Origin of the sequence: Thiofilum flexile DSM 14609 (genome assembly GCF_000380185.1) — a bacterium.
Classification (GTDB): Bacteria; Pseudomonadota; Gammaproteobacteria; order Thiotrichales; family Thiotrichaceae; genus Thiofilum; species Thiofilum flexile.
This window is the reverse complement of sequence record NZ_KB904763.1, coordinates 1-45,821: the sequence shown is the minus strand read 5'-3', so window position 1 is coordinate 45,821 and position 45,821 is coordinate 1. Positions and strand designations below refer to the sequence as shown.

The window sequence follows — 45,821 nt, the reverse complement described above, 5'->3', positions numbered from 1 at the left end:
GCCGTTTTAGCCTTGGTCAACATATCGATAATGCCATAGGCCGCCGTGGAGCGTTGCTCGGTACTGGGTGGGGGTAATGGACTCCCACTTTCCCGTTGCCCACTGCTATACTCCTGTAGACGCAAATTAATCCATGCCACCATCTGGCTATAGCCCCAGCTATCCTTGGTCTTGAAATCATTCACCGTCCAAGTGCTGTACTCACTGAAATAGGTGTCATAATTAAAATTAGTCAGACCCACTCCTAACTTTAAAAACTCCTCCGGCAACTCACGGCGCAGGTCTTCAACCCCTAGCATCTCTACCGTTCCATCAGAACGAATCAATGCATTATTGTCAGAGACGACCTCACCATATTGCACACTTGCACCTGTGCCAAACCCTAGAACACACACCACCCCATCATCCGCCATATTGCCGCCAATACGCAGCGGGAATAGGCGAATACGCGGGGTAAAGCTATAGCCTGTGGCATCCGGTGCGACTTCGCGTAGTTGATTACTGCTGAGGGAACCCGACAATAGCCCCGCTAGTGAAATCGCATGAGCGCCTTTGACTTGAATATCGTTGTAGCTAATGATGGCATTACGGCATAAACCATCGCTCATGAAAATGCCCTGTAAGGGCGCGTTGACTCCCTTAATCACACAGTTTTTCACCGTAGGACTTTCCAAAATCGTCCCCGCCATTTGGTCGGCTAGCTTCAACTTGATTGGTTTACCCGCACTGTCGGTACTGTCTTTATACTTAGGCGGTGGGATAAGCTGAATCGCATCACGGTGCGCCACATCATAAGTACGAGAGTCGGTAATCGTGAGCTTATCGAGTACCACTTTGTCACACCAAATCCGTACCGCATCCGTTTGAATCGCGGTGCTATAGGTGATGGCTTTATTGGCAAAGGTATAAGGCCCACTCAAGGCCGGAATCGTCAGCACCATTCCCCATTTACCCGCACCGCACGCATTCGCTACGGCAATCCAATCCACCCCCGTGGACTGGCAGCTTTCCTCATCCAGAATATACAAATACTCGTTTTTCTTTATATCAGGTGCACCCCAATAGTCTTTAGCAGTGATCACGGCCTGCATTTTGGGTTGATAGGTGGTGATCTGAGACCGTGCGGTGGTTTCGGTGGTTTGATAGGTTTTAAGATTAGCCTCAGCGGTGGCAATCTTGGCATCAATACCCGCCGGAGGATTAGCAGAGTTTTTTAGCGCCTTTAAATTATTGATATACGTCGGATAATAATTAGGTGAAGTCGGATCAAGATATTTTTTAACATTCTGTAAATCCTCGTTCGCTTTTTTAATCATACGTGCATAGTGCGCATACAGTGTATGCGTATTGATCACATCAGCCATGTGAAGCCCCTGTTTGTGTTATTAAGCCATTATTAAATTATCATTGGCTTATATTTATATTTTAAATAGGGGGGGTATTTCAATATAACTTAACAAAAAATTAATAGATGATACTAGGTAACTATGAGCTATTTTTTCATAAATTATTGATTAACCAATAATTAAATCTGATTATTATTCTAGATAAATATATAACTAATTGAATTTAAATGAAATACTGCAATATCAACCATAGCTTGACAACACCATATTAATCCCTTCATGCTCTAAAACTAGAAAATGCACGGCATTATTAGCGGGCTATTATGATTCATTACACTCAGGTCATCACATGATCACTAAAATAACGATTACTGTAAAAATCAAATTACTGACCTTATTAATATCGGGTTTCACCTTCATCGCTATCACTAGCTATGCCGAGCAAGGAACTCCTAACGCTGCTCTTTTTAATAAATTAAAAAACACACCCACACTCGATTTAGCCCATCCTAAATTAGAGTCGGCGGACTATAAGCCGTTGGGTTTACCCATTATTCAAGCCACTCCTGCACAAAAAGCAGCTGTGCTGGCAAAGCTCAAACATCCCTCAAGTCTCAATAAAAACTACACTCATTTAGAAAAATGTGCATGGATCGGGGTTAATATTGAGTTAGATAATCAAAGCACTACACGTGAATATTTATTCACACCGGCTAATAGCTGTGGAAAACCTAATGCTTATCAAAGCAAACCTTTTGGAATTATTCAGCACATCGCTAATCAGCCCCCTAAAGTCATCGTAGTAGATGAGGCTTATCAAGTCAGAGTGTGGCAAAAGGAGGCCGGAAATACTCAGCGCCGCATTGAAACGATTAAAAAAGGCCAAGCACCCAGTCGTTATACTCAAAAGCCAATGGAAGTGAGATGCCATAGTAATTGGAGTTTTAGTGGTGGAGAGTATCACTACCGCCCCGATTATATCGAGGCCTATCGCGCCACCCCCTCTAGTTCCAGTAAAGCGTGGGTGATTGTTGAGGGGCAAGATCCTTATGTAGCTATTGATCAGAATTTTCGTTGCCCACCATGAGTCGCTTTTAGCTTTTCGCCTAAATCATTAATGTATTGCCTTTAACGCATCACCTAACACATTAAATAGCTCCGCTAAATCAGCTTTGTCGGTAATAAAGGGTGGCGCTAATTGAATCGTATTCCCGCCATAACGCACATAAGCCCCTTTATCCCAGCAATACTCAAACACTTCACGCGGGCGAATCAGTGCATCACCATGACGAGCCGCTAATTGAAGCGCACCGGCTAAGCCAAAATTACGAATATCTTCGATATGCGGCAAACCCTTTAAACTATGAATCAGCTCCTCAAAATAAGGGGCCAGCGCTTGTACTTGTGCGCGGGTATTATCTTTTTTATAACACTCTAGTGCTGCTAAACCCGCCGCACACGCAACCGGATGCGCAGAATAGGTATAACCATGCGGGAATTCAACCATATGCTCCGGTAGATTTTGCTGCATAAAGGTCTGATAAATCTCACCTGTGACAATCACCGCCCCCATAGGAATCGCGCCATTGGTGACCCCTTTGGCGAGATTAAGCATATCGGGTTTAACATCAAAGGTAGTCGAGCCATAAAACTCACCCGTGCGGTAAAATCCGGTAATCACCTCATCAAAAATCAATAAGATATTATGCTGAGTACAGATTTCACGCAGGCGTTTTAAATAGCCTTGTGGGGGCACAATCACCCCTGCCGACCCCGCAATCGGCTCAACAATCACAGCAGCAATAGTAGAGGCATCGTGTAGACCGATGATGTCCTCTAACTCATTGGCAAACTGTGCACCTTCAGTGGGCAGCCCCTTACTAAAGGCCGCCTCGGCTCGCCACGTATGGTTAAGGTGGTCGGTGTCTGGCAGTGCGCCAAATAATTTACGATTCCCTACAATACCGCCCACACTCGTACCGCCAAAATTAACCCCGTGATAGCCCTTCACGCGCCCAATGAGGCGGGTTTTACTCGCTTGTCCTTTGAGTCGCCAATAAGCCCGCGCGATTTTTAAGGAAGTATCCGCCGCCTCCGAACCAGAGCCTGTAAAAAACACATGATCTAATCCGGCAGGGGCTTGATCGGTGAGTTGCTTAGCTAATTGGAAGCTCAACGCATGTCCCACCTGAAAGCCAGGCGAATAGTCTAAAGTCCCCACTTGTGCCGCCACCGCCTGACTAATTTCAGGGCGGGTATGCCCTAAACCACAACACCATAGCCCAGACAAACCATCAAATAACTTACGTCCGGTTTGATCGTATAACCAAGTTCCCTCAGCTTTTACGATCATGCGCGGGTCTTGTTTAAATTGGCGATTGGCTGTGAAGGGCATCCAATGAGCGTCGAGTTCAGCAGGTGTGAGGTGGTGCATACCTATCCCTTATTATGCATAGTTGAAGCTCTTTAGCTTAACGCCTTCAACCCACAAAAGCACTACCGGACTGGCATAACAACGTTAAGCGCGTATTTCTGGAGCAGTCTTGGCGGCAGGGATGCCGCCTTGTAGCGTACAAGGATGTATTCACAGCGACTGCGGAAGAAATACGCGCTTAACGTTTTAAAATCTATCTACCTAACACCCAACCCTATGAACCATTATAATTAAGGGATTCAGATAACGAGACTTTATACGTGAATACGCCTTGGGATTCTTGGTTAGGGACAACGATTATTATTTTAGACTTGCTGATTATTGCAATATTACTGCCTATTGTGATTATGCAGCGGCGTGAATCGGGTGCAACGCTGGCATGGGCGCTGGCTATTATTTTTCTTCCTATTGTGGGGCTATTAAGTTTTTGGCTGTTTGGAACGACCCGCCTTTATTTTAGAAAACGCAAACGCCGTAAAGTAGAGGCAGAACTAGCACCGGATATTAAACGCCTAAAACTCGATATCCAACAAGAAGCGCAACTCATTGGATTACCGCCCTCTCTTGTTCACCTTGCCCATCAGCTCGATAAAATCGGCCCCTCCGAAGGTAATCAGATTCAGCTCTATCGCCAAGGTGCTATCACCTTTGATGCAATTAAAGCCGCTTTTGAGGCCGCAGAACATCATATTCATGTGCTGTATTATATTTGGGAGCCAGATGCTACGGGCAAACGGATGCGGGATGCTCTGATGCGTGCGGCTAAGCGCGGGGTTGAGGTTCGGGTGCTGGTGGATGATGTTGGCTCACGCAAAACGCGCCATCGTTTTTTCACTCCCCTACAACAAGCCGGTGGACAAGTCGGGCGCTTTCTCAAGGTCAATTTACTCAGTCGGCGGATTAATATTAATCACCGCAATCATCGCAAAATCATTGTCATTGATGGTGAAATTGCCTTCACAGGCGGCATGAATATTGGCGATGTGTATGCGGGGCTTGCCGAGCCTTGGCTGGATTTACACGCGCAAATTCGTGGGCCGGTGGCTAAGGATTTACAAGAAACCTTTTGCGAAGACTGGTATCACGCCACCGGCGAAAATTTAGTTAAAAACATTTACTTTCCTCCTACTCCCTTAGAAGGCTCCGTATCCGCGCAATTTCTAGCTAGTGGCCCTGCTGATCAAAGCTGGCAGGCGATTTACACCCTATTATTTGCCGCTATGGGCATGGCAACCGAGCGCATTTGGGTCGAAACCCCCTATTTTGTCCCGGATCGCCCCCTAATGATGGCCTTACAAACCGCTGCCCTACGCGGGGTTGATGTGCGTATTTTATTACCTGCTAAATCCGATCACCCTTTAGTTTATTATGCTGGGCGCTCATTTTGGGATGATTTACTGTTAGCAGGGGCGCGTATTTTTGAATATTACCCGGCCATGATTCACGCTAAAGCGGTCATGATTGATAGCCATTTTGCCACTTTAGGCTCTACCAATATGGATCAACGCAGCTTTAGGCTCAATTTTGAAGGTAATCTATTTATTTATGATGCGGCTATTGCGGCACAGTTGCGCCAAGATTTTTTAGCCCTTTGTGATGTCACTCATGAAGCGACTCTCGAAACCCGCCGCCGCTTGCCTTTGAGGGAGCGATTTAAAGAAAGTATTAGCCATATTTTAGCGCCCTTGTTATAACTTTGACTGATTCCTTTATTTTAAACCTAAAAGCGCTTAGCTATGATGATACCGCACCTACTTGCCCCTGCTTGGAGTAGTTGCCTCTAATCGATCCACCACTTAGGGAGAAACGCCGTGCTAGATTTACAAGGTTATGGCTGGCTCTTGCTGCAAGGCTTGCAGATGACCATCTTAGTTGGCATTTGTGCCATGATGATGGCAGTTTTATTTGGCCTATTAGGCGCTTGGGGTAAATTTTCACCATCCAAACTCGCTAATTGGGCAGCCAATACTTATACCACCGTGGTGCGCGGTGTACCTGAGCTGATTTTACTCTTATTGGTTTACTACGGCGTCCCCAAACTCATACAAGACGCTGCAGCGGCTATCGGCTATGAAATTCGGGTAGATTTAAACCCCTTTGTTGCTGGCTTTATCACCATTGGTTTTATTTATGGTGCTTTTTGTACCGAAGTATTACGCGGTGCGTTTTTATCCGTGCCACGCGGACAAATGGAGGCCGCTCGTGCGATTGGCATGAGTAAAATATTGGCCTTTAGACGGGTACAATTTCCACTGGCTATGCGGATGGCGCTCCCCGGCTTGGGTAATGTCTGGATGGTCTTGATTAAAGCCACCGCACTGATCTCTTTAATTCAGCTCGATGAACTATTACGCAATGCCAAAGTTGCCGCGCAAGCCACGCGTGAACCATTTACCTTTTACTTCACCGCATCATTAATGTTTTTAGCAATTACCTTAGTGTCTATGATAGTGCTGAAACGCGCTGAAAGATGGTCACGTAAAGGCATTAGGGAGGCTGTATAATGAATTGGCAACTAATTATTGATAGCCTACCTAAACTATTGAGTGGTATGGCAGTTACCATTGAGCTAACGGTAATGAGTGTAATTCTAGGATTACTACTCGCCATTCCCACCGCGCTAGCGTTGCGCTCTAAAAATCTACTTCTGAATTGGCCTGCAACTGGGTTTGTGTTTTATTTTCGCGGCACACCGCTTTTAGTACAGTTATTTTTAGTCTATTTCGGCAGTGGACAATTCCGCGAGGCATTGGATGCTATAGGGCTATGGCAGTATTTTCGTAATGCCTGGTTTTGCGCCATCTTAACCCTCACTTTAAATACTGCCGCCTATACTGCAGAAATTTTCCGTGGTGCTTTACAAGCGGTTCCACGCGGTGAAATTGAGGCAGGTAAAGCCTTTGGTATGTCTAAATGGATGCTATTTAAACGGGTGCAACTCCCTAAAGCCTTTCGTATTGCCCTGCCTGCCTATGGCAATGAGGTGGTGTTTTTATTACAAGCCACCTCTTTAGTCAGTGCTATTACCGTGATTGATTTAACCGGAGCCGCCGATTTAATTCGCTCCAAAACCTTTGCAGTATATGAAATGTATTTAAGTGCAGCCGTGCTCTATTTAATCCTGACCTATGGATTGGTGTATTTATTTAGAGTGTTAGAAAAGCGCATGAACGCTTATCAGATACGCCCGACTTGAAATGATTGAGGGTGGTGACTATCTGCCATTAGGTAGTCACCTGCCCCTTGCTTCCCTTCTTTACCTCTACTTGAAAACTTACAGACAGTATTTTTCCAAATGCTGTCTGTATTCTTCTAGTGCGTGAGGAATGTCGGGATTCTTGAAGATATCAAATACTCCAAAATCAGGGAGTATATCGTAGCCGCAGAATTTATAGTTGGAGGTAATGGAAAGGAAAAGGTCTGCTGTCCCCTTACCGCCAAATAATACACTATTGGGGTTGTCGAAAATCTCTTTCGGTGCATTCCAAGTAGCAGAGATCATAAACTTCCGTCCCTGCATTTTACCGCCTGTGCCATATTGCTTGCTGGGATCTTGACGTGTGCGACCATCGCCATCCAGTAAGACCTTCTGACCTAGACCCATGTTGAAGACCTCATCCACATATTTCTTGTAAATCCACGGCGCACTGAACCAGTTTACTGGCGTTTGGAGGATTACCACATCAGCCGACGTATGCTTCTGCACTTCTTCGTCCAGAGTATAGCCGCGCTCGACAACTGTCTCGATGACTTGATGCCCACGTTCCACAAAGAAAGCCTTCGCAGCTTCCATGAAAGTGAGGTTTAGCTTACCTTCAGACCATTCGGGATAGGTGAGGTGTGTGTTGATGATAAGTATTTTCATGGGGAATATGTGTAGCACACCTAATAGATTTGTTAACAGAATATCAGTCTAACAGACCATACAGTCCTTGCTCAAGCAATGGGCAACTGCTCTATATTGCACCCAACCGTCGCACAGGCACTAACCAAGGATAAGGCGTTGCTCCCAGCACACACTCCACCCCATACACCTGAGCCAATAATTCGGGAGTTAATACCTGTTCAGGCTTCCCTGTGGCCACGATTTTTCCGTGTTGCATTAAATACAAACGATCACAATACCGTGCGGCTAAGGCTAAATCATGCAGCACCACCACGCTTGCTCGCTCACCTTGAGCAAACTCACGTAATAACTGCATAGTCTGTAATTGATGCCCCAAATCCAAGGCAGCAATAGGCTCATCGGCTAATAATACTTGCGGCTCTGAGGCTAAAGCCCGTGCCAGCAATACCCGTGAACGCTCCCCCCCTGATAATGTGGTGGCATCACGCCCCCGTAATGCAGCTAAATCAGTTTCGATTAATACCTGATCGACGACCTGTTGATCTGCCTCAGTCAATTTTTGCCATGCTGCCAAATGCGGCAAACGCCCTAAAGCCACTAAACGCTCCACCGTTAAAGGCCAATGAATCGCACCATTTTGCTCAAGCCAAGCCAGTGCTTTAGCACGCTCATTAGCTTTTAGGGTACTTAACTCTTTATTTTTCCAAAAGACTTGACCGGAGTCTGGTTTTAATAAATGCGCGAGTATTTTTAATAGGGTTGATTTCCCCGCTCCATTCGGGCCAATTAAACCGATTAACTCACCTTTATATAGCTCAATGGAAATAGCATCTAAAATCATTCGCTTAGTTTGACTAAAACTAAGCACGGTTGTTTTTAATAAGGTGCTACTCATAAATGCTGTTTCCTTGCACTTAAAATCAAATGCAAAAAGAACGGTGCACCTACTATGGCGGTTAGTACGCCCACCTTTAAAGGCATTTCAGTAGGAATTAAACGCACACCAATATCCGCTGCTAATAATAAAGCCGCGCCCCCTAAGGCAGATACGCCTAATAAACGCCCCGCGTCATACCCCACCCACGGACGCAATAAATGCGGTATAATTAAACCAATAAACCCAATCACCCCAGTCGTTGAAACCGTAGCCCCTACTGCCAAAGCGACCGCCAGAAAGATACGCCAACGTAATCGCTGCGGATTAATCCCTAAGGTTTGAGCGGTTGACTCGCCTAAAGTCAATGCACTTAATTGTCGCCCTACCCCAATTAATAAAGCCCAGCCTAATACCGTAAAAGGCAGCATTAAATAAAAATCATCCATCGAACGATCGGTTAAATCACCCATAGTCCATAAGACCAATTCACGCATGGCATAGGGACTCGGTGCTAGATTTAATAATAACGCCATACCTGCCGTCGCTAAGGTATTAATCGCCACACCTGCTAAAATTAAGGTACTAATACTGCTATCACGACCGGCTAAAATAAATACTAATAGGGTTGCCAATAACGCCCCCACCATCCCCGCTACTGGCAAAAGTGGTAAACTAGCTGAGGTGGTAAAACCAAAATATAATACAATTACTGCACATAAAGCTGCCCCGCTGCTACTGCCAATTAAATCGGGACTGGCTAAGGGATTGCGTAATAACCCCTGCATCGCGGCTCCACATAACCCTAAAGTAGCTCCTGCAAATAAAGCAATTAAGGCTCTAGGCAGACGGATTTCCATTAAAATAATCGACCCTACCGACTCACTGTCTAAAGCTTGGGCGGCTTGCCAAATAGCTAATGGATTACGCCCCACCCATAACGACATAATAAAAAGCACTGCGACTAATATACTTAAAGCGATGACTAACCTATTCTCTTTCATTAGTGTGCAGCCTTTGTAGATAGCTCCAGCCGTGCTTGAGCTAAACGTTCTGCGACGGTGACTGACCACGGCCCGGCACAAATAGTCATAGCGCTGGGTAATTGAATCACTTGTGGATTTATGCCTGCTTTGCGCAAGGCGGGATGCTGGGGTAATGCTTCGGCTCTTGACCATGTATTACGCCGATAGGGTGACTCAATAATAGCTGCTGGATGTAAGCGAATCATAGTTTCTAAATCTAATTGCCCATACTGCCTAATACCGGCTAACTCTGCCGCATTTTGCCAACCGGCCTGTTGAATCGCTTGTCCTAATAACGATTGATTCCCTACGGTGTAGCCATTGGGTTCGTAGGACGCAATGATGGGTTTATCGTCTGAAATAGCAGGGAGTTGCTTTAAGCGCTGCTGCATCTCGTCGATAACGGCTTGTCCCCGCTCTGGATGCCCCACTAATTGCGCCATCTGTTGAATCCCCTTTAAGGTACTCTCCCAATCATCTGCAATGGGTAGGGTTTCTACTCGAATCTGTAATTGACGCAATAAATTCAATGTATTAGGGCTAGTGTAAGCGCTACTAATCACTAAATCGGGCTTAAAAGGTAATATATCCTCAGCACGTCCTTTATTGGTCGGATACTTCAGGGCTTTTGCTAATAAATAGGACGCCCCCTCCTCATGCGATAGATGAGTAATCGAAGCAATTTGCTCAGGGTCTGCCAATAATAATAGCCACTGATCGGTACACACATTCAAGGATACAATGCGCTGAGGGTTTATAGTGTCAGCCTTTAATGCATGGCTCAAGGTGATGAATAATATGACAATCAGGTATTTAGCGAGCGCTGGCATACACATTTTACGGTACTTGGATTATTTGGCAGGTGACTCAAAGCAAGGTAGCATACGATAAAACCTCAATTTTTGGCAGGAGCTGTATTATGCACATTTTAATGGTTGGAACGGGTGGAATAGGTGCATATTATGGAGCGCGACTGCAACATGCGGGGCATAAGGTGGTATTTGTCGCGCGGGGCGTGCATTTAACCGCCATTCAAGACCAAGGCTTAAAAGTTACTCACGCCACCTTGCAATTTCACCAGCAAGTGACTATTTGTGATGAAACCACGCTGCATGAGCAATATCAAGCCCGCGATTTTGACTTGATCATTCTGACTATTAAAGCCGGGGCTACGGCGCAATGGCGCAATACGTGGAAAAGCTGGCTCACCGCACCTGATACCAAAACCCCGATTTTATCGCTGCAAAATGGGGTGGATAATGAGCGCTTAGTCTCCGAAGTGGTCGGACGCGAGCGTACTATTGGGGGCTTAGCAGTACGGATTGGGGGGCATATTGTCTCACCCGCCGTGATTGAAGCCACCGGCATGGCGCAAATCGTCATGGGCTATTGGCCTAATCACTCACAAAACCCACCGCCGCCTCAATTTAATCAGTGGCAAAATGATTTTCAAACGGCGGGGATTCCGACCTTTGCTACGGCGGATATTCAATATGAATTATGGCGTAAGTTATTAATTAATAATGGGGTCAATCCTCTCTCAGCTCTCACGCGTTTAGATACTCAAGCACTGACTTCACACCCCACTTATGGTTCTACGGTATATCAAATTATGCTCGAAACCGCGCAAGCTGCCCGTGCGGATGGGGTGGCGATGTCACAAGGGGATGTGGATGAAATGTTTAATTTGATTAAAAGCTTTGATGCAATAAAAACCTCTATGCTTATAGATCGAGAGCGCAATCGTCCTTTAGAATTGCTCTCTATGAGTGGGGCGGTGTTAGAACGTCATCAGCGTTTAGGCACCCAAGCCCCTGTCACTGCCTTAATCATGGCGCTGTTAGAACAAGGTTTATAGTCTCTATGTCGCATCCTTTTAAGCCTGCGTGGTGGTTACGCTCCCCCCACTTGCAAACCATTTGGCCTGTGTATATGCGCCCCCGCCCGTCCCTGCCCTTGGTGACGGAATCGGTCACTTTGCAAGATGGTGATAGCCTGTTATTGCAGCGCTATGATCGCCCTAATGCTCCTCATGTCTTAGTCCTGCACGGTTTAGAGGGTTCGCTCAACTCACACTATGCTAAGCCGACCTTAAAAGCCTTATATGATGCAGGTTTTAGCCCTATTTTCATGCAGTTACGCGGTAGCTCAGGTATTCCCAATAAAAAACCCTATAGTTATCATTCTGGGCGCACGCAAGATGTGGTTGAAGTCATTGATTATTTGGCTAAAACTGAGCGCCCTGTTATCGGTTTAGTTGGTTTTTCACTAGGGGGGAATCTCACCTTAAAATATATGGGTGAGAGAGGCGCTAATACCACTATTCGTGCGGCTGTCGCGGTTTCGATTCCGTTTCAATTAGCCGCCTGTGCTCAGCGCTTAGGGCAAGGGTTTTCTCAAATCTACGGTAAGCATTTATTAAAAGATTTAAAAAAGAGCTATCGCCATAAATTTCAAACCCTGACGAGTCCACTCTCGGTTGATCTCGAACAGATCAAAACCCTATATCAATTTGATAATCAAATCACCGGCCCCTTAAATGACTTTAAAGACGCAAAAGATTACTATAGCAAAAGTAGTTCAGCCGCCTTTTTAAAAACGATTCACTACCCTACTTTGATTATTCACGCTAAAGACGACCCCTTTATGACACCTGCGATTGTACCTACCGCATCAGAGGTGAGTAGTGCGGTGACTTTAGATATTAGTGAGCACGGCGGGCATGTGGGGTTTGTGCAAGGTCGTTGGCCCTGGAGTGTTAATTATTGGCTGGAGCAACGGATTAGTGGGTGGTTGAGTGAGCAACTTCTGTAGCATACACAAGAGTCTTAAAACCTCTTGGGTGATGGAAATCTAGTGATCATCTATGCTCCAGTGGTGATTCATACGACAGATCACATAGTTTGTCTGGTGAAAGGAATCGAATCCTCGTATGGAGACATAGCTAAAGCTCAGTATATTGTTACATCAGCAATTTAAAAAAATTCTCGTAAATTAATTGCCTATATATATATTATAAAATGCAACATCTGTTCAACCCCCTGCTATACGAAGAACCCATCATTCCACATATGGGGAAAACTTTTCTTTTAATTTTTTTCTCCAATTCATTCTATCGTATATGAGAGAGAATGGCTATCCTGATATAGATTTATCAATATCACCAATAAATGCTGGAGTATTGGTTTTCAACGCTTTTTCTACCTTAGCAACCGACTTACCTATTTTTTTTGCAATAATTTTAGGCGTATCGCCTTCTTTCTCAAGTGCTTTACATTGCTCAGGTAGTACCTTTAATTCGTAGTAGGATTCAGCTAAATCAGTGACCCCCGATAGCTGATAGTCATAAGGGACTCCAGAGTGATCAAAGCCAAGCTCTTTGCTGTTGACCTCTACAAAAGTACGACGCTCTTTTCGATTTCTCAGTGAAGCAAACTCAGGACGAGTAGCTGTAGCAACGGCAATTGTATTGATATCCTCCTGTGTGAGAGGTCCACCTTCATCCTCGTACCACTCATCCTCGTCCTCCTCCTCCTCGAAACCCATCATATCAATAGTCTCTAACTCCATCGCTTCTGGACTTTTAATCTGTATTAAAAACCAAGTGTTAGTATGGGATTGTCTGATATGGATAGTGAATCCACCAAATTTGCCATTGAGATGTTTTTTCTTTTCCCATAAATCATCATCCTCATCAACCTCGATAATATCGGTATGCCACACCGCGAGGGAATCTGAGGAGATAATTTTTTTGTTGATAAGTTCGCGAACAGTTGGTGGTTCTATTTCAATAACCGCGCAGCCATCAAGATGAATTCTTTCACTTTCAATGGTCTTAATAGTAGCTGCATCCAGCAATACTAGGACGGCTTTCAATATCTTCTGTAAAACTGAAGGCTCAGATGTCTCTTGATCCTGCTCCATGTGCCCGCCGTTGCTTAAAAATTGAATAACGGCGAAAATAACACCCAACAGCATAGTGATCAATACTTAAAAGTGTTTTTTAATAAGAACCCTTAACGTATGTTAGAGAATGCTATGTGCCCTACCCTATGAAACGCTTGCCTTTTTCTCACCTGACCGTGTTACCCCTACACTAACTCGCGTTATAATCACTCCGCTTTTTACTCCCTAGGCTGCTTAGCTGCCCCCACCATCAACCGGAGAGAACTGATGCACCCAACCCAACCACACCACCTACGGCACCTGACCCTGTCACTACTCATGGCACTGACCCTCAGCACAACGACCTACGCTGCTGACACTCCCGCCCCTGAGCCAGCCCCTAATACCACCGCACCGAGTGGAGTGGGTGCTGATAATCTACTGATCTCAGCCGTGGCGTGGAAGCAGACCGCCGCCGAATACCGAGCACTGTATTATCAGGGCTATAATATGGCTCGCCTACAGCTAGAAAAGGCGCTGCGTGAACACAAAGACGGTGACAAACCGCTAGCCGTTGTGACCGATCTGGATGATACCGTGCTGCTACCCTTGGCATATTGGGGCTATCTGATTAATCATAAACAGGACTTTTTTGATGATGCCGCATGGGATAAGTGGATTCCGAAAAATCAAATGGTCGTAGCGCCTGGGGCTGCGGAGTTTTTAAAGTTTGCGGCGGATAATAAGGTTGAAGTGTTCTATGTCAGCAGCCGTGATCAGGGTGAAAAAACCTTTGAATATGCCTTAGCACAGATTAAAGCAGCGGGTTTGCCCTTTGCAGATGAAGCGCATGTCACTATATTGCGCGATACGTCCAATAAGGAAACTAGACAGAAAGAGATTGCGGAGAAATTTGAGGTTGCCCTATTTCTAGGCGATAACCTGAACGACTTTCAGCGTAAGTACTATACCAAGGATGTAGATGAGCGTATTAAGCTGATGGAAGAAGACAAAAATCAGTATGGTAGCAAATATATTGTCTTCCCCAATCCTACCGATGGTCACTGGGTACGCGCTATTTTTGGTGAGAGTGAACCACCTGCCTCCGATGCTAACCGCGAAACCTTTCAAAAGGCTGCGACGCGCAATAGTTGGGATGGAAACTAAAACGGGGCTATAGATACGAGTCCCTAAACCCCTAGGGACTCGTTTTTTGAATTAGCTTAGGTGCTAGTGTCGGGTGGAATAAAGCCAGTATAAATTAAATAGAATAGTAATAAGCCTAATAAAATTCGGTAAATACCAAAGATATTAAAGGTATAGCTACCTAAAAATTTAACTAATAATCGAATGGCAATATAGGCACTAATAAAAGCCATTACAAAGCCAACCACTAATGGCAACATCTGAGTGCCCACAAAGGCATCATAATGCTTCACTACATTCAGACCCGTAGCGGCTAACATAATCGGTAAGGCTAATAAAAATGAAAACTCGGCACTAACCTTACGATTAATCCCCATTAATAATGCCCCAATAATGGTAGAGCCAGAACGACTAGTCCCCGGAACTAAAGCAGCAATCTGAGCACAGCCAATCACTAACGCCTGCTTATAGGAAATATCTTCGACTCGATTAACAGTCGGTTCACGGTTTTTAAGATAATACTCCACCGCTAAAAAGATGATTCCACCAGTAAACAATGTCACGGCTACAATATGAATGGAGAATAGGGTTTTAAGATGACTGTGTACTAATAGACCTACGGCTGCCGCTGGCACAAAAGCAATCGCTACTTTCACCCATAAATCAAAGTATTGTGGTTTAAATTTATCTCGGTAATTAGTAATTACCGCTAAAACAGCCCCTAATTGAATAATAATTTCAAAGGCAATATGACTATCGGTTTGTTTTAAGCCTAATAATTGGCTTACAATAATTAAATGCCCAGTGGAGGAAATGGGTAGGAATTCGGTTGCCCCCTCTACCAGCCCCAAAATTAAACTTTGTATTAAATCCACGAATAATGTCCTATTGATCGATAACGAATCGGCACACATAGTACCACTCCCCCAGTGGGATCAGTACTAAAGGAATAGCCGCCATTCAGTGCTTCAAGCACTTTTTATCATGGCAAGCACCCCCTTGGAGTGTACAAGAAATGGCACATCCCAGCCGTGGAAAAACCGCAAATAGCGATTAAATAATTACCTATATCTATTTTAATATTAACCTAGTTTAAACTTATAGCGATGGACTATACTGCATAATAACTTAAGGATAAGGGGCGATAACCATGCATCTCAGTACCAAAAACATGAGGCTACCCGTATTACTGTTAGCGTTTATCCTGTGCCTAGGCGGGGGCTATTTTATTTATCGCCACTTTAGTGAAGCGGCTGAGATTCAATCGAAAACGGTAGACCATCCTGTGGGGATTGAGGCTAAGACCTTATTACGCGATAAGCTACAAGCAGCGGCACTACATCCCCCCACACCTGAGTTGCAAACCCTATTCGACCACGGTGCCGATCCGGGCATTAGTGGTGATAATGATCAGCACAGCGCCCTCACCATTGCGTTGGCTAGCGATCAAATGGCTAATGCTTATGCAATGCTGCCCTATTTACGGCGTGAAACCTTTAATACTGCGCAGCGTGCTATTTTTTATGCGGCTCGTCGCGGGGATTTAAAGCTCCTCGATCAACTCATGGCGTTTGCCGACCATAGACCGGATCATCTGTTACCGCCTCACTCAGAAGCCACGCGCTGCGAAATTTATCAAGCCTTAGAAAATGGACATTTAGCGGTTACTGAACGCCTGCTGCCGCTACGCAATGATTGCCCTGACCTCATTGAGCATGCCATTAAAAGTGCTCAGCTCTCGGTGGTGAAATGGATCATACAACAAGCCAAGCTACAAGCCGAGCCAGCCCAACATCCTGAGTGGATGCAGGTTGCTGTGCGTTCGGGCAGTATCCCTATTGTAAAATATTTAGCGGATCGCGGTGTGCCCTTAGCTTATGCCGAGGAGGCGATAGATCAAGGTCATTTAGAGGTTTTGCAGTACTTCTATGAGCGTGGGGATTCACTCCTTCGCTCCCCAGAAACCTTACCGCAGCGGGCAGCAAGAGCCAATCAAATCCCGATTTTGGATTATTTAATTGCCAAAAATATTCCCCCCCTCCCCCCCGTTGAACAGCGTAGCACCGATACGAGTTGCTCCACGCTGGCGGGTATAGCAGCCGAAACGGGTAATTTACCCTTATTAAAGCGCATATTAGGCAATCAAGCCGACTCCTTAGCCCAATGGGATGACCCTTGCACGGGTGATACCCTCTTGCATAGCGCTGTCAAAGGCCAACAATTAGCCTTATTACTCACACTTTCGCCTAAACATATCAATACGCGAAATAAACAAGGCGCTACTCCATTACATATTGCGGTTAGCACAGGGCAATTGGCTAGTGTTAAATACCTACTCTCTCAGCAAGCCAATCAAGCGATTACCAATAATGAGGGTAATACTCCCTTACATTTAGCACTGGATAATAATTATTATAATGATGCCGCTGCTATTGCTTTGGCTTTAATGGCTGAAAAACCCGAATTAAATATTCAAAATCAAGCCAATAAAACCCCACTCATATTAGCTACTGAACAGGGCTACCCCTTACTAGCACAGTATTTATTACAAGCAAATGCCGATGCAGCTATGGTTGATAATGAAGGGAAATCGGCGCTATATAAACTTATTGAACGCGAACCTGATTCTATTACTGATTTAAAACTTTACCTACAAAACGGCGCTGATATTAATCGCCCTGATTATAATGGTAATACGCTCTTACATAGAGCCGCTCAATATGAGGTTAAAGGATCTAGCCCAGCTTTATCCCCGCTAGAGCAACTCCTAGCAGCAAAAGCACGGATTGATGCCGCGAATAAAGAAGGGCAAACGCCTTTGCATATTGCCATTTTAACGAATAAAACTCGTAATGCTTTGCAATTACTAGCCCATGGCGCTAACCCAGAAGCACTCGATCAAAATGGCAATACTCCCTTACATTATGCTGCCCAAGAAGGGCTAACCTTAGTGATTGATCAATTGCTGGCTAAAGGTGTTGATCTTCAAGCGCTGAATAATGAGGGCAGCCCCGTTATTTTCATGGCAAAAGATAAGGCCACTATTGAACATCTCGTACAGGCAGGGGCAAAACTCACCGATAATACCGAGCAAGGGGTATCATTAATCTCTCACTTAAGTAGTCGCACCGATAAAAACACCGTTTTCCCCATGATTGAAGAAGCACTAAAAGCAGGTGCTAACCCTAATGAGCAAGATGATTTGGGACAAACGGCATTACAACGCTCTATTCGTTATAATTCCCCCGAAATTACTGCTTTATTATTAAAATACAAAGCTGATCCTAATTTAGCTGATCAAGAGGGCAATAGCCCATTACATTTAGCGATACGCGGGCGCTCACTATCCCAAGTTGATTTACTGATTAAAGCGGGTGCTAATATTAATGCCGTCAATTACTACGGAAAAACACCTTTACACCAAAGTATTGAGCTGCGTGATTTAGATTTAATTAATATTTTATTACGTGCAGACGCTAATATTAATACTAAAGATAATGATCAACGTACACCACTACAAACTGCCCTAGCCTTAGGAGCCAAACCTATTGCCTATAAATTATTAAATATCGGCACGGATATTCATAATCGCAGCAAAGGGGATTGGACTCCACTACATTATACTGCTCAGCTAGGGGATGAGTTTTTAATAACCCCTTTATTAGAATTAGGTGCTGCCAAAAATATAAAAACCTGGGGTGATCAATTAGCCATTGATTTGCTACCTAGCTCACAAACGCGCTTAAAGACACGTTTTGCTCACTACCCAGATAAAACGGATACCTTTACTGAAACCGATAAATGGCATAACACGCCCTTACATCGCGCAGTACGTCAAGCTAATATTACACAAATAACCCGTTTACTAAATGAAGGTGCTGATCCTAATCTTAAAAATGATTATGGTGAAACCGCACTGCATATAGCACTACAGGTAGCTCCGCATTATCCTAATGATATTGCTAAAATCTTAACATTATTATTCCAAGCTAAAGCAGATCCTACTATTGTTGATGCTGCAGGGCGCAGTAGTTTAGAAATAGCCCTTGATTACCCCATTAACTCAGACACCCTAAATAGCTTATTAAAAGCTAATGCTCAACAGGTGCTCGATGATGCCAATACTCGTTTACGTATTACCGCCAAACTACCTAAACAAGAATTAGCGACTATTCAAGCATTATTACCCGCTATTTTATCAGACCCCAATATTAATCCTGCTTATATTTGGGAGTTTAGCTTAAAGTATCTTAATCAAAAACAATTAGTTACTTGGCTATTAGAGCAAGGCTTTAATCCTAATAGTATTATTGAAGACTATAGTAATGTTATGAGCTGGGCGCTAGCACAAGAATATTATGATACTATTCCACTATTTCTAGATGCAGGTCTTAGCTTTCAATCAGAACCTAATGACGATAGCTTACTCAAAACCTTGCTTGAGCAAAATAAACTAAAATCTATAGAGTATTTAGTTAATCAGCCTAGTTATCAATTAGATTTCAATAATAATCCAAGCCTTACACAAGAACTATTAAACAGTATTGCAGAAAAAGGAGATAAAACCTTAACTATCAATAAAAAGCTATTATCACTCATTAAGCTAGATACACTGAATATTGAACCCATACTCAATACCCTATTACGTACTGATGCCTTAGAACAACTCAAGCTTTATCAAGCCCAAGGGATCAACTTCAAAGACTATCCTAATCTTATTAGTACTGCAGTTGACTCTAATGCTTTTAATTCGCTGCTTTGGCTACATCAGCAAGGTCTAGCGCTGGCTGCTAGTAATAATGAGAGTTTACTCTTAAAGGCTATATCGAATTACAATATTGATATTATTACCTACCTGATTAATAACAAGATCACTTTAACCTCAGCACAAAAAAATCAAGTCTTAGATACTTTACAAAACCCTAGTAATTATGCGTTAACATCTAATATCAATGAAATTGATTTCATTACTAAACTAGCAAAACTAATACCGAATCTAGTAATTTCGACTGATCAGCTAGAAAACCCGATTATTAACAATCGTTTGGCTTTTGTTGAAACTATTTTAAAAGTCTGGCCTCAAAACTGGAAAGCTAAAGACTATGAACAGATACTGCGCTATGTAATCATAAACTCTTATAATCTTAATAGTGATGATTTTAGCTTAGTGGATTTTTTACGCTCTAAAACGCCTCACTTTGATTTTACCGAATTACCCAGCACACCTAATGGCTCCCCCTTCTATTTGCTAACCAAACAAGCCAGAAACTTACCTCTGCTCCAACACTTAGTAGACAATCATTACTCTTTTAAAACCGCTGAATTAGCAGCTTTATTTTATGAGATACTGGAGCAAATTGATGAGCAGCCAGAAAATAGTATTGAATCCCTAAGATGGCTTAGCCGTCAACCACAATTTAAGGTGACTCCCGCACTATTTTCTGGCTTATATAATGCTAACTATTTCGTAGAAAATAAATGGCTTACTGAAAAACATAATTTTATCTTAGGGTTATTCAAAGATAACTCTATAAATAGCAATCCTTTGATTGCTTTCCTAAAGAATAAATCACTTTGCAATGATTATCCTAATATTATCCTTAGTCAAATCAAACATACTAATCATAATGAGCCATGGTTAACAGAATGGGTTAAACAACAACAGCAACAAGCAGAAAAAAACAAACAGCCTGCAGATATACGACTAGAATGCCTAACTATTCCTGCTATTCGGCAAGCTCTAATTAAGATGCCCAGCATGAAGCAACAGTGGTCTGAATATGGTCTTGCAGTAACTGCAGATGATTTACAGGATTTAAATACATTAAAATCTACTATCAGTGACTTTAAGAAAGTTGGGGCTAAAACCGATTATCAAGACTCTAGCGGTAATAATTTAGCTCATCTGTGGCTAAATACCTTAGAGACCTCTACGATGAATTCTGATGATAAACCTCTCACGAGTAATGAATGGTTACAGGGGTTAAAATGGCTTAAAGAGCAAAATATTGATTTACTCGCTTTAAATGATAAGCAACTCTCTATTTTACAACAATTACTCTCTACTAACTCCATTCCAGAAAAAACCACCTCACAGATTACTTATCTTATAGAGCAATTATTAGTATTAGAACCAAAGCTAGCTACACTTAATACAGCTAATAGTTCAATCATGCACTTAGTTATTGCTCATGAAAAAATTAATAATGAGCAGAAACTGCAATTAGTAAAGCTATTGATTAAAAGTGGGGCTGATCTCAACTTTATTGATAGTCATGGTAATACGCCCCTTTTATTAGCTATCGAGCAACATCAATGGCTTATTGTTGAATGGCTATTAACTCAACCTTTCAATATAGAAGCCAAAAACCTAGCTGGACAAAACATTTTACACTTACTTATCTTAAATAAATACTTCACTTCAGTCCAAAAACTGCTAACTCAATATAAAGATGTGAATGCTAAGGATAATAATGGAGATACATTACTGCATTACCTAGCTCGTCAAGAGTGTAGTGAGGAGGGGTGTCAAGACCAGCAGAAACTAATGCAAACACTGATACAACTAGGGGCTGATATTAATGTAAAAAACAATGATGCTGAAACACCCTTATTATTAGCGATCTATGCCAATCATCAAAATACTTTAGCTAATTTACTAGCTTTAAAAGCAGATTTTAATAGCCGCAATAAACTAGGTTACAGTGGGCTACAGCTTGCTTTAGACCAACAACATATTGCTCAAGCAGAACAACTCATAGCCGCTGGCGCTGATCTTAAGTTTTCATCTAATCTGGGTAAAAACCTGAATAGTTATCTTACTCAATTACAAGACTATGGATTAAATCAAACGCTCCTAACAAAGCATCCTAACTTTAAAATACCTAATGCCATTAAAAACCTGCAACCTCAAGATAATTATTGGTATAACCTGCTTAAAGATAAGCGTAATATTGCCATTAATGCATCAAAATCGGTTAGCATGCCTTACTCTTATCGCTCTTTTAATGATAATAATACCCTATTACATGTAGCTGCCGCTGCTAATCAAGAGCGCATTACCCTTACCCTATTAGATAACCTATCAATAGCAGATATGACTAATAGCAAAAGAGAAACGCCTTTACAGTGGGCTATTTACTCACAAGCGCAGAATACTATCAAAGTATTATTGCAAGCAGGAGCCGATCCTAATTTAGTTAATCAAGCAGGTAATAATACAGTATTAATAGCAGCTAATTTACCTAATGAAAAAACACTTAAATCACTACTAAAAATAGCTCAAGAGCAGGATGTCAAACTTAATCTCGATCAACGAGATAAAAATGGTAATACCGCTTTACATTTAGCTGTCCTCAATCAAAATCCTGCTATCATTGAATTACTACTTCAAGCCGGTGCTAATACTGAAATTTACAACAATGATAGTTTAACACCTTTATTACTGGCGGTAGAAAAACCAAATTTAGTCATTATTAATAGCCTATTGAACTATAAAGCTGATTTAAATGCTATTGATGCTCAAGATCGCAGTGTTTTATTACATACCATCGAGCGCTTTGCTAATGACTCCAATCAACCTAGCAATGCTCAGCTTCAAGCGCACATTGCACGTTTAGAGCTGCTCATCAAGGCGGGGGCTAATCTACAGGCACAAAGTGCTAAAGGAAATAATGCTCTTTATATTGGATTAGTTAATTACCCTATTGCAAAATTTTTAATGTCCAAGCCTTTTGATTTAAAGCAATTAAACTATGAAGATGAAACCGTTTTATTTCAGGCCGCTCGTGCTCACTTAAAAGAACAAGAGCTTGATTCATTATTTAAACAGTTAATTGCTCAAGGTATCGATGTCAATCATCGTAATATTTACGGAGAAACAGCCTTACAAGCGGCGGTACGTCACGCTAACTTACCTGCCTTACTTAAATTGATTCAATTAGGTGCTGACCCTAATGTAGTTAAAGGTACGGATTTAGATGATACAGGATATAATTTACCTATGTATATTCTAAATAGTTCCTATATTAATCCCAATACTAAACTAGCCGTATTAACTCAGATTGTTAAAGCTGGGGCTGATCTTAACCATATTAACAATAATGGTGAAAATATATTATTCATTGCCGCTCGTAGCTATGAAAAACCTTTGGATTATGTTGAGTATCTACTTAATCAAGGGGTAAATGTTAAGATCAGCAATCTTAAGGGGCAAAGCTTATTGCATATATTAGTTGAGGCTTCTAATGGATTATCAGAATATTCAGCAGATGCATTACGTATTCAAAAAATAATAATACGCCTGAGACAACAAGGTTTAGCTATTAATGCTCGCGATATGAATAGTAAAACGGCTCTGCATTATGCTGTAGAAAAAAGTGCGCTCACTTGGATTAAATTACTACTAGCACAAGGAGCTAATCCTAATATTCAGGATAATATTGATAATAGTCCTTTGCTAATCATACTAAATAACTATAACAGTCGCCCTAATGCGTTATCTTTAGTAGATTTACTATTAAGCTATAGAGCCAATCCTAATCTACGCAACTCATTAGGAAAAACTGTATTACATTTAGCTTATCATTTAGAAAATAAACCTTTAATTGAACATCTTCTTAAAGCAGGTGCTGATCCTAAAATGCGTAGCTATACGGGATTATTACCGATAGAAGACGCCCCATTAGCAGTGACTGAGTAGACATCAATACAGGAATTGGTAAAAATGTGTTGGTTACTCTCAATATTTCCCTATAGTTACTCTACTGGATGATATTTATGACTCAAATATTAATTTTACCGGGTATTGGTAATTCTGGCTCTGAACATTGGCAAACACTTTGGGAACAAAAGCACTCAAATTTTCAAAGAGTTATACAAGATGACTGGGATTATCCTATTTGCGCTAAGTGGGTGGAACGTTTAGACGAGGCTGTAGCAAAAACGGGAAAAGATACGGTATTAGTCGCCCACAGCTTAGCCTGTCTTATGGTCGCGCATTGGGCACAGACAACTAAACACTCTATTCGCGGAGCATTATTAGTGGCAGTGCCTGATCCTGATGGAGAAAAATTTCCCTCTGAAGCAAAGGGTTTTACACCTTTACCTAAGCAACGTTTTGCATTTCCTTCTTTAATAGTCGCTAGTGCTAATGATCCTTATGGGACATTAGACTACTCAAAACAATGCGCTCAACACTGGGGAAGTGATTGGATTACTATTGGCTTGGCTGGTCATATTAATGCGGCTAGCGGATTAGGAGTATGGTCTCAAGGTGAGCAATTACTAGAAAAATTATTACAAGCTAGTCAATGAGAATTTTAAACTAAAAGAGTTAAAATTTATAAATGAATCTTAACTCTTTTAAAATTATTAATAATCTACCTCACTATTTCGCTTAGACATAAATATCTTTATAAGCTAAATAAGAAGATGTTTTTATTATAGGCAGCAAAATAAACGAGATTAATTGCGACCATCTTTCTGCGATACTCATAAAATTTGTATCAAATGATTTATAGATCAATAAAAAAGAAAGCATTACCACAGTAATTAAAATTATAATTAACAGAGTATAAATCGACAAAGATATTATATTGACCAAGCTACCTTTAAGGCTAGATTTAATAGCGGCTAGAGTGTTTATTTTATTAAAAACTATTATTGGAATAGCTAAAATATATATAACGCTGGTGATCAAAATTATAAAAAAATAGACTGCTATATATATGACATATAGCATAAGCTCTTGAATATTTGTATCATTTACTAAAATCAAATCTAGATAATTTTCATCCATATAATCAGATGACCAATTTAATATAATAGATAAAAATAAATTTACTACTCCTAAGATAGCCAGCTCTAGCCATTTATCATTAATCCCAGCCCACAGTGTATCAACATCTAAAGGAATATTTTGCACTACTGAACGATGAACTCCTATTAATAATCCTCCTGATGTAACTGCATAGAAAGCCATTAGTATAATGTTGCCTAAATAAGGAATGAAAATAGAGATGGCGGCACAAACAAAAAACCCTATCATTATCATCAATATAATTGAAATCCAGGCACTTAAATCTCGCCATACAATTGACCACCCTTCCCTAATCCATTGAATACTAGCACCTATAGCTACTTTTCTTGGATTTTCCAAGTAATGAGCTATTGGCATAGACGAATCTGATACTGTCATATTACCATGCCTCTAGGTTAAATATTTATAAAGAGTTAAGGCACATTAATATACCTTAATTCTTTATACCTTATCTCACTACTTAGCTTAAACATAAATATCTTTATAAGCTAAATAAGTGGAGACTTGTAACAACGGAATACTAATAAATAGCCCTAACAGCAAAGATAAAATACCTAAAATAATTAACAGGGAAATCAATAAACTATAGACAAATAAAGGCAGTATATTAACCAAACCACCTTTAAGGCTTGCTTTAAGAGCGTCTACTGCACTAATATCATTGAACATCACCAATGGAATAGCAAAATAAAAGGCTAAGGTGATCAGGGTATTTACCAATACATAAATCATAGTAAATATTAAATAAGCTATTGTATCTTGAACCTTCACCTCGCCTGTCAAATTCAAGCCTAAGTAATCTTTTTCTATATAATCAAAAGCCCAATCTGATATGACCGATAAAAACAAACTCACTGCACCTAAGGTGATAAGCCCTAGCCATTTATCATCAAACCCCATCCAAAGAGTTTGCAACTTTAAAGGGATATTCTCTGTAGCTGAACGATGAATACCTAATAATAAGCCTCCAAACATAATAGGCGCAAACAGGCTGAGTATCGCCGCCCCTATATAGGGAATAAGCCCCAAAGCAAAAATCCACGCAAATAGTGCTAAGGTAATTAATATCCATGTTTTTATATCTGGCTTTACAATAGGCCAGCTTTCGCCAATCCACTTAGCACTGATACCTGTAACTACTTTTTTAGGGTTATTTAAAAAATTAGCTTTTGGTAGGGACAAATCAGATGTCACCATATTCTCACTCCTGTCATATAACTATATAATGTTATTTAGAGCATTGAACTCAAAATATTTTTTTATTTTCTAATCACCTTTTAAGGGCAGGGATTAGGAATCTCATTGTGAATCGCTTCAATCCCTGCTAATACTTCATTACTTAAAACAATATCAGCACTCGCAATATTAGTTTTCAATTGCTCTAATGTTGTCGCTCCAATAAGGGTGGAGGTGAGAAAGGGGCGTGAATTAACATAGGCTAAGGCCATTTGTGCGGGGTCTAGGCCATGTTGTCGCGCTAATTCTACATAGCGTTTAGTAGCTTGTTGTGCTTTTGCAGCAGTATAACGAGTGAAATAATGTCCCCATTTTTGCAATCTCGCACCTTCTGCGGCTTTACCTTCTAAATATTTACCACTTAATACCCCAAATCCTAGGGGTGAATAGGCTAATAACCCTATTTGCTCCCGATGGGCAATTTCAGCTAATCCAATTTCATAGCTGCGATTCAATAAGCTATAAGGATTTTGCACCGATACAATACGCTCTAAACCTAATTCTCGTGCTAACGCTAAATAGGTCATCACCCCCCAAGGCGTTTCATTTGATACCCCTATGGTGCGTACTTTGCCTGAATGGACTAAATCCGTTAAAGCCCGCAAGGTTTCTTCAATAGTTTCAAGGTGATTATCCTCGGTATAACGATAGCCTAATTGTCCAAAATAATTACTACTACGACTAGGCCAATGGATTTGATATAAATCTAAGTAATCGGTATTTAAACGTTTCAGGCTACTCTCAATAGCTTGATTAAGCTGTTCTGCATTGAGTTTAGAGCCACCACGAATATGCTTAAGTAAATCACCGCGTCCAGGCCCTGCTATTTTGCTAGCTAAAATAACCTGATCACGCTTGCCCGTTTTTTTCAACCATGAGCCAATATAACTTTCTGTGGAGCCTTGTGTTTCCGCTCGCGGAGGTACAGGATACATTTCTGCGGCATCAATAAAATTAACCCCTTGAGTGAGGGCATAATCTAGTTGATTTTGTGCATCTTGTTGGGTGTTTTGCTCACCAAAAGTCATAGTACCTAAGCCTATTACACTGACTTTTATATCGGTTTTTCCTAAAGTACGTAGTTCCATACTGATTTATCGCTCCTAAGCTAATAAGTCTAATCAGGTCTAATCCAGAGGATTAGGTGAATACTAGCTGCGTAGCATGCTACACTCTGCCTCTTAATATAAGCCTTGTTGATGTTTCAATCCACGCCCTTACGGGCGAATTTGAAAGGAGTTACGCCCCTCCAAATCAATATATCTCCCTGAAAGGAGAGGTTTCAACCTTGGAAAAATTGATGAAATAGGACAACCCGTGGAAGCAACGACCCGCAATCGTACCTTGGCTTTAGCCGCATTGTTTCAAAATATTGATGGTGTTATGCAAATTGCCCGTAAGGGGAATGTGGATGAAGACCTCTATAAAAGTGCCCTCATGAGTTTATTGGTGGATGATGCCCCTACGATTGAGAGTTTATATGGGGGTGTTAGTGAAATGCGCGTGGGCTTAAGAGCCTTAAATCACCAACTCGGCGGTGCGACTAATGCCGCTACCGGTGAATTTAAGGATTTAGATGCGACCCGCTATTCATTAAATATTTTATATTTAGAACGTAAACTACAGCAAGACGAAACTATTTTGAAGCGAGTTTTGTCGGGTATTACTGATGTACAACAATTACTACTTGAACTAGATGTATTACACCCTATCATTACGACACGTTTAGCCGAGCTTTATACTCAGACTATTAGTAAATTAGGCCCGCGTATTATTATCAAAGGAGAGCAAGCGTATTTATCTAGCCCCGAAAATGCTGCCAAAATTCGTGTCTTACTCATGGCAGGCATTCGCGCCGCCTTATTATGGCAACAATCGGGGGGTAATCGCTGGAAGTTATTTTTTGGACGTGGAGCCATGCAATTAGAAGCGAGTCAATTATTACGCGGCTCGACTTAATTCAAATCGGCATTAATCGCCTCAATGACGGCTAAAGGATTGGTGGCTTGGGTAATAGGACGCCCGACAACAATATAGTCAATCCCTGCTTTAGCCGCTTGTTGGGGGGTCATCACACGACTTTGATCCCCTATAGCACTACCTACGGGACGAATACCAGGTGTGACCAATAAAAAGTTATGGCCTCGTTCGCGTTTCAGCATAATGGCTTCTTGTGCTGAGCAAACAACGCCAGCCAAGCCACACTCCGCTGTTAATTGCGCTAAACGGCTGACCTGTTGTTCTGCCGAATGATTGACGCCAACTCCTTGTAATTGTTGATCATCCATAGAGGTTAATACCGTCACCGCAATCAATAAAGGCGGATGAGGTAGATCTTGAATAGCAGCACGCGCAGCTTGCAGCATCGCCGCTCCACCACTAGCGTGTACATTAATCATCCACACGCCTAATTCAGCAGCAGAACGACATGCACCGGCTACGGTATTAGGAATATCGTGAAACTTTAAATCGAGAAAAACATCAAACCCTTTTTGTACTAATTGACGCACAAAATCAGGCCCTGCCGCCACAAATAGCTCAAACCCTACTTTCAATTTACATTGACTAGGGTTTAACGGCTCAATAAAACGTAATGCAGCAACCGCATTAGGAAAATCTAAGGCTACAATTAGACGGCTCATGTTTAACTCCTAATCATTTTTAACCGTATCCCATTGATGGCAAGCGGGGCAACGCCATAAAAAGTCATGCATTTTATAACCGCAACTTTCACATTTAAACTCTGGTGCTAAAGCAGATAGACGTTGAATAGCGCCTGCTAGTGCTGTGGTATATAAAGTACTAGACTCTAATTGCTGTTCTTTTTGCGCAAGTAATTGACTAGCTCGTGCCATAGCGCGGGTGGTAGGTTTAGTTTTTTCTAAGGCCTGTAATACTAAGTCAATAATGGCATCCCCTTGTTTTGCTTGTTGGGCAATTTTAATTAAGGGGGCTAATAATTGCGGATCTTGCGTGGTTTGATAGGTATTAAGGGCAAATTGATATAAGCCCTCACGCTCAGCCGGTGTACTATAAATCGCTAATAAACGCTCACTGAGCATTTCTAATAAACGTGGCTCTTGTTGTACTGCTATTTGATAATGACTTAATGCCTGATCTTTTTGATGGCGCTCAACTGCTAAATCACCCCACAGTACTTTAACTCGCGCTGAGTGCTCATTAAATTCAGCCGCTTGATTGAGTTTTTCTTCGGCTTTAAATAATTGGCGCTCGGTTAATAAGACTTGGGCTTGTTCGCATAAATAGTGAGCTATCCATTGCGCTTGTTGCTCTGGTGCGGTGGTCGCACAACTGACCATTTCACGCGCTTTTTCCCATTCTTGTAGCTTTTCGTAAATCAGGCGCAAAGCAATACAGGCAGGCTCATAACGCGGTTGGGTACGTAAGATCTCACTAAAAACACTTTCAGCACGATCTAATAAACCGGCGGCAAAAAAATCTTCACCTAAAGCACCCATCGCGGCTAAACGTTGGGCTTGGCCTAAATCGGCACGCGAAACTAAATATTGATGAACCCGTAAAGCACGATTCACTTCACCCCGACTTCTAAATAAATTGCCTAATGCTAAAAAGGTATCTGCGGTATTTTCATCAATATCGGGATAATTAAGAAAAATATCCAGCGCTTTATCTGGCTGTTCATTCAGTAAATAATTAACACCCCGCACGAAATTTTGTGGAATTTCATCCGGTGGAGTGGGTGGCTTTTTATAACGTTTACGCGCACTTTGCCAACCCGATAAAAAAGCTAAAGGTAGAAGGAGAAATAAAATTTCTTGCATATAATAAAAAAGGAGGCTCTAGCCTCCCCTTCCGTTAAAGCTAGCAATACAGGATTTATTCCTGAATCGCATAATGCTTTCTCGATTCATTTACACGTTCCCGCAATTCTTTACCCGATTTGAAATGCGGCACATACTTTGAGGGTAGCCCTACTTGTTCGCCGGTTTTAGGATTACGCCCACTCCGCGCTGTGCGGTGGTGTAACGAAAAACTACCGAAGCCCCTTACCTCAATGCGACCCCCGGTCGACAGGGTTTCACTCATACTTTCTAACAATAATTTGACCGCCAACTCAACATCACGGCTAATAAGGTGACTTTGTTTGCGGGAAAGCGTATCAATTATTTCAGATTTGGTCATCCTTTCCACTCCTGAATTTATCAGACTTTTTTAATAAAACTATTCCTGTCTAGAATGACTAACAGGTAGGTCAATGACCTACCTATTAAATCGCTGGCTATCCTTAGCCTAATGCAATATTACTGGACTCCATTTAATTTAATAAAATTAAACTAAAATTAATCGCCCATTTGTTCCTTGAAAATATCGCCTAATGAAGTCGAAGCAGAATTAGTTTTACTGCTATATTCCTTCATTACACGCGCTTCTTCATCATGCTCACGCGCTTTCACAGAGAGATTGATGGAGCGAGTTTTACGATCCACACCCATGAATTTAGCTTCGATATCATCGCCTTCATTGAGTAGGCTACGTGCATCTTCTACACGATCTTTAGACAGTTCAGAGGCACGTAAAATACCTTCGATACCATCACCTAAATCAACTTTAGCGAATTTTGCATTCACTTCAACGATTTTACCGTGAACCACAGAACCTTTTGCATGAGCTGCTACGAAGTTAGAGAACGGATCTTGTTCCATTTGCTTAATGCCTAAGGAGATACGCTCACGCTCTGGATCTACCGCTAGTACAACCGCTTCTACTTCATCGCCTTTCTTGTAGTTACGCACGGCTTCTTCGCCGGTCACGTTCCACGCGATATCTGATAAGTGGACTAAACCATCAATACCACCATCGAGGCCAATGAAGATACCGAAATCAGTAATCGATTTGATCTTACCAGAAACACGATCACCCTTATCATGAGAGGTTGCAAACTCATCCCATGGGTTAGGTTGACATTGTTTCATACCTAAGGAAATACGACGACGATCCGCATCGATATCAAGGATCATGACTTCAACTTCATCCCCTAAAGTCACGACTTTAGCTGGATTAACGTTTTTATTAGTCCAATCCATTTCAGAGACGTGGACTAAGCCTTCCACACCATCTTCGATTTCAACGAAACAGCCATAATCGGTTAAATTACTGACTTTACCAAACAAGCGTGTGCCTGCTGGGTAACGACGTACTAAATCTTGCCATGGATCTTCGCCTAATTGTTTTAGACCTAAGGATACACGGTTTTTATCACGGTCGAATTTCAGTACTTTAACTTCAATTTCATCACCAATATTCACCACTTCAGAGGGGTGTTTAACACGTTTCCATGCCATATCGGTGATATGCAGTAAACCATCAATGCCACCTAGATCTAGGAACGCACCGTAGTCTGTTAAATTCTTAACCACACCACGGACTGATTGGCCTTCTTGGAGGTTTTCTAACAGTGCATCACGCTCAACACTGTACTCTTCTTCCACTACTGCACGGCGCGAAACCACTACGTTATTGCGTTTTTGGTCTAGCTTAATGAGTTTGAATTCTAATTCTTTACCTTCGAGGTAAGCCGTATCGCGTACTGGACGCACATCTACTAACGAACCGGGTAAGAATGCACGAATATCGCTGAGTTCAACCGTAAAGCCGCCTTTCACTTTACCTGTGATCAAGCCTGTAACAATTTCATCATTACTAAAGGCTTCTTCAAGAACTTCCCACGCACGCATACGACGGGCTTTTTCACGCGATAGGCGTGTCTCACCAAAACCATCTTCTACGGTGTCCAGTGCCACTTCAACCAAATCACCAATTTGCACTGTGATTTCGCCGCGTTCGTTTTTGAACTGTTCCGCTGGAATGACACCCTCTGATTTTAGACCTGCACTGACAATAATGAAGTCGGGGCGTACATCAATTACCGTAGCGTTGACTAGAGAGCCGGGTTGCATTTGCGTATAGGAAAGGCTCTCTTCAAACAGTTCAGCAAAACTTTCAGTCATGAATTAAATTACCTGTGAATATGTATCAATAATCGTCATTAACATCCTGTCATGACGGTCAAAAAAACAAAAGCCCTGACAAATCCCTGCCTGGGCTTCCTATCAGTGAACCGGTTATACCGGAACCTTGTGGCGACTTAGGCGAATTTCGCATTAATTTAAGCCACTTAGTTAACAAGGGAGGGCATTTTAACACTACTACAGAGCGCCCTCAAGCAATTATACCGACTAAAAGTGTGAGTTTACGGTTTTCTGTCAAGCTTAGCAGGATAATGTGTCTTAATCCCCCAACCGACGCATCAAAATATCTAATTAAACCTAGACTTGGCCTATTATCCCTCACAACCCGCTCATTCAAGATATTTACTAGAAATTGCTTTTTTATAATTTATAAAAGTCTTTATTCCGCTAAACTTTTAGCTCTATTTAGTGTACAAAGGTATAAGCATTTCTACCCTTGTAATAGTGGATTCTGTTGGAGAGACAAAGCTCCTGTCTTTAATTAAACCTTTGTCTTGACAGAATCTAATTATCATCGTTATGCTCTCGATCAAAGCGTTTTGGGGCTTATATCATACCAATGTACTTTGCACCTCAAACCTTTAATAAACCGCTAACCATATTTTGGAGGAGATCTGTATGAGACTCATGTTTAAACAAACCCTCGCGCTCGGTACTTTGGTAACTACTTTATTAGCTGCGAGTGTTGCCCAAGCTGTTGAAATCAATATTGTACTAGGATCCGTTGGTAAAGATGTTGAAGTCCTCAAAGAACTGATAAAACCTTGGGAAAAAGAAACGGGTAATACCCTTAACGTTGTTCCTATGCCCTCCTCAGCTACCGATCAGTTCGCTCAGTATCGCTTATGGTTAGCAGCCGGTAATGCGGATGTAGACGTTTATCAAACGGACGTTATTTGGGCACCGCAATTATCTGATCAATTACTAGACCTCACTGATGCTGCCAAAGATATTGTTAAAGAGCATTTCCCTTCTATTATTGAATCTCAAACGGTCAACGGCAAACTAATCGCACTGCCGATTTTTACCGATGCGCCTGCACTTTATTATCGTAAAGATTTATTAGAAAAACACGGTGCTTCTGTTCCTAAAACATGGGCTGAACTCACCGAAACAGCTAAGAAAATTCAAGACGCTGAACGTGCTGCAGGTAGTAAAGACCTGTGGGGTTATGTATGGCAAGGTAACGCGTATGAAGGTTTGACCTGTAATGCCTTAGAATGGGTAAAATCTCATGGCGGTGGTCAAGTTATTGAAGCCGATGGCACCATCTCTATCAATAATGATAAAGCCGCTGCTGCTTTAGAGCAGGCCAAAACGTGGGTTAACAGTATTTCTCCAGAAGGCGTATTGTCCTATAAAGAGGAAGAAGCACGTGGTGTATGGCAAACCGGTAATGCAGTATTTATGCGTAACTGGCCTTATGCTTACTCTCTAGGTAGTGCTGATGAAAGCCCGATCAAAGGTAAATTTGATGTAGCTCCTCTCCCATCAGCCGGCGAAGGCACAAGCTCTGCCGCAACTTTAGGTGGCTGGAATGTGGCGGTATCTAAATATAGTAAAAATCCTGAAGCTGCTATTTCTTTAGTGAAGTTCCTAGCCTCAGCTCCATCACAAAAACAGCGTGCTCTATTATCTTCTCAATTACCAACCGTTATGGCTTTATATGATGATGAAGATATCAAAGCTCAACAACCTTTGATCCCACGTTGGAAAGATGTGTTCTTGCAAGCCGTACCACGTCCATCTGCTCCTACTAAGAGCAAATACAACGAAGTTTCTTCAAAATTCTGGTCTGCTGTACATGACACCCTTTCTGGCAAAGGCAGCGCTAAAGAGAACCTCGAAGTGCTAGAGGCCGAATTAACTGACCTAAAAGGTAATGCTTGGTAACTAGCTGCCTTGATTAAGTAGTTCTACTTAATCTCAAGTGGGAGGGAGGTGCTGTACTCTCTCCCCTTTATTAACACAAGTACTCAATACATTGCAGTTAGCACCCCTTGCTGTGTCATTGCAGATTACTTATTACCGTATAGTCGGGTCAGACTTGGAGGTAAATCCATGAAATCGGCGTACTCCGAACTCGAAGCGCAACGCATCCGAGCTGCTATGTGGTTTTTACTACCCATGATAGCTGCTTTGATGTTGGTTGCTGCTTATCCTTTATTACGCTCTATCTATTTTAGTTTTACAGATACATCACTCAGCAATTTATATGGTGGGCAGTGGGTAGGATTTGAAAACTACTTCAGTTGGAAAACCTTGCCATCAGGACGTACCATTTTTAAAGGTACATTAGTAGATCCTGCTTGGTGGAATGCAGTATGGAATACCATACGTTTTGCAGTGGTTTCCGTATTTTTTGAAACCGTCTTTGGTTTAATGGTGGCCTTAGTATTAAATGCTAACTTCTACGGACGTGGTATTGTACGGGCGGCTATCTTAATTCCTTGGGCGATTCCTACTATCGTTTCTGCCAAATTATGGGCTTGGATGCTGAATGATCAATTCGGTATTATTAACGATATTCTACTCAATTTAGGCATTATCTCTCAGAAAATTGCGTGGACGGCTAACCCAGACACCTCGATGTTTGCGGTGTTAATTGTGGATATTTGGAAAACCACTCCCTTTATGGCGCTATTATGCTTAGCGGGCCTACAAATGGTGCCTCGCGATATGTATGAAGCGGCTAAAATCGATGGGATTAATCCTATTAAGGTCTTTTTCAAAGTCACCCTCCCTCTCATTCGTCCAGCCCTGATGGTTGCTATTATTTTCCGTACCCTTGATGCCTTACGGATCTTCGACCTTGTTTATGTCTTAACACCTAACTCCTCTAGTACTAAAACCATGTCGGTGATTAGCCGTGAGAACTTAATTGAGTTTGATAAGTTTGCCTATGGTTCTGCACAGTCAACCTTATTATTCTTAATGATCGCCCTCTTTGTGATTTTGTATATTTGGTTAGGGAAATTAAACTTAAGTGGGGATAAACAATGAACGCATTTGCTATGTCTATTCTCAAAACGGTAGGACTTTACCTTTTAGTTGCAATTATTATTGTGGTATCAGTATTCCCTTTTTACTATGCCATTATTACCAGTCTGAAAACTGGAACTGCGCTATTTGAGGTAGACTATTGGATTACCAGCTTTAATTTTCAAAACTACTGGGATGTATTACAGAGTGGTGAGTTTCCACGGAATATCCTCAACTCTATTTTCATCTCTGCTGTCACTGTAGCCCTTTCGCTATTATTGGCAGTTACTGCCTCTTTCGCCTTGGCACGGGTACGTTTTAGAGGCCGCGCCTTATTACTGATGACTATATTAGCCGTATCTATGTTCCCGCAAATCGCGGTATTAGCCGGGTTATTTGAATTAATTCGCTATATTGGTTTGTATAACACGCCTTGGGCATTGATTCTGTCTTATACCATTTTCACTTTGCCTTTCACGGTATGGGTATTAACCACCTTTATGCGTGATTTACCGATTGAAATTGAAGAAGCCGCTATTGTAGATGGTGCCACCCCTTGGCAAATCATCAGTAAAGTGTTTATGCCCCTCATGTGGCCTGCTTTAGTCACCACTGGGCTACTCGCTTTTATTGGTGCTTGGAATGAGTTTCTATTTGCCCTCACCTTCACGGTTTCTAATAGCGAACGTACCGTACCGGTCGCGATTGGTTTACTGTCAGGTGCGTCGGCCTATGAGACACCTTGGGGTATTATTATGGCAGCCTCTGTCATAGTGACCATTCCGCTTATTATTTTAGTACTCATTTTCCAACGTAAAATCGTAGCTGGCCTCACTGCTGGTGGCGTAAAAGGTTAATATAGGAGTGCTCACATGGCACATATTCAGCTTAAAAATGTCCGTAAATCTTTTGGTAAAATTGACGTTATCAAAGGGGTCGACTTAGAGATTAAGTCCGGTGAATTTATGGTGTTTGTAGGCCCTTCCGGTTGCGGTAAGTCTACTCTACTCCGTTTGATTGCAGGTCTAGAAACCATTACCTCTGGCGATTTAATTTTCGACGGCGAGCGGGTTAATAGTTTTGCTCCATCAAGACGTGGCATTGCAATGGTTTTCCAATCCTATGCGCTTTATCCGCATATGAGTGTCTATGAAAACATGGCCTTTGGTTTGAAGCTGGCTAAATCCGAAGAAGCCGAGGTGAAAGCACGGGTCGAGAAAGCCGCTAAAATGCTGCAAATTGACCATTTACTTGATCGTTTGCCTAAGCAATTATCCGGTGGTCAACGTCAACGGGTGGCGATTGGGCGTGCTTTAGTACGTGATCCACGCGTCTTCTTATTTGACGAGCCTTTATCTAACTTAGATGCCGCTCTACGGGTGGCTACGCGTCTAGAAATCGCTAATCTGCACCATGACATGAATGATGTCACCATGATCTATGTAACCCATGATCAGGTTGAGGCGATGACGCTTGCAGATCGGATTTGTGTGCTACGCGATGGTATAGTTGAGCAAGTAGGTTCTCCGTTAGAGTTATATGAACGTCCTAATTCGATTTTCGTGGCGGGCTTTATTGGCTCTCCTAAAATGAATTTCTTAACAGGACAATTTGCGGAACAATACCAATGCACGACTTTAGGTATTCGCTCTGAACATATTGAGGTTAATAATACTAACCCAGTATGGCAAGGCAAAGTGGTGCATGCCGAAAACTTGGGTTCAGATAACTATCTGTTTGTGGATGTTGGTTCGACCGAACCACTCATTGCACGCCGTATTGGTAATGAGGAAGTACCGGTTGGAACCAGCCTAGGTTTAAGTCCTATGGAGGGTAAAGTGCATCGTTTTGACGCTAATGGCAAACCGATTCGCTAAGCGCGTCTAACACTTCTCTGTGTATGTCCCCGGTAATTAAACTCATTAGTTATCGGGGATTATTTTTTATGGCATCATCACTCTTTAGATACTCACTCCCTTAAGAGTATCTCACGCTCAACTATAACTCCTACCCTCTAGAGATAATGCAATATGGTTTCTAGCTCTGAATTGAAAGCCTGGTGGAAAGAGGCTGTCGTCTACCAAATTTACCCCCGTAGTTTTATGGATAGCAATAATGATGGCATTGGCGATTTAGTGGGTATTATTCAAAAACTAGACTACCTCAAAAACCTAGGTATTGATGTGATTTGGCTGAGTCCCCACTTTGACTCACCGAATGCGGATAATGGCTATGATATTCGTGATTACCGTAAGGTCATGGCTGAATTCGGTACTATGGCGGATTTTGATCAGCTACTCACTCAAATGAAACAACGCGGGATGCGCTTGATCATTGATTTAGTGGTGAACCATACGAGTGATGAGCATCAGTGGTTTCTAGAAAGCCGCCAATCAACCGATAATCCTTATCGTGATTATTATATTTGGCGTGAAAGCAAACCTGACACCTTACCCAATAACTACCCTTCTTTTTTTGGTGGATCTGCTTGGGAAAAAGATGCAGCGACGGGTCAATACTATCTACATTACTTCGCCAAAAAACAACCTGACTTAAATTGGGATAACCCACAAGTACGCGCCGATGTCTATGACCTGATGCGCTTTTGGCTGGATAAGGGCGTATCTGGTTTTCGTATGGATGTGATTCCTTTCATTTCCAAACAACAAGGCTTGCCCGACCTAGCACCTGAGCATCTGCCTCATCCTGAGTTTGTCTATGCGAATGGCCCCTATGTGCATGACTATTTGCAAGAGATGAATCGGGAAGTCTTAGCGCACTATGACACGATGACCGTCGGTGAAGCGTTTGGGATTACCTTTGAGCAAGCCCCCTTATTTACCGATGCACGTCGCCACGAACTCAATATGATTTTTCATTTTGATTTAGTGCGTTTAGATCGAGATGGCTGGCGTAAATTAGCGTGGACTTTACCCGATGTGAAGGCCGTGTATGGGCGTATCGATGCCGCAGCAAGTAGTCATGGTTGGAATACTACCTTTCTCACTAATCACGATAATCCTAGAGCTGTTTCTCACTTTGGGGATGATAGCCCCGAATGGCGCTCGATTTCGGCTAAAGCATTAGCGACTATGATGTTTAGTCAACGCGGTACACCCTTTTTGTATCAGGGTGATGAGTTGGGTATGACTAATTATCCGTTCCAAAACATCACTGACTATGATGATGTCGAAGTCAAAGGACAATGGCAGGATTTTGTCCTAAGCGGTAAAGTTTCAGCCCCTGACTATTTAGCTCATCTAGCACAAACCAGCCGCGATAATGCTCGCACCCCGATGCAATGGAATACGCAAGCACAAGCAGGTTTTACTACTGCGCAACCGTGGCTAGCAGTTAATCCCAACTATCCAGAGGTTAATGCAGAGGCTCAAACCCATGATACTAACTCGGTCTATCAACATCATCAGCGTTTGATTACATTACGTAAGGCTAATCCGGTATTAATTTACGGCACTTACCAAGACTTAGACCCTGAGCACCCACAGGTATATGCGTTTACTCGCACTTTAGAGGGTAAAACCTGTTTAATACTGATCAATTTCGGTCATCAAGCGATTGATTACACTTTACCGAATGGGATTCGTATTGAAACTGTCTTACTCGATAATGGTGCCCAGCTAGAGGCTCCCGCATCAGGTAGTACACAAATTACCCTACAACCTTGGCAAGCTACGATTTATACCGTTGCCTAACTTCAGTTTGCGCTGTAACTATCCTAAGAGGTTATAGCGCAGCAATATCAGCAATATTCAACCCAGTTAACTCGGCAATCATGGCCGGATCTAAACCTTTTAGTTTCATCGCACGAGCAACTTCCGTTTTACCTTTAGCCACTCCAATCTCTTCTCCCTCTCGCAAGCGTTGCTGTTCAATATTGTGCATATCTCGATAATAAGTAATGCTGGCATTATAACGAGCACGTTCACGCGTAGAGAGTTTCAGGACACTCGCCTTTTGAAAGAAATCTTCAAATAACTTTTCGCTCAACTCTTCTGGCATATCACTTAATTGAGCTAAATGCGTCAGGACATAAAGCCATTTATCTTGCTTCGAGCTATTAGCATGGAGGGTTTTATTGAACTTAGGGGCTTCAATAAACGCAAAGTTTAATTCCTCAATCACGGTTTGATGGGTGTCAATATCGAGGATCTTGGCTTTGGTTAGGTATTTTTTATGGTTATCATCCAGACTAAAATTCAATAAGCCAATACAGTATACCGGACTAAGATTAAAATCCCATCTGCCTTTTTTTGCCTGCTCAGTAATGGCAAAGGTGCTGTAAAAGAGACTACGTTGCTTAAAATAATCCTGCTTAGTCTTTTGTAACTCAATAATAAAGCGTGAGCCGTCTTTGCTTTTGCAATACAAATCAAAGACGGCATTACGGTCAATGTGTTTATTCCCTAAATGCTCATTTTTATGGTAATTCAGCTCGTGAATATGGGGAATAAACCCCACAAACACACTATTGAGGAAATCAATGAGATACTCCTTACTATCCTCCTCACCAAACAGCCGCTTAAACCCGTAGTCGGTAAACGGATCCATATAGACTTCTTTGTAGACCGATTCGATAGGCATAGCATATTACCAAGGGCAAGTAGGAGAAGACTTTAGGAGTATAGCATAATCAGATTACTCACTTTTTCCATTAATCACCACACCTTGATCATGAAATAAGGCAAAGCCATTGCCTGCAAGCTGTAATTGCCCTGACACGAGGTTTGCACCTTCTGCCACAATCACCTCACCGACACCTTGCACCGCGACCTGATGTGGCTCCGGTGAGAGATTAAAAATACACACAACCTTATTCTCACGGCTAAACGCTAAAATAGGCTCGGAGGTGGCAAAAAACTTCGTATCTCCGGTGCGGAGTGATTCAAACTGACGGCGCACACGCAGCATTTGCTTATAAAAACTCAAAACAGAATCGGCTTTATCGAGCTGAGCGGCGGCATTATTAGCAATTTGTGCGGCCTTAATCGGTAGCCACGGCTTGCCTTGGGTGAAACCTGCATTCGGTACACTCGCATCCCAAGTCATAGGGGTACGACAGCCATCGCGCCCTTTATTCTCAGGCCAGAAGCGCAAGCCTTGTGGATCAATGAGTTCGTTATACTCTAAATCGGTTTCGGTTTGCCCTAACTCTTCACCTTGATAGAGGCAGACTGAACCCTCTAGGGACAATAAAAGTGCTGCCATTTGTTTAGCTAAGGCCTCACGACTCACCCCATGCTCAGCCCAACGACTCACATGGCGCACTACGTCATGATTAGAAAACGCCCAGCACGGCCAACCTTTGGGGGCATCCGTGAAGAACTCTTCCACTTGTTTACGGAAATGCGCAGCACCAAAAGGATCACTCAGCATTTCAAACGAATAGCACATATGCAAGCGCTTGCCCGTGGTATATTCGCCCATCATTTTAATCGCATGATGCGATTCACCCATCTCCCCGACTACCGCTCGATCATCAAACTCATCCAGCAGCGCTCGCAACCGCTCAATGAAAGCTAAATTCTCCGGCTGGTTTTTCGAGAAAATATGATATTGCATGGCATACGGGTTCCACTCCGGCTTATCTTTTTTGCGATAGTCAGCAGGATCATTCCGCAGTAGCGCATCGTGGAAATAGAAATTTACCGTATCTAAGCGAAACCCATCTACACCACGCTCTAACCAAAAGCGCATGGTGGACAATAACCAATCTTGCACCTCAGGGTTATGGAAATTAAGGTCGGGTTGCTCGACTAAAAAGTTATGCAAATAATATTGATGACGACGCGCATCCCATTGCCACGCGCCCCCACCAAATATGGCTAACCAATTGTTCGGTGGCGAACCATCATGCTTAGGATCAGCCCACACATACCAATCTGCTTTGGGGTTAGTACGGTTTTGGCGACTTTCAATAAAGAAAGGATGTTGATCGCTGGTATGGGAAATGACCTGATCAATAATGACCTTTAGACCCAGCTCATGAGCACGAGCGATTAAAGCATCAAAATCAGCTAAGGTGCCAAACTCAGGGTTAATATCGGTATAATTAGAGACATCGTAGCCCATATCTAACATAGGCGAGGGGAAAATAGGCGATAACCAAATCGAATCGACCCCTAAATCCGCGATATAGGATAAACGCTCGGTAATACCCTTGAGATCACCGATACCATCATTATTACTGTCTTGATAAGACCGTGGGTAAATTTGATACGTTACCCCACCACGCCACCAGCTTTGCATGATTCTACTCCCTAAATCCTAGTAAAACGCTTGATTATAAGGAGTTCACTGCAACGCTCAAGGCCTTTTAATAAGTTTTTCAGCCAACCTCAGCGCAACCGTGAGCGGGTATTTCTTCCGCAGTCGCTGTGAATACGTCCTTGTACGCTACAAGGCGGCATCCCTGCCGCCAAGACTGCTCCAGAAACACCCACACACGGTTGCTAGGTGGTCGTTTGAACCTATTTTACTGGTACATAAAACTGAGGCCAACGCTCAGCGACGACTTCTCCGGAGGCTGAGAGCATATGGCAGGTATTCAAATGGGGAGGAGGCTCTGTGGCTTGTTCGTAAAACTTTTTTTCATCGCCCATTTTATGCGAGATAATCACTTGAAAGGCGGTCGTGGCAATCGGGGCTAATAAATCGGTCAGGTGGGTGCAGCCATTAATACCGGCGAAAATCTCTTTCACCTGTTTAGTCCAACCATTCACAATCGATAAACCCACCAGTTGTTGAAAGCGTTCGGTAATGTGGGGACAACCGGCAAAAGGTGAATCATCAATAACCGCCTCAGCCCCATGTACTTTCATATTGATGTCAATGGTAAGGCGAATTGACATACCGTGCAGCGCCTCTCCAGCATTGATATAGCCGCCACGATCTCGATTAGGGATAGGAAAGGGTTTGGTATCGGTCATAGACCCTTCAATATCCCATAAGCCATCGTCACGTTGATAGCCATTACAAGTCACTACACGAGTATGAACCGCATGACGCGGAGCCGATTTAGTTAAAGGCATGTCAGTATCCTACACCCAACAAATAATAAAGGCTGCACTATGTACCGTAGGCAGCCTCGCTAGCTGGTGAGTAGTATACTAAAAGAATAGGTTTATTGCACTGCAACAATTAGCTCTAATACTGGGTTTAACCGCTCCTATCCCGCAGTAGACGGATAAGCCGTTCCGTTAACATCTGCATAGGTAACCCATGGACTATCCTCCATATATTGAGCTATTTTATCCATTTGCTCCATATCTAATACCCCAGCCCCATCCTTGCCTTTGATTTGAATAACTTTCCAACCTCTCTGAGCATCTCTTACAAAGGAGGACTCAACATTTAGTGCTGCATCAAACTGTTTTAGTCGCTCCTGCATAGCCTCTGTAAGCCCCTGATTCCCCTCAACGCTATCCTCGAATTTAATTAAAATTTGCTGTCGTGATAGCTGAAACTCCTCTGGAGTAATAGGTACATCAGGAACAGGGTTGGTATTTAATGCGATTTGCTCAGGCGTTAATACTTCGAGCTGGGTTTTTTGTTTCTCAGGTGGCGGTAGTGTTTCAACATTCGTAGGAGGCGCTTTCTTTGGTGTCGTGAGCGCAGTATCTCCCTTAGTATAACCCTGCAATAAACTAATCAACTGCTGAATGAGCTGATAGAGTAAAGCGTTTTTATTGCTATCTATAGCAGGACTAGTATTGGTGTAGGGTTTATTAGGCACAGTATCTAGCTTAGCTGTATTAGAATAAGCCCTAGCTCTATTATTCACTCCATACCCTGAAGTGGTATTAAAAGATGACACCATCATGAACTCCTTAGATAATCAGTTTATTTATCTTTAGTTCATAATCATCCAGAAAAGGGACTAAAACTATACTATGGGTAGGAGTAACGAGATAAAAGGTTAAGGGTTTTTGTGGCCAAGCTCACTTTTTAACCGCATCAAAATAGTAACAAACCTTCTACTATTTTAGCAGCGAATTAATACTCTAATAGCGGTTTTAAGAGTAATGCAGCTTTAATCAGTTACATTACTCTAAACATGATTTAGAAGAGTTGAAAAACATTCTGTTAATACCCCCCCAGATACCTCTATCGTAGCCATGAACTTACCTTGCTTAGCTGACGGGGAAGCCGCTCACTATAAGAAATGCATGTGTATGACTCAACTCCTTTAAATCATGACCCTATTTGATATAGCTTGATTTGTATTATTTTTAATTAATGAAATAATTTCGGCTCGTCAGGATCTTCCGTGGTGAGAACCTTTCTCATTATTCTGTTTGATAATTTTTCTTAACTAAATCAATAAGTTGAGATATTAAGTCTGCTAAGTTTTGCTTTTAATATGATTAAAAATTAAGCATTACCACGGAAAATCCCAAAGAGCCATAATTTCTTAAAATTCAAATAGATAAATATTCAAAAGATTACCCTGTAAGTGGTTACTTAGTCTGTTCGGGTGGGATGCTGTATAATGTAAACTATCTCAATCAAAGGAATATGACTACCTATGACTTGGCCCCTTGAATACCAAAAGGCGAGTTACGACTTTGAGCATTTCATGGTTGCTGCCCGCGATGCTGCTGGACTGGCCACAACCAATATGGCTTGGACTATGGTTGAAGGTGTGTTTCATACTTTCCGCAGACGTCTCTCTCCGAGTCAAATCCTACAATTCGCATCAGTACTCCCGCCGTTGATACGGGCAATGTTTCTCGAAGGATGGCTTTTGGCAGATCATCCGGTACCTTTTGCCTCATTACGTGAATTGACCGACGAGGTACAATCACTTCGCATAGACCACAATTTTTCCCCGCCAAACGCCATCCAAGCTGTTGCAATCGCTCTACGCAAGGTCATCGGTGATGAACCACTTGAAGAAGTGCTTGCCTCCCTTCCAAGTGCTGCACAGACCTATTGGGCAGTAGATAGGGACTCCGCGTGACTTACATTATGGTACACCAGTATAGCCTAACTCTCTCACCATTACTCTCCAGATAAACATGACCCTAATGAGCCCAAAGCAAAAAAAACTACCCATCGGCATTCAGACTTTCAGCGAAATTCGCCAGAATAACTACTATTACGTCGATAAAAGCAACTTAGCGCTGTCATTAGTGCAAAACGGCAAGCATTACTTCCTCTCTCGCCCACGCCGTTTTGGTAAAAGCCTACTATTAGATACTTTAAAAGAACTATTCGAGGGAAATGAACAGCTGTTTCGGGGCTTAGCCGTGCATGAACATTGGGACTGGTCGGTACATTATCCCGTCCTGCATTTTAGTTTTGGGCGTAAGAATTATAGCCAATCACAAAGTTTAGAAGAATCGCTGCATCAGCAACTCACCCAATTAGAGCGTGACTTTGGGGTGGAGCGCACCTTTAACGATGCAGGTGGGCGCTTTGCCGATCTACTTGAAACCATCAGCGCAAAAACACAATCTCCTATAGTTGTTCTAATAGATGAATACGATAAGCCGATTCTAGATGCTCTGTATTACCCTGAGGTGGCTAGGCTCAATCGAGATTTTCTGCGCGGATTTTACGCTACCATTAAGGATTATGATGCTCACATTAAATTTAGCTTTTTAACCGGAGTAAGTAAGTTTTCTAAGGTTAGTTTATTTTCTGGTTTAAATAATTTGTATGACATTACCCTTGACCCCAATTATTCCACCCTTTGCGGCTATACGGATCTAGACATTGATCAGATATTTGCACCTGAATTAGAAGGGTTGGATCGGCAAGAAATTCGAGAATGGTACAATGGCTATAACTGGCTGGGTGAAGGAGTTTATAATCCTTTTGATATTTTACAGTTATTTAAGCGCCGTGAATTTAGTAATTACTGGTTTGAAACCGGCACACCGACTTTTTTAGTCAATCTATTATTTCAGCGTCAGATACCTACCTTACAACTAGATAATCTACTCAGCAGTAGTACTATGCTGTCTAGCTTTGATGTGGAGGATATTGCCACTGAAGCGCTATTGTTTCAAACCGGCTATCTCACGATTAAAAATACCCGTAAAGCTGGTAGCCAAACTTTCTATCAACTCGGCTATCCCAACCGTGAGGTCTATCAGAGCCTAAATGAAAGTCTGCTCTCAACCTTGACGCATGATCGCTCCGCTCAGACACGCCAAACCCTACGTTTATATGAGCTGCTATTAGTAAATGATTTTCAGGGCTTAAAACAATTATTTCATAGCTTCTTCGCTAGTATTCCTTATGCGTGGTATACCAATAATACTATTCAGCAGTTTGAAGGCTTTTATGCCAGTGTGTTTTATTCCTATTTTGCGGCCTTAGGACTGGATGTCATAGTCGAGGATATGACGAATTTGGGACGTATTGATATGACTCTGAAATTTAATAGTCAGGTGTATATTTTTGAATTTAAGGTAGTCGAAATAGTGCCAGAAGGCCATGCTTTGCAACAGTTACAGGATAGGAGTTATGCGGATAAATACCGTAGTCTTGGTCAACCTATTTATTTGATTGGGGTGGAGTTTAGTAAGGATAGTCGTAATTTAGTGGCGTTTGCGGTGGAAACAGCCTGATTTAAGATGTCAATTGCTCTGCTATATATTCCCATCCACTAGCCCCTGTCCCCATTTTGGCAAAGCCGGTTTTTAAATCATTGGTTATGAGCGGTTGCAGTATACTATCAATTAATAGTACTTGTTTGAATCACATCCGCATAAGCAGCTTCTGGGCTATCCTCCATATATTGTGCTATTTTCTCCATCTGCTCCTTCTCTATGCTCCCACTAGGGCTCTTGATTTGAATAATTTTCCAGCCTCTGTCTCCATCTTCTAGAAAGGAGGACTCTACATTCAATGCGCATCAAACTGTTTCAGTTTTTCCTGCATCGCTTCTATGAGTCCTTGGCTACCTGAAAAACTATCTTCAAACAATACTATAATCCGCTGTTGGAATAGTTGATACTCTCCAGGCTCCCATGGCAGGGCAATCGCTTGAACCCTGCTATATAAATAGAGGATAAGTAAGGCTTTTACTCCGAGAGCCGTCAAGATGCCAAACACTCCTCCTATCCCCCCTACCCAATGCCCACCTCCTGCCAATGCCGTAAGCCGTCTGATGGAACATCTGGCAAGCCTACGCGATCCGCGCCAACTCGCCAAAGTGATCTATCCGCTGCCCGAGATCCTATTA

36 protein-coding genes and 1 pseudogene are annotated in these 45,821 nt (G+C 42.3%); 17 read left to right on the top strand and 20 right to left on the bottom strand.

Features of this window, described 5'->3' with window-relative positions:
* Nucleotides 1-1,364 (bottom strand): annotated as a pseudogene (locus tag A3IK_RS18950) (hypothetical protein); the annotation flags it as partial.
* Nucleotides 1,365-1,695: 331 nt separating this feature from the next.
* Here A3IK_RS18950 and A3IK_RS0108800 point away from each other — a divergent pair.
* A complete protein-coding gene (locus A3IK_RS0108800) occupies nt 1,696-2,433 on the top strand; it encodes a hypothetical protein (protein ID WP_020559618.1) in 738 nt (245 codons plus the stop codon).
* Nucleotides 2,434-2,460: 27 nt separating this feature from the next.
* On the opposite strand, the gene aptA is transcribed toward A3IK_RS0108800, so the two are convergent.
* Nucleotides 2,461-3,780 (bottom strand): omega-aminotransferase AptA, encoded by a 1,320-nt coding sequence (gene aptA / locus A3IK_RS0108795; protein ID WP_020559617.1) that lies wholly within the window; start codon nt 3,778-3,780, stop codon nt 2,461-2,463.
* 260 nt (nt 3,781-4,040) lie between these two features.
* Here aptA and cls point away from each other — a divergent pair, with 260 nt between their 5' ends.
* The 3 genes from cls to A3IK_RS0108780 all read left to right on the top strand — a co-directional run bounded on the left by cls (nt 4,041) and on the right by A3IK_RS0108780 (nt 6,976).
* Complete coding sequence (gene cls, locus A3IK_RS0108790; protein ID WP_020559616.1) at nt 4,041-5,474, top strand: cardiolipin synthase; 1,434 nt, start codon at nt 4,041-4,043, stop codon at nt 5,472-5,474.
* 117 nt (nt 5,475-5,591) lie between these two features.
* The gene (locus A3IK_RS0108785) at nt 5,592-6,284 is read left to right on the top strand and encodes an ABC transporter permease (protein ID WP_020559615.1); all 693 of its coding nucleotides are present in this window, start codon (nt 5,592-5,594) and stop codon (nt 6,282-6,284) included.
* The gene (locus tag A3IK_RS0108780) at nt 6,284-6,976 is read left to right on the top strand and encodes an ABC transporter permease (protein ID WP_020559614.1); all 693 of its coding nucleotides are present in this window, start codon (nt 6,284-6,286) and stop codon (nt 6,974-6,976) included. Before A3IK_RS0108785 ends, A3IK_RS0108780 begins: the two co-directional genes overlap by 1 nt.
* Nucleotides 6,977-7,054: 78 nt before the next feature.
* Here the strand turns inward: A3IK_RS0108780 and A3IK_RS0108775 are convergent, their stop codons facing one another.
* The 4 genes from A3IK_RS0108775 to A3IK_RS18945 form a co-directional block, all read right to left on the bottom strand.
* Nucleotides 7,055-7,645, bottom strand: coding sequence for an NAD(P)H-dependent oxidoreductase (locus A3IK_RS0108775; RefSeq protein ID WP_020559613.1), 591 nt, complete (start codon nt 7,643-7,645; stop codon nt 7,055-7,057).
* A gap of 91 nt (nt 7,646-7,736) precedes the next feature.
* Complete coding sequence (locus tag A3IK_RS0108770; protein WP_020559612.1) at nt 7,737-8,522, bottom strand: ABC transporter ATP-binding protein; 786 nt, start codon at nt 8,520-8,522, stop codon at nt 7,737-7,739.
* Nucleotides 8,519-9,505, bottom strand: a complete 987-nt coding sequence (locus A3IK_RS0108765) for a FecCD family ABC transporter permease (protein WP_020559611.1) — start codon at nt 9,503-9,505, stop codon at nt 8,519-8,521. The genes A3IK_RS0108770 and A3IK_RS0108765 overlap by 4 nt, the downstream gene beginning before the upstream one ends.
* Nucleotides 9,505-10,356 carry an ABC transporter substrate-binding protein gene (locus A3IK_RS18945; RefSeq protein ID WP_020559610.1) on the bottom strand — a complete coding sequence of 284 codons (852 nt, stop codon included), beginning with the start codon at nt 10,354-10,356 and terminating at the stop codon, nt 9,505-9,507. The genes A3IK_RS0108765 and A3IK_RS18945 overlap by 1 nt, the downstream gene beginning before the upstream one ends.
* 89 nt (nt 10,357-10,445) lie before the next feature.
* Here A3IK_RS18945 and A3IK_RS0108755 point away from each other — a divergent pair, with 89 nt between their 5' ends.
* Complete coding sequence (locus tag A3IK_RS0108755) at nt 10,446-11,384, top strand: ketopantoate reductase family protein (RefSeq protein ID WP_020559609.1); 939 nt, start codon at nt 10,446-10,448, stop codon at nt 11,382-11,384.
* 5 nt (nt 11,385-11,389) lie between these two features.
* Nucleotides 11,390-12,340, top strand: a complete 951-nt coding sequence (locus tag A3IK_RS0108750) for a hydrolase (RefSeq protein WP_020559608.1) — start codon at nt 11,390-11,392, stop codon at nt 12,338-12,340.
* Between the two features lie 321 nt (nt 12,341-12,661).
* On the opposite strand, the gene A3IK_RS0108745 is transcribed toward A3IK_RS0108750, so the two are convergent.
* Nucleotides 12,662-13,450 carry a hypothetical protein gene (locus tag A3IK_RS0108745; protein WP_162596629.1) on the bottom strand — a complete coding sequence of 263 codons (789 nt, stop codon included), beginning with the start codon at nt 13,448-13,450 and terminating at the stop codon, nt 12,662-12,664.
* A 249-nt stretch (nt 13,451-13,699) separates the two neighbouring features.
* Here A3IK_RS0108745 and A3IK_RS0108740 point away from each other — a divergent pair, with 249 nt between their 5' ends.
* Complete coding sequence (locus A3IK_RS0108740) at nt 13,700-14,578, top strand: 5'-nucleotidase, lipoprotein e(P4) family (RefSeq protein WP_020559606.1); 879 nt, start codon at nt 13,700-13,702, stop codon at nt 14,576-14,578.
* A gap of 56 nt (nt 14,579-14,634) precedes the next feature.
* Here the strand turns inward: A3IK_RS0108740 and A3IK_RS0108735 are convergent, their stop codons facing one another.
* Entirely contained in the window at nt 14,635-15,471 is an 837-nt protein-coding gene (locus tag A3IK_RS0108735; RefSeq protein WP_245539467.1) for an undecaprenyl-diphosphate phosphatase, read from the bottom strand.
* A 236-nt stretch (nt 15,472-15,707) separates the two neighbouring features.
* Between A3IK_RS0108735 and A3IK_RS0108730 the strand changes: the two genes are divergently transcribed.
* Together A3IK_RS0108730 and A3IK_RS0108725 are read left to right on the top strand one after the other, a co-directional pair.
* Nucleotides 15,708-23,258 (top strand): ankyrin repeat domain-containing protein, encoded by a 7,551-nt coding sequence (locus A3IK_RS0108730; RefSeq protein ID WP_020559604.1) that lies wholly within the window; start codon nt 15,708-15,710, stop codon nt 23,256-23,258.
* A 77-nt stretch (nt 23,259-23,335) separates the two neighbouring features.
* The gene (locus A3IK_RS0108725) at nt 23,336-23,872 is read left to right on the top strand and encodes an RBBP9/YdeN family alpha/beta hydrolase (protein ID WP_020559603.1); all 537 of its coding nucleotides are present in this window, start codon (nt 23,336-23,338) and stop codon (nt 23,870-23,872) included.
* Nucleotides 23,873-23,954: 82 nt separating this feature from the next.
* Here A3IK_RS0108725 and A3IK_RS0108720 read toward each other — a convergent pair whose 3' ends face one another.
* The 3 genes from A3IK_RS0108720 to A3IK_RS0108710 form a co-directional block, all read right to left on the bottom strand.
* Entirely contained in the window at nt 23,955-24,755 is an 801-nt protein-coding gene (locus A3IK_RS0108720; protein WP_040848938.1) for a BPSS1780 family membrane protein, read from the bottom strand.
* Nucleotides 24,756-24,842: 87 nt separating this feature from the next.
* Nucleotides 24,843-25,574, bottom strand: coding sequence for a BPSS1780 family membrane protein (locus tag A3IK_RS0108715; protein WP_020559601.1), 732 nt, complete (start codon nt 25,572-25,574; stop codon nt 24,843-24,845).
* An 80-nt stretch (nt 25,575-25,654) separates the two neighbouring features.
* Complete coding sequence (locus A3IK_RS0108710) at nt 25,655-26,701, bottom strand: NADP(H)-dependent aldo-keto reductase (protein WP_020559600.1); 1,047 nt, start codon at nt 26,699-26,701, stop codon at nt 25,655-25,657.
* Nucleotides 26,702-26,930: 229 nt separating this feature from the next.
* Here A3IK_RS0108710 and hflD point away from each other — a divergent pair, with 229 nt between their 5' ends.
* Nucleotides 26,931-27,572, top strand: a complete 642-nt coding sequence (gene hflD / locus A3IK_RS0108705) for a high frequency lysogenization protein HflD (RefSeq protein ID WP_020559599.1) — start codon at nt 26,931-26,933, stop codon at nt 27,570-27,572.
* Here hflD and pyrF read toward each other — a convergent pair.
* The 4 genes from pyrF to rpsA form a co-directional block, all read right to left on the bottom strand.
* The gene (gene pyrF, locus A3IK_RS0108700; RefSeq protein WP_020559598.1) at nt 27,569-28,255 is read right to left on the bottom strand and encodes an orotidine-5'-phosphate decarboxylase; all 687 of its coding nucleotides are present in this window, start codon (nt 28,253-28,255) and stop codon (nt 27,569-27,571) included. The two genes, hflD and pyrF, sit on opposite strands and share 4 nt — an antisense overlap.
* Before the next feature lie 9 nt (nt 28,256-28,264).
* A complete protein-coding gene (locus A3IK_RS0108695) occupies nt 28,265-29,416 on the bottom strand; it encodes a hypothetical protein (protein WP_020559597.1) in 1,152 nt (383 codons plus the stop codon).
* A 55-nt stretch (nt 29,417-29,471) separates the two neighbouring features.
* Nucleotides 29,472-29,777 carry an integration host factor subunit beta gene (locus A3IK_RS0108690; protein WP_020559596.1) on the bottom strand — a complete coding sequence of 102 codons (306 nt, stop codon included), beginning with the start codon at nt 29,775-29,777 and terminating at the stop codon, nt 29,472-29,474.
* 158 nt (nt 29,778-29,935) lie between these two features.
* Nucleotides 29,936-31,603, bottom strand: a complete 1,668-nt coding sequence (gene rpsA / locus A3IK_RS0108685; protein WP_020559595.1) for a 30S ribosomal protein S1 — start codon at nt 31,601-31,603, stop codon at nt 29,936-29,938.
* Nucleotides 31,604-32,242: 639 nt separating this feature from the next.
* On the opposite strand from rpsA, the gene A3IK_RS0108680 reads away from it, so the two are divergent.
* From A3IK_RS0108680 to A3IK_RS0108660, 5 genes are all read left to right on the top strand, one after another.
* Complete coding sequence (locus tag A3IK_RS0108680) at nt 32,243-33,517, top strand: ABC transporter substrate-binding protein (RefSeq protein WP_020559594.1); 1,275 nt, start codon at nt 32,243-32,245, stop codon at nt 33,515-33,517.
* Nucleotides 33,518-33,685: 168 nt separating this feature from the next.
* Nucleotides 33,686-34,627 carry a carbohydrate ABC transporter permease gene (locus A3IK_RS0108675; RefSeq protein ID WP_020559593.1) on the top strand — a complete coding sequence of 314 codons (942 nt, stop codon included), beginning with the start codon at nt 33,686-33,688 and terminating at the stop codon, nt 34,625-34,627.
* Nucleotides 34,624-35,463, top strand: a complete 840-nt coding sequence (locus A3IK_RS0108670) for a carbohydrate ABC transporter permease (RefSeq protein WP_020559592.1) — start codon at nt 34,624-34,626, stop codon at nt 35,461-35,463. Before A3IK_RS0108675 ends, A3IK_RS0108670 begins: the two co-directional genes overlap by 4 nt.
* 15 nt (nt 35,464-35,478) lie before the next feature.
* A complete protein-coding gene (locus A3IK_RS0108665; RefSeq protein WP_020559591.1) occupies nt 35,479-36,483 on the top strand; it encodes an ABC transporter ATP-binding protein in 1,005 nt (334 codons plus the stop codon).
* A 153-nt stretch (nt 36,484-36,636) separates the two neighbouring features.
* Complete coding sequence (locus A3IK_RS0108660) at nt 36,637-38,319, top strand: glycoside hydrolase family 13 protein (RefSeq protein WP_020559590.1); 1,683 nt, start codon at nt 36,637-36,639, stop codon at nt 38,317-38,319.
* Between the two features lie 31 nt (nt 38,320-38,350).
* Here A3IK_RS0108660 and A3IK_RS0108655 read toward each other — a convergent pair whose 3' ends face one another.
* The 4 genes from A3IK_RS0108655 to A3IK_RS0108640 form a co-directional block, all read right to left on the bottom strand.
* The gene (locus tag A3IK_RS0108655) at nt 38,351-39,208 is read right to left on the bottom strand and encodes an Rpn family recombination-promoting nuclease/putative transposase (protein ID WP_026220881.1); all 858 of its coding nucleotides are present in this window, start codon (nt 39,206-39,208) and stop codon (nt 38,351-38,353) included.
* Between the two features lie 54 nt (nt 39,209-39,262).
* A complete protein-coding gene (locus A3IK_RS0108650) occupies nt 39,263-40,873 on the bottom strand; it encodes an alpha-amylase family glycosyl hydrolase (protein ID WP_020559588.1) in 1,611 nt (536 codons plus the stop codon).
* A gap of 221 nt (nt 40,874-41,094) precedes the next feature.
* Entirely contained in the window at nt 41,095-41,655 is a 561-nt protein-coding gene (locus tag A3IK_RS0108645) for a DUF2889 domain-containing protein (RefSeq protein ID WP_020559587.1), read from the bottom strand.
* 137 nt (nt 41,656-41,792) lie between these two features.
* Nucleotides 41,793-42,446: a hypothetical protein gene (locus A3IK_RS0108640; RefSeq protein WP_162596628.1), complete on the bottom strand. Its 654-nt coding sequence runs from the start codon at nt 42,444-42,446 to the stop codon at nt 41,793-41,795.
* 705 nt (nt 42,447-43,151) lie between these two features.
* Here A3IK_RS0108640 and A3IK_RS0108635 point away from each other — a divergent pair.
* Both A3IK_RS0108635 and A3IK_RS0108630 read left to right on the top strand, forming a co-directional pair.
* A complete protein-coding gene (locus A3IK_RS0108635; RefSeq protein WP_020559585.1) occupies nt 43,152-43,586 on the top strand; it encodes a DUF2267 domain-containing protein in 435 nt (144 codons plus the stop codon).
* Between the two features lie 67 nt (nt 43,587-43,653).
* A complete protein-coding gene (locus tag A3IK_RS0108630) occupies nt 43,654-45,204 on the top strand; it encodes an ATP-binding protein (RefSeq protein ID WP_020559584.1) in 1,551 nt (516 codons plus the stop codon).
* A 277-nt stretch (nt 45,205-45,481) separates the two neighbouring features.
* Here A3IK_RS0108630 and A3IK_RS0108620 read toward each other — a convergent pair whose 3' ends face one another.
* Complete coding sequence (locus A3IK_RS0108620; RefSeq protein WP_040848935.1) at nt 45,482-45,679, bottom strand: hypothetical protein; 198 nt, start codon at nt 45,677-45,679, stop codon at nt 45,482-45,484.
* Nucleotides 45,680-45,821 lie beyond the last annotated feature (142 nt).

Excerpts from the sequence above, each read along its gene's own strand:
- A3IK_RS0108730 (WP_020559604.1), top strand. The coding sequence starts at position 15,708 with ATGCATCTCAGTACCAAAAACATGAGGCTACCCGTATTACTGTTAGCG.
- A3IK_RS0108800 (WP_020559618.1), top strand. The coding sequence starts at position 1,696 with ATGATCACTAAAATAACGATTACTGTAAAAATCAAATTACTGACCTTA.
- A3IK_RS0108640 (WP_162596628.1), bottom strand. The coding sequence starts at position 42,446 with ATGATGGTGTCATCTTTTAATACCACTTCAGGGTATGGAGTGAATAAT.
- A3IK_RS0108670 (WP_020559592.1), top strand. The coding sequence starts at position 34,624 with ATGAACGCATTTGCTATGTCTATTCTCAAAACGGTAGGACTTTACCTT.
- A3IK_RS0108665 (WP_020559591.1), top strand. The coding sequence starts at position 35,479 with ATGGCACATATTCAGCTTAAAAATGTCCGTAAATCTTTTGGTAAAATT.
- A3IK_RS0108660 (WP_020559590.1), top strand. The coding sequence starts at position 36,637 with ATGGTTTCTAGCTCTGAATTGAAAGCCTGGTGGAAAGAGGCTGTCGTC.
- A3IK_RS0108690 (WP_020559596.1), bottom strand. The coding sequence starts at position 29,777 with ATGACCAAATCTGAAATAATTGATACGCTTTCCCGCAAACAAAGTCAC.
- A3IK_RS0108720 (WP_040848938.1), bottom strand. The coding sequence starts at position 24,755 with ATGACAGTATCAGATTCGTCTATGCCAATAGCTCATTACTTGGAAAAT.
- A3IK_RS0108645 (WP_020559587.1), bottom strand. The coding sequence starts at position 41,655 with ATGCCTTTAACTAAATCGGCTCCGCGTCATGCGGTTCATACTCGTGTA.
- A3IK_RS0108675 (WP_020559593.1), top strand. The coding sequence starts at position 33,686 with ATGAAATCGGCGTACTCCGAACTCGAAGCGCAACGCATCCGAGCTGCT.
- A3IK_RS0108680 (WP_020559594.1), top strand. The coding sequence starts at position 32,243 with ATGAGACTCATGTTTAAACAAACCCTCGCGCTCGGTACTTTGGTAACT.
- A3IK_RS0108750 (WP_020559608.1), top strand. The coding sequence starts at position 11,390 with ATGTCGCATCCTTTTAAGCCTGCGTGGTGGTTACGCTCCCCCCACTTG.
- rpsA (WP_020559595.1), bottom strand. The coding sequence starts at position 31,603 with ATGACTGAAAGTTTTGCTGAACTGTTTGAAGAGAGCCTTTCCTATACG.
- A3IK_RS0108735 (WP_245539467.1), bottom strand. The coding sequence starts at position 15,471 with ATGTGTGCCGATTCGTTATCGATCAATAGGACATTATTCGTGGATTTA.
- A3IK_RS0108635 (WP_020559585.1), top strand. The coding sequence starts at position 43,152 with ATGACTTGGCCCCTTGAATACCAAAAGGCGAGTTACGACTTTGAGCAT.
- A3IK_RS0108745 (WP_162596629.1), bottom strand. The coding sequence starts at position 13,450 with ATGGAGCAGGATCAAGAGACATCTGAGCCTTCAGTTTTACAGAAGATA.
- A3IK_RS0108740 (WP_020559606.1), top strand. The coding sequence starts at position 13,700 with ATGCACCCAACCCAACCACACCACCTACGGCACCTGACCCTGTCACTA.
- A3IK_RS0108770 (WP_020559612.1), bottom strand. The coding sequence starts at position 8,522 with ATGAGTAGCACCTTATTAAAAACAACCGTGCTTAGTTTTAGTCAAACT.
- A3IK_RS0108650 (WP_020559588.1), bottom strand. The coding sequence starts at position 40,873 with ATGCAAAGCTGGTGGCGTGGTGGGGTAACGTATCAAATTTACCCACGG.
- A3IK_RS0108695 (WP_020559597.1), bottom strand. The coding sequence starts at position 29,416 with ATGCAAGAAATTTTATTTCTCCTTCTACCTTTAGCTTTTTTATCGGGT.
- A3IK_RS0108780 (WP_020559614.1), top strand. The coding sequence starts at position 6,284 with ATGAATTGGCAACTAATTATTGATAGCCTACCTAAACTATTGAGTGGT.
- aptA (WP_020559617.1), bottom strand. The coding sequence starts at position 3,780 with ATGCACCACCTCACACCTGCTGAACTCGACGCTCATTGGATGCCCTTC.
- A3IK_RS0108710 (WP_020559600.1), bottom strand. The coding sequence starts at position 26,701 with ATGGAACTACGTACTTTAGGAAAAACCGATATAAAAGTCAGTGTAATA.
- A3IK_RS0108765 (WP_020559611.1), bottom strand. The coding sequence starts at position 9,505 with ATGAAAGAGAATAGGTTAGTCATCGCTTTAAGTATATTAGTCGCAGTG.
- A3IK_RS0108715 (WP_020559601.1), bottom strand. The coding sequence starts at position 25,574 with ATGGTGACATCTGATTTGTCCCTACCAAAAGCTAATTTTTTAAATAAC.
- A3IK_RS0108655 (WP_026220881.1), bottom strand. The coding sequence starts at position 39,208 with ATGCCTATCGAATCGGTCTACAAAGAAGTCTATATGGATCCGTTTACC.
- A3IK_RS0108775 (WP_020559613.1), bottom strand. The coding sequence starts at position 7,645 with ATGAAAATACTTATCATCAACACACACCTCACCTATCCCGAATGGTCT.
- A3IK_RS0108725 (WP_020559603.1), top strand. The coding sequence starts at position 23,336 with ATGACTCAAATATTAATTTTACCGGGTATTGGTAATTCTGGCTCTGAA.
- A3IK_RS0108630 (WP_020559584.1), top strand. The coding sequence starts at position 43,654 with ATGAGCCCAAAGCAAAAAAAACTACCCATCGGCATTCAGACTTTCAGC.
- A3IK_RS0108755 (WP_020559609.1), top strand. The coding sequence starts at position 10,446 with ATGCACATTTTAATGGTTGGAACGGGTGGAATAGGTGCATATTATGGA.
- A3IK_RS18945 (WP_020559610.1), bottom strand. The coding sequence starts at position 10,356 with ATGCCAGCGCTCGCTAAATACCTGATTGTCATATTATTCATCACCTTG.
- pyrF (WP_020559598.1), bottom strand. The coding sequence starts at position 28,255 with ATGAGCCGTCTAATTGTAGCCTTAGATTTTCCTAATGCGGTTGCTGCA.